The organism is Mesorhizobium sp. M0663, assembly GCF_040320585.1.
GTDB lineage: Bacteria > Pseudomonadota > Alphaproteobacteria > Rhizobiales > Rhizobiaceae > Mesorhizobium.
Window position 1 is genome coordinate 1 of record NZ_JAMYPX010000031.1, and the last position, 56,943, is coordinate 56,943.

Sequence of the window (56,943 nt, forward strand, 5' to 3'; positions counted from 1 at the left end):
TGCTAACCTTCTCCATGGACGGCTCTCCCTCATGTGACTTTCGACAGCCACACTTTGGCACATTGCGATGCCGGGAGCGGAGGCCGTCCACCTCATCAGGTCAAAGCTCCAGGACGCCGTCGGATCGCGATCCGTTACGACCGATGCGCCGTACCTCTCTCTGGCCATCTGAAGCTCCCAGTCCCTTACCGGATCAGAGTCTTCGCCCTCGATTGATCGTCCCAACCTAGCTCACGAGCGGCTGAGCTGGCTTCTCACAAGTGGCGGATACCTTCTTCGCCAAGTGGTCGAATGCAAGCAACGTTTCGAGAAGTCGGTGCATCATCTGCAGAGGCACCATGTTGGGGCCATCGCTCGGCGCCTTATCGGGATCCTGATGGGTCTCGATAAAGATGCCCGCAACGCCGACGGCGACAGCCGCCCGTGCCAGGATCTCGACGAACTCGCGTTGTCCACCTGAACTCGTACCTCTGCCGCCTGGCTGCTGCACCGAGTGGGTTGCATCGAACACCACCGGAAACCCGGTCTCAGCAAGGATTGGGAGTGCCCGCATATCAGATACAAGCGTATTATAGCCGAAGCTCGCCCCCCGCTCGCACAGTAACACATCCCGGTTGCCTGATTGCACCAGCTTGTCGGCAACGTGCACCATATCCCAAGGGGCGAGGAACTGCCCCTTCTTGACATTCACCGGGCGCTGGGTTCGGGCTGCTGCCACCAGTAAATCGGTCTGACGGCAGAGAAAGGCGGGGATTTGCAGGACGTCCACGGCCTCCGCCGCCTCTCGGCACTGCTCAGGCGCATGGACATCGGTGAGCACCGGACAGCCAACGGTCTCTCGAACATCCGCCAATATGGCGAGACCCTCTCGCATCCCGATACCGCGCCCGCCAGAGAGGCTCGTCCGGTTTGCCTTGTCGAACGAACTCTTATAGATGAAACCTAAGCCCAGACGCCCTGTGATCTCTGACAAAGCTTGACTGGTCTCAAGCGCATGGTTGCGGCTTTCGATCGCGCACGGGCCGGCGATGAGTATCAAGGGAAGATCGTTGCTAACGTCCAGCCGTCCGATTGTAATGCGATGCTGCTTCATTTGACTATTGCTGGTTTTCGAGCCGCAAATTTAAGCGTTAGAGCCATGGGGCCGATTGTCTGGTAGGACTGCCCCAATTGCAAATTACGGTTTACCTAAAGTTTTGCGACGGTTTGATATTATGTAAGCGTCCGATTGTTGCCGCGGAGATTTCGCTTTGATGCGTGCGATGATGTCTGGGTCTGAGACGACGTCTTCAAGGAAATCGTTCCAGTCATTGGTCGAGCGGCGGGCGACGAGCATTTGCCTCAGCCCGTCAACTCCATCGTCGGTAAGAGCGGTGATCGCTTCGTCCGTGCCGTCGTAAACGCTGATGATACTGCCGTAGGACAGGACGTCATCGTTATAGACGATCGCCACCGAGAGTTCGCGATCCTCTCCGAACATTTTTGCGACGTCGGCGCGGCCGGTCGGTGCGCTCGTCCGGGACCCACACCTCCAGCAAAAAGCCGCTGACTCATACAATGCCCTTCACATGTGAAAGTCACCAGTTTTTGGTGTTACATTTGCACGCAAAAACATTACCGAAAATTCAAAAAATTCTGCCGCATGTCCCTGTAAGATATCCACACGCATAAGCTTTGGCCGTCAGCAGACGGCAAAACTCGCCTATCTGAGCCTGTTATCTGTCGCACAGCAATCAAAGGGAGGTGGACATGAGCATTATCGGAGACATCGATCAGCTGAAACAGCGTCTTGCTGAAAGTCAAAACCGGGCCTTCCGATACCACATGCAAGCACTTGGGTTCGCTATCGTCATTCATGAGGGCGTATTCCCGCCATCTCATTTCTTCGCATGGCGGTGGTGTGTACAGAACTTTTCCATCTGTCAAGGGAGAGCGCGTCCTTGAAATCGGCTGCGGCATGGGTCTGCCCTCAACCTACCTTGCGAAGAACGGAGCGGACGTCGTCGTTGCAGTCGACATAGATCCCCGCGCGGTTGCAAATACCCTCGAGAACGCTCAACGGAATAACATCGATAACATCTTAGTTCTGCAAAGCGACATGTTCTCTGCTGTGGAGGCCTCTCAAAGGTTCGACGCGATTTTCTGGACTTTTCCCTGCACGCACGTTCCGGAAGACTACGAGTTTGCCAGTGAGAACGGGGACTCTTCGATCCGGGATATAAAATCCTCGGGAGCTTTCTGAAACAGGCGCGCTCGTATCTCGCTGAAGACGGACGAGTAATCCTGCAATTTGGCGGAGGAGACCATGCCACCACTCTCGTTGATTTGGCAGACGCAAATGGATACGCCATCGAGCCGATCGCTCGAGGATCCCTCCCCGAGGGGGGCGAGAGTATATCAGTTTCATGAGCTCAAGACAGTGTCGGGCTGGGTTAGCATAGACACGTCGCAACCGGAATAGAACCATGGTTGGCTAGCAGATCGCAGATCCTGAATCATCGCTGACCAACATCTTGGGGCGTGCGAGCGATTTTGAGGCTCTTAGATGGGAAGCCACCATTTAGGTCGGCGTCGGTCCGAGCTAGGACAGCTACCTGCAGATCAAAGGGGCGTGCGATTGCGATCAAAACGGGACATGCATACAACCGATCACGTTGAGTGTGACTTCTGCATTGTTGGGGCAGGGTCAGCCGGCAGCGTCGTTGCTGACCGTTTATCGGAAGATGGTCGCTTCAGAGTCCTGCTGCTTGAAGCTGGCCCAGTTGACACGAACCCATTGATTCATGTGCCAGCCGGGTTTCTCAAGCTTCAAAATGACAAAAGGATCAATTGGGGATTCCGCAGTGAGCCGTCTCCGGAACTCAATGGTCGGAGCCTTGATCTGCCTCAGGGAAAGGTCTTGGGCGGGAGCAGTTCGACAAACGGAACGCTGTTTGTTCGCGGGAATCCGGAGGAGTATAATCGCTGGGCTCGGCTTGGATGCACGGGTTGGAGCTACGATGAGCTATTGCCCCACTTCCGATCAATAGAGCGATACCATGTTCGAGACTCTGCAGACCGGGGAAGTGACGGTCCTCTGCCGGTGGTGGCTTTGGCAGTCCAACATCCCCTATCTTCGGCCTTCATCGCGAGTGCTAAGTCTCTCGGCTTTCCCGTACTCGTGGACATCAACAGCCCCCGAAATGTCGGTGTCGGATGGTTTCAACAGAATCGTCAAGGTCGCTTTAGAGCAAGCACTGCCCGGACATTTCTGAGGCGGGCGAGAACACGTTCAAACTTTCAGCTGATGACAAATGCGCTGTGCACGCGCGTACTCTTTGAAGATCGTCGCGCGATAGGGGTTGAAGTCCTACGAGCTGGGCAGCTATTCCAGGTAAAGGCAAGGCGGGAGGTTATCCTTGCTGCAGGGGCACTCAAGTCACCGCAAATATTGCAGTTGTCCGGCGTTGGACCCGCCAACCTTCTGTCGAGGCACGGCATTCCGTTGGTGCATCATGCGGCTGGTGTTGGCGAAAACTTGAAGGATCACTTCCTTGTTAGAGTCGCGCACCGAGTTCAAGGCTGCGTAACGCTCAATGAGCGAGCACGGGGGTGGCGACTCTTGCGCGAGTCGTTGGTATACACCTTGCTTGGACGAGGTCTCATGTCCTTGGGGGCGAGCAATGCGGCTCTCTTCGCTAGAAGCCGGGACGATGTGGCCGCTGCTGACCTCCAGTTGAGCTTCACTCCAGGCAGTTACGCTGGCTTAGGCAAACTCGAGCGGTCGCCGGGCATGACAGTAGGCTTATGGCAATCATCTCCTGAAAGCAGTGGACACGTGAGCATCGTTTCCGCTGATCCGAATATCCCTCCTGCAATATCGCTCGGTTATCTCTCTGTACATTCGGACAGTGAAGCTCTCCTATCAGGCATAAGATTAGCACGCGAACTGTTCAAAAGGCCCGCGCTCGCTCGATTTAGCGTTTGCGAGACCTTACCCGGCCATCCCATAACAGGTGACGCGGAGCTTCTAGCTTATGCACGAGAATGTGGCGCGTCCGCTCTTCACTTCTCAAGCACCTGTCGAATGGGGGTCGATGACAGAGCTGTTGTCGATCCCAAACTCCAGGTTCACGGAGTGAGGGCACTGCGAGTTGTCGATGCGTCGATCATGCCAAAAGCGTCGTCTGTCAATACGCATGCGATAACAATGGCAATTGCTGAGCAGGGATCGTCGATCATTCGTTCGTCGGTCAATTCGCAAAGATAGCCGCGAAGCGCATGCCCCGTCAGCGCTGCGACAATTTTTTGAGCAATGAGCTTGAGAATTCGCTTGCTGCTTTTCACACTTCATACTATTTGGAATATCATTCCAATAATTGACGCGTCCGTCCCACAAGGCTCGCAGAAAATCTAGTGTGAACTTGGACGGCCTGGGCGGAATGAAAGTCTGCGCCCCGCAAGTCCATCACGGAACATAAACAAATGAGCCTGAGGTGAGCAGGATGGTCCGCCACGATGAGTAAGGTCAAAGGGATATCTATTATGGACGCAGACACCTTTTTGGGGCGCTACGACGAGTCCAAAAGATTGATGTCGGAAGGGCGCCGGTACTTGGCGGCGGGGGTAAGCAGTAACGCTCGGCTCACCGGGAAACGACCTCCTCTGTTTTTCGAACGCGGGCGCGGGAGCGAATTGGTCGACGCCGACGGCAACAGGTATCTCGACTTCGTAATGGGCATGGGCCCGATGATCCTCGGCCACAGGCCAGAAGCCATCGAAACCGCAATCATCGACTCGTTTGAGATCGGCCAGGTATTCGGGGGACAGAGCCGCCTTGAGGCGCAGCTGGCGGAGAAGATCGTGCAACTGGTACCTTGCGCCGAATTGGTCCGGTTCACCAACACCGGCACCGAGGCTGACCTTCTGGCAGTGCGGCTCGCACGAGCCTTTACGAGACGCTCAAAGATCATCAAGTTCGATGGTCACTATCACGGTTGGGCCGACGGCCTGGCTGTGAGCATCAAGCCGCCGTTCGAACAACAGGAGAGTGGAAACTCAGTCCAACCTCACCCTGAGTCATTGGGGATGCCTCCCTCCACCTATGAAGACCTAATTGTCCTCCCATGGAATGACCTTGATGCAGTTGAAGCATGTCTCACCTCCCACGGGGGGGATATCGCCGGCGTGATAATGGAGCCGGTAATGTGCAACAATGGGGTCATTACGCCACTTCCTGGTTTCCTTGAGAAGGTCCGGGAGCTATGCACGGGCTGTGGCGCCCTCCTGATTTTCGACGAAGTGATCACTGGATTCCGACTTGCGCCGGGTGGCGCGCAGGCGAAGTTTGGGGTCACCCCCGACCTCGCCATCTTCGGGAAGGCGCTCGCGGCCGGCTTTCCTTTGGGTTGCGTCGCAGGCCGCGCTGAAGTGATGGACACGTTAGCCCATGGCGTCCTGCACGGGGGGACCTACAGCGGCAATGTGACTGGCCTCTGCGTCGGCTTGGCGACATTATATCAGACCTGTTCGCGCGGCGGGAAGGGTCTCAAAGACCTCGAAGATAGGGGCAACAAGCTGGCTGAGCGAATCGCGGAGTCCCTAAGGCGGCATGGAATTACTGCGCAAATCCAAGGCTATGGCGCGCACTTCGGTCTCTTCTTCGTCCCGTCGGAACTGCGGGTTCGGAGTTATCGGGACCTGAGGTTTGCCGACCGTGACGCTGGCGATGAGTTCGTCGCCAGGCTGGTGGATGCCGGCGTCCGCAGCACAAGTCGGGCATCCTTCTTCCTGAGCACAGCTCACACCGATTCCGACATTGCTGAAGCAGCAGACGCCATAGATGTAGTCTTGGCCGACATGGCGCGACAGAGGTAGGCTCCCGTGTTGACAGGTTTCCCCGGTTAGCAGCGATGGCACTCTCGCCGCAACCGGCTCCAGCGCTACGCAAATTGAAGGCTCCGCGCCTCTGCCGGTTGCTTAACCCGCATGTTGCGATCTTTCACGAACTCTTATCACCGCCGTCACATTGAATACGCTAAGATCCGCCCGTCACCAGTGACGCGTTCTAAATGCTGTGTTCAACGTAGGCAGGATTGTCTGGAGGTTCTCGTGATTGGATCACCACTAGAAGGAGTGCAAGTGCTCAGTCTCGCGGAACAATATCCTGGTCCGTATGCAACCCTTCTGCTGGCAGACCTGGGCGCGGATGTTACTCTTGTTGAGAGACCTAATGGCGGTGACCCAGCCCGCAAGCTCAGAAGCCTCTTTTCCTCCCTGAGTCGCAACAAGCGAAGTGTTGTCCTTGATTTAAAGTCCGCACACGGTCGAGAATCGCTATTCGAGTTGAGCAAAACTGCGGACGTTCTTATCGAAGGCTACAGGCCTGACGTAATGAAAAATTTCGGATTGAGTTACGCAGACCTTAATCCAAGAAATCGCCGTCTAATCTATCTGTCATTGACAGGTTTCGGTCAAAATGGCCCTTACCGCAGGCGCCCGGTTCACGACCTCTCCTGCCAGGGCTTAGCCGGGGTTCTATTTAAGCAATGTCGAACCGGACGTCTGGAGAAACCGTTTCAATTACCCATCGCCGATCTCGCCTCCGGTACCCTGGCGGCATTTGGTGTGGTTTCGGCTCTGCTGGCGCGGGAGCGAACCGGGCATGGCTGCTACATCGATCTGTCTATGACCGATAGCCTTGTGTCATGGATGACCGCCTATCACTATGCGACGTTAAACGGAAGACCAATGGCAGAGGTGTACGAGGAGGAACCGGCATATGGGACCTTCGCTTGCGCAGACAACAAGATGATTACGTTGAGTATCCCTAACGAAGATCACTACTGGCAGGCTTTGTGCCGAAGTACTGGTCTGGAACATCTGGCTTCCGTAAGCCATCAGGACCGCGTGCAACACGCTGATGACTATCGCGCGCAACTTGCCGCCGCGATTGCGAAGCAAACGCAAGCTACGTGGGCAGATATTTTCGATGGTATCGAAGTTCCTTGGGGGCATGTGCATGAACTAAATGACGTCGCAAGAGATCCGCAGCTGCACACACGAGACCTCTTTGTCCGGCTTAGCCTCGAAGACGGCGGTGAATGGCACGTGAATCAACCGCTGCGATTCGACTGCTACAAAACCGGAATTCGGCTTCCTTCGCCTCAGCTGGGTGAGCACACTGAAGAAATTTTGTCCTGTTACAAATCAAGCGCGACCGCGCTCCCTGGAGAAAGCAAATGACCACCGGAATTGATCAGTCACAGCAAGAACCGTATTTGAATGCCGCTGCCGTTATTAGTAAGCGATTCCACCGCGGTAATTACGGGATGTCAAATGAGGACATGCGACCGCCGGCATGAGCAAGCTCGCAGTGATTCACTGTATGACCGTCGCTTTCCTGCCTAGGCGATTGCCCATGCGGTCTGGCTCTATTTCCGCTTCCCTGAGCATAGTGGAGGATATGATGGCTGCCCGCGGCATCATCGTTACCCATCAGATCGTCCAAACTAGCAGAGAAATGCCAGTTAGCCAGGCAGATAAACGCCGATCGGCCGGGCATACGGTGACAATGGTGCCTGGAAGAATGTGTTGCTTACACTAATGGCAAAACGGCGAGCTCGAATAGACGCATGCGCGGGGTTAGCCGCTCGCTCCAGACGAGCGTGAGCGGTCATTTCTGATCAAGAACACCTTGGCTCATTGAGCAACCGCAACTCTAATCCGCTTGGAAACTGGCGAAGGGAGCGATCAAATGCTGAATACCCTTACAGGAGTGAAAGGTCGCCTAAAGGAGGATGGCGACGTGCATCCACTGAGCGGTATTCGCGTCTTGGCGTTCACGCACTATGCGGCGGGGCCAATCGCGGCGCAGTATCTTGGCTCGCTTGGAGCGGAGGTCATCAAGATCGAGGCTCCGGCGGGCGATTATCAGCGTAGCGGTATCAAAGAGCCAACGGCGGCTGCAGACGCACCGAGCCCCTATTTCCTGGGCATGAATCGCAACCAGCGTTCACTGTCCATTGATTTGAAGAGGCCCGAGGCGCAGGCGGTCATCCGCGAGATAATCTCCCAGAAGGATATCATTTTGGAGAATTTCCGGCCCGGGGTCTTGGACCGGATGGGGTTGGGCAATTCCGCCCTTCTTGCCAAGCATCCTGGACTGATCTATTGCTCGATTGCGGCTTATGATCCGGCTGGCCCAGGGCGAAATAAGCCGGGGCAGGATTTGATCATTCAAGCCCTGTCGGGCATCGCCAGCCTTGGTGGGGCAGCCGATGGTCCGCCTACTCCCGCCGGTGGCTACATAGTTGACACCTATACGGCATCACAGGCTGTCATCGGCATTCAGGCGGCGGCGCGCCAGCGCGACCAGACAGGGCTTGGTCAATGGGTGCGCGTGGATATGATGTCGTGCGCGCTTCACTTGCTGACCTCGGAATCCAGCTATGCACTGAACGCGCGAGAACAGGCCTGTCGGGGCCGGAATGGAATCAGCCACAGTCACCAACCAGCGTCTTACGGCATCTATTCGACCTTAGACGGCGCGATTGCTCTTGTGGCTCGCCCCGCATCCCTTCCCGATATTGCAGCCGCGTTGGGCCTCAGCGACCCGGTCATACCGCTGCTAGAAGGAAGCGGCGCTTGGACAAACCGGGACGAGATCGCCGGCATCCTGTCAGACCGGCTGCGTCAACTGACCAGCAATGATGCGCTCACGCGTCTTGCACCTACAGGTATCCTGCTGGCCCCGGTACGCAGCATCGACCAGGCGCTGGCCGATCCCGATGTGGCCGGCGAACTAGTCCGTGAGGTTGAGCACGGCTACGGCGGCCGCTATCGCGTCATACTTGAGCCGCTGAAGCTTTCGGGCTCGCCGCTCGTCTTCGATCGCCCTGCGCCCGATCTGGGCGAGCATTCGGTCGAGGTTCTGCGAGAGGCTGGCATAGATCAAGATCGCATTGATGCTCTGATCGCAAGTGGCACGGTTCGTGCCACGGAAAAGAAGCGTTGATTGCGCAGGCGCGCCAGGACCTAGCGCTGGGCAATTTGCACAGCGACCTCGACCGTCGCGGCCTGGCTGCGAGATTGCGGTGCCGTAGTGGCTCGCTATCTCGGCATAGGTCCGGCTGAGACCGGGATCATAGCGATCGGGGTTGGTGATGGCTGCCTTGAAATTATCGGGAATCACGAACTTCGGCATGCCATCCAGAAAGGTGAAAAGGTTCGTGTGAACACCGATCCAGTCGGGCAGGCTCTCGCTCGGCCACGCCTTGGCGTAGCGGTGTAGTTCGAGAGTTCGAGACGCCCATCGCCGCGACGAACAGCTTCATTGCGTGCACTTCGCCGGTGAACGGGTCGAAGATGTCGATGGTGTCGCCGGTGAAATCGAGAAACGCCTTCTCGCCGCCCAGGTGCGTTTGGCGCATCGTCGGGCGCCCGCTTTTAACGACTATCCATCCTGCTAGAATGTAAGCGCGTAGGCATCCCCACGTAGCGTGCAGGCGGTTGATCGCTCATTTTCAGCATGAATCATGCGGAGAATCCTCACATGGGAACATCTGTGTCAAGTTGGTTAAAACATATCGTCATCTCAAATTATCGGTTCCAGGTTCCAAGCCCGACTGTGTGACACGGCTCGTTTTGCCGAGCCTCATCCACCTCACATACGGTCGCCGTTTATTTCGGCTGCACCAACATCCCGCTTCCGGCGGGCAGGGCTTAGGTCGACAAAACCATTCTATGAGACGGCATCTCAAGATTCTCTCGGTCGTCGGCCTGGAACCACCAGGGCTCATGAGACCTTGGTGGTCTCTTAAGGGGGAGAGTGAAAGCGTTATGGGGCCTTTATGATGGCGCCGTCGATGATGACCCCAGAGGTGACATACTTCCAAAGCGCGACCAACAGCTTGCGCGCCAGCGCGACGATGGTCGTCTTCTTCATGCGACCACCATTATGTTCAACACGCCCCCTGAACCATTGCGCCAATGCCGAATCCGGCTGATGCCGCAACCACAGCCAGGCTAGATCTAGCTGGATCAAAGTCGTGCGCAGTCTCGGACTGCCTGCTTTCCACACGCCCTGTTCGCGGTTAATCGAGCCGCTTTGCCAAGGCATCGGTGCCAATCCTGCATAGGCCGCGACCTGGCGGCGGTTGTCGAAGGGCCGGAACAGACCTTCCGACCATAGGATGTTCGCAAACTCCGCACCGACGCCTTTGATCCCAAGTAACATCGTGACCGGCGATGGTTTGGTCTTGTCTGCCCTTTGGTCCGCGAGAAGTGCGTCACGCTCGTCCTCGACCACCTTGATTTGCTCCATAACCAGTTCCAGCCGGTCCAGCTCACGGGCAATCTGGGCTTTCATATGTTGTGCCAACATATGACCGTCACCTGTTTGCAGTTTCTGAGGCGCTGGCGTCGATCTTTCTGAAGGGGCTCGTAATCGCTGATACCCTGCGAGAAAAGAAGCCCCTTTATCCGATTGACGTGACCGACACGTTCCACCATCAGCGCTTTTCGCTCCCGGCCGATCCGCCGCCGGTCTTCCTCTTCATGGGAAATGGCCCGCACCATCGCACATACGCGCGGTTCCTTCCTCTTGAAGGCCAGCAGAACACGCAACAGCGCCTCGCCATCGACACGATCAGTCTTCACGCGCAGCCGGCGGCGAGGCGTAGCGATTGAAGCCGCATCAACGATGTGACTTTCGATGCCTTCTTTCTCGAGCGATCGGTGGACCCAAAAACCATCGAGACCAGCTTCCTGGATCGTAATGATCGGATACGTCTGCCCCGTTCTGGCTCGGCTTCTTTCTCGCAGCTTCGAGAACAACTCAATTAGACCGACAATATTGCCAGCTTCCACCGAGTGCTTCGACATCTTCTCGCCATTCCCCGGTGACAGCGACGTGATGAGCCATGTCGAACGCGACAGTTCCAAGGATAGAAATATTGCAGCAAGATTGGTTTGGACGGCCGTCGTCGGGATATCGGTCTTAAGCATCGCAGTCTCCTCAGATTAGGTGGTTGGTAGGACGACCACTCATTCTGCAAAAAACGGCGGCCGTCATCCAGCCCATGGGATCTATGAGCGACAGTATGAGCCATCATCGAACATTCGAGATTTTGACGGCGGAGCCTGTGCCGTCCCGACGCAAGCCGCGCCATCGGTCGGACGAAGAAAAGGCACGGCTTGTCGCCGAAGCGTTCTCGCCAGGGGGCAATGTGTCGGCGGTTGCGCGTTCCGAGGGGCTGGACCCCTTGCAGCTCCATGCGTGGCGCCGCAAGGCGCTTTCGTCGGGCATGGTTGCGCCACTGACGGAGGCAGCGAGCAAGCCGGCGAAGTTCACGCGCTTTGAAGCGGTGGGCAGCGACACGGTGGAAATCGTCATTGGCGATGCCGTCGTGCGCGCCGGCGGCGATGTTGATCCCGATCGCCTGGCGAGGATCATCCGCGCGGTTCGCAAGGCATGATCGCTTCCGGTGTGGTGGTTTACGTGTCGTGCCAGCCGGTCGACTTCCGCAAGGGCGCGGCATCTTTGATGGCGCTGGTCAGGGATGGCGGCCTGGACCCGTTCTCGGGGGCGCTTCACGTATTCCGTTCGAAGCGTGCGGACCGGGTTCGCATCGTGTGGTGGGACGGCAGCGGGGTTTGTCTTTATTCGAAGACTCTGGAAGATCACAGCTTCTGCTGGTCTGCGATATCGGCCGCGCGCATGCGTCTCGACCACGCCCAGTTGATGGCGCTTCTGGCCGGACTGGACTGGAAAAAGATCCGTCCGGCCAGGGTCAGGCGGCCGTTATCGACGGGCTGAAACCGGCCTGCGGCAAGATGAATCATGCGGCTGGAACGGTTGGGAAAGCGGCTGTTTTTGTGCTCTGTTGCTTGCCATGGTTCTACCGGGTCTTGCCCTTCCCGACGACGTTGATGCGCTGAAGGCGATGATCCTTTCCATGGCTCGCGAGCAGGCTGCGAGCCAGGCCCGGATCGCAGTCGCCGAAGCTCGGATCGTAGCATCCGAGGCGGAGGTCGCCCGGCTGAAGGCCGTCGAGAGGAGCGCCAACGAGCGGATCGCCAATCTCACGTCGATCCTGAAAGTTTTACAGCGCACGCAACATGGCACGCGTTCCGAGCGGCTACGCCTGGCCATCGACGACGAGCAGGCCTCCTTTGCCTTCGAAGAGGTCGAGACCGGCCTTTCGGAAATCCGGAGCGAACTCGACCGCGCGGTCGGGAACAAGCCGAAGCGCGCCCCGCGTCCGCGCAAGGGTTTTGCTGCCCACCTCGAACGCATCGAGCAAGTTATCGAGCCGGAAATCCCTGGCGACTGCGAGGGGCTGGAAAAGGTTCTGATCGGCGAGGACCGATCCGAGCGGCTGGACGTCGTGCCGCCGAAGTTCCGGGTCATCGTCACGCGCCGTCCCAAATACGCTTTCCGGGGCCGTGACGGCGTGGTCCAGGCTCTGGCGTCGGCGCACATCGTTGAAAGCGGCCTGCCGACGGAGCGGCTGCTCGCCTACATCGCCGTGTCGAAATACGCCGACGGCCTTCCGCTTTACCGGCAGGAGACGATCTATCTGCGCGACGGTGTCGAGATCAGCCGGTCGCTGATGGCGCAGTGGATGGGGCATCTGGGCTTCGAGTTGCAGATGCTCGCCGATTACATCCTCGAGCGTGTGAAGGAGGGCGAAAGGGTCTTCGCCGACGAGACGACCTTGCCCACCCTTGCCCCCGGTTCCGGGAAAACCACGAAAGCCTGGCTATGGGCCTACGCACGGGATGATCGACCCTATGGCGGAACCAGTCCGCCAATGGTTGCCTATCGTTTTGAGGACAGCAGAGGCGCAGATTGCGTGGCGCGCCACCTCGCCGGGTTCAGCGGAATATGGTCAGCTGAGCATATTGCAGAGCGTTTTTAGCTTGGCGTCGCGCTGCAAGGTGGGTGGCGAGAGTGCGCTGGGGTGGATCGCGGCGGTGAGCTAAAAACGTGTTGGACTAAGCCGCCGGCACGGGTGGCCGCTATGGGTTTTCAATTGGGGCCGCACCTATGAACAGGCATCGCGTGGCGATGCGGATGCGTCGCGGACGCGGTGATTGAAGGCGTGGCGTGCACCGAAAGCGGCGCGGATATCGGTTCCGGCATGTGAGGATCGGCGCCGCGCCCTGACTGAGAGAGGTTGCCGGTGACGACGGCGCACACTTTTGCGGGACCGGCTCAGTTTGGCTTCCGAGCGGGTCGGCGCGATGCTGATGACAAGGAAGGCGACGCCCCTGCTTCATGACGTGTCCTGGTATGGCGGGCGTCCGGTGACGCCGTCGAATGTTTCGATGATGATCATCTGGCCTTGACGACAGGCGGGGCATTGCCTGAGGGAATGACCGGTGAGGTCCTCGTAGCGGTCGCGATAGTCCTTTGCGGATCGGCTGTCCGACGGCTCTGGAACTGGCATGCCGAGCAGGTCACGACAGCAGGCGAGCTTTTGCGCGCGATAGCGATTGCCGAGGAAGCCGTAATGGCGGATGCGATGGAAGCCCTCGGGCAGGACGTGTAGCAGGAAGCGGCGAATGAACTCGTCGGCCGCGACGGTCATGACCTTCTGCCGATTGCCGTGCCGGTAGTCCTTCCAGCGGAAACGAACGGCGTTGTCCTCGATGTCGATGAGGCGGTTGTTGGAGATGGCGACGCGGTGCGTATAGCGCCCGACATAGTCGAGCACCTGGGCAGGTCCGGCGAAGGGCGGTTTGGCAAAGACGACCCACTCAGCCTTTCGTAGCGGCGCCAAATAGCGCCGGAAGGCGTCGCGCTCGCTCAGGTGCTGCAGGCCAGAGAAGAACTTCAACTGGCCGGCGTCGAAGGCTTTCTCCAGGTGCTCCAGAAACAATCGTCGGAACAGGCGTGAGAGCACCCGGACCGGCAAGAAGAAGCCGGGCTTGCAGGCGATCCACCGACGACCGTCGGCAGACAGGCCGCCGCCGGCGACGACGCAGTGCAGATGCGGATGATGAAGCAGGTTCTGGCCCCAGCTGTGTAGCACGGCGAAGAAGCCGATCTCGGCGCCCAGGTGCTTGGGATCGGCGGCGATGGTGCGCAGGGTCTCGGCGGCGGCGCGGAAGAGCAGGCCGTAGACGAGCGCCTTGTTCTGATAGGCCTTGGTGGCAATGTCGCCAGGCAACGTGAAGACGACGTGAAAGTACTGTGTGTCGAGGAGATCGGCGCGACGATCCTCCAGCCATTGTGCACGGGCCAGCGATTGGCAGCGTGGGCAATGCCTGTCGCGGCAGCTGTTGAACGCGATGCGCCGGTGGCCGCATTGATCACATGCTTCGACGTGCCCACCGAGTGCGGCGGTCCGGCACAATTCGATCGCCGTCATGACGCGGCGCTGGGCGGTCGACAGCGACGCGTCATGCTGTGCGCGATAGGCTTCGCCGTAGCAGCGGAAGATATCCGCCACTTCCGGCCCCGAGCGGGCCATTGCCGCGACCGCTCAGAAGTACTGCGGCTTGGCAGGCGGCGGCACGGTGGGCGCCGGACGCGGCAGGAGCTCGAAGGGGCTCGACGTGGCGCACACCTTGTTGGTGGCAATCCGCAGGTAATGGGCGGTGGTCGCGAGGCTGCGGTGACCGAGCAGCAGTTGAATGGTGCGCACGTCGGCGCCGGCCTCCAGCAGATGGACGGCGAAGGCGTGGCGAAGCGAATGGGGCGTGACCGGCTTGGACAATCCGGAGCGGTCGCGCGCTTTCGCGCAGGCGTGTCCCACCGCATCCCTGGTGATCGGCTGGCCGGAACGATCGCCGGGGAAGAGCCACTCCTTTGGCCGCCGCACCTTCCAGTAGCTGCGCAGGATCTCCAGCAGCTTGGGCGACAGCATCACATAGCGGTCCTTCTGGCCTTTGCCCTGCTCCACGCGGATGACCATTCTCTGGCTGTCGATGCCCGTGGGCTTCAGCTGCACCGCTTCCGAGATGCGCAAGCCGGCGGCATAGCAAGTGGTCAGGATGGCGTGGTGTTTGACGTCGAGGACGCAGCCGAGGAACCGCTGAACTTCCTCGGCACTGAGGATGATCGGCAGCTTCTGCGGCTTCTTGGGAAGCGGCAGGACCTCTTCAGGCGCCCAATCCCTCTCGAGCGTCACAGTGTAGAGAAAGCGCAGCGCCGCAATGGCGACGTGGATTGAGCCGGGCGACAGCTTCTTCTCGTTGGTCAGATAGACCTGATAGGTCCGAATATCCTCGCGCCCGAGCAAGTCCGGCGACTTGCCGAAGTGACGCGCGAACAGCGACACCTGTTGTAGATACGACAGCTGGGTGTTGAGCGCGAAGTTGCGCACCTGCATGTCCTCGCTCATGCGCTGGCGAAGTGGGTCATGACAAACTCCTCCTTGTCCGATGGAATGGGCTGCAAGCAGCCACTCCATGCTGACGCAGTCGGAGCTTGTTGTGGACACATGACCAGCGCGACAGACGACGCGATCAACACCACGCCGGCGGCACACACCCTCCTTGCCGCTCCGCAATCGCGGAGCGGGTTAGTCCAAACATGCTTATGCCGCGCGCGGCATAAGCAGGTTTCGATCAGCGAGGCGATGACGGCCCAGTGTTCGGCGCCGCCGTCAGAGCCTGCGAAGAGCGCATTCTTGCGGATGGCTGTTCTGCGGTTCCGATCGCGGCGGACAGCGCGCTGCCGTTCTCTACAGCCTGATCGTCAGCGCCAAGTTGAACGATATCGACCCGCAGGCCTGGCTCGCCGATATCCTGGCGCGCATCGCAGCCCACCCAGCTCATCGGATCGATGATTTGCTGCCGTGGAATTGGAGATCCGCACAACTGCGGACCCAACCAGCGGCGGCCTGATCATGCAGCGCAATAAGGTGCATCACGTCTACACCGTCGAACGTGTCGCCAGGGACCTCGGCGTCAGCGAAGCGCTCATCCAGGACCTGACCCTCGGTCTCGAGCCCGAGGACGGCGTCATCTGGGTGTACGGCGCCAACGATGACGACGGAATCTTGGCCTTCACCGATGAAGGCATCGAGGAGGTCAAACTCCTCCTCGAAGAATATCATCGCGTCTCCCCATCAAAAACTTGACGCCGGCACCGCGGTGCTCAGGTCCTCATGGCCGCCGGATACACGTCTGCGGTCTTCACCGGCTTCCGATTACCCACATCGTCGGCGGGCCTATTGCCCCGTATGAATCTGCCGTGATTCTGTCCGTGACGCCGAATCACGGAGGCGTCACGGATGCGAGACAAGAACGGCAGCAGCGAAGCCGCTTGGCAGGAGGAAGAGCTTTCTGCGGCGGCCCTTCCCGACAAGCGTCTGGCCCGTCGGCTGCGACGGTTGCTGGATCAGATGTCAGCTGCGCCGGGCAAGCCAATCCCGGCGGCCTGCGGCGACTGGGCGGCGGCGAAGGCGGCCTACCGCTTCTTTGACAACCCGCGTGTGACCGAACATAGCGTTCTGGCCGGCCATTTCGCCGCGACCGCGGCGCGCATTGCGGCGAGCGAAGGTCCGATCCTTATCCTGCAGGACACGACCGAATTTATCTACAGCCGCGCGCAGCCGGGCAAAATCGGCTTCACCAAGACCATCAACGCCGGGCGCTACAAGGCCGGGCAGCCCAACGTGCTGACTTTGTGCGGGGTGCTGATGCATTCGAGCCTGGCCGTCACCCTCACCGGCACACCCCTCGGTCTGACGGCGGTGAAGTTCTGGACACGAACGAAATTCAAGGGAACGCTCGCGCTCAAGCGGCACATGATCCCACGCGCGTGCCGATCGAGACGAAGGAGAGGTACCGCTGGCTGGAGAACCTGCGCCAGTCCATCGCGCTCGTTGGCGCAGCCGAGCGCTGCGTGCATGTTGGTGACCGAGAGAGCGACATCTACGAGCTCTATTGCACCGCGCAGGACCTTGGCACCAGCTTCCTCGTGCGGGTGCAGACGAACAGGCTGGCCGAGCGGCCTGCCGATGCTGTCCCGCACGATCCTGCTCATCGCGTCTTCGCCCAACTTGCGGCGGCGCCTTGGGCAGGACGTCATCGCATTACGGTCGATCAGGACGAGACGACCTGCCTGCAGGTGAAGTTCGCCGCCATCAGAACCTTGCCGCCCGTGGGCAAGCAGAAGCGCTACAGTCCGCAGGTTCTGACTTACATCCACGCCCTCGAAGAGGATCCGCCGCCCGGCCGCGAGCCGATCGACTGGAAGCTGGTGACCAACTTGCCGGTCGGCGATCTCTCCGCGGCGGTTGAGAAGCTCGGCTGGTATGCCCTGCGCTGGAAGGCGGAGGTGTTCCATAAGGTCATGAAGTCCGGCTGCCGTGCCGAGGAGGCGAGGCTCGAGACCGCCGAGAGGCTGGCGAAGTTCCTCGCTCTCATCGCGGTGGTCAGCTGGCGCATATTCTTCGTCACAATGTCGGCGCGCGCCAAGCCAGACGCCGCGCCCGACAGCGTTCTCACCTTCGCCGAGATCACTGCGCTCAACCGGATCGACGCGTCCCGAACGCGGCCACGCCTCCAACGGCCCACGCTCGCCGCTTACCTACTGCAAATCGCCATGCTTGGCGGCTATCTCGCCCGCAAACATGATCCGCCTCCCGGCAACATGGTCGTCTGGCGCGGCATGACCCGCTTGCACGATATCGCCTTCGGCATCTCCATTGGATCAAGCCGACGATGTGGGTAATCGGAAGCTTCACCGGATGGGTACCACGATCATGACGTTGCCCGAAGAGCTGCGTCGTTCGCTGACCTGGGATCAGGGAGCCGAAATGGCTCAGCACCATCGCCTCAAGATCGATGCGGGTGTCCAAGTCTACTTCTGCGATCCGCAAAGCCCATGGCAGCGTGGCACCAACGAGAACACCAATGGGCTGCTGCGTCAGTACTTCCCGAAAGGCACCGACCTGAGCGTCCACAGCGCCGACGAGATCGCCGCCGTGGCCGCGGCCCTCAATGCCCGACCAAGAAAAACCTTGGCTGGAAAACGCCGGCAGAGGCGCTTGACGAGTTGCTGTCGTGAGTGAACACAATCGGTGTTGCGACGACCGCTTGAATCCGCCCATACGCCGCCGAGATCTACACCAAGCAGCTCGCTGCAATGAATGTCACGCCGTCGATGAGCCGAACCGGTTGCTGCTACGACAATGCTCCGATGGAAAGCTTCTTTCCACCCGCTCAAGGTCGAACTCGTTCCAATGGGAAACTCGCGACGAAGCGCGCCGCGACCTCTTTGCTTATATCGAAGGTTACTATAACCGAAGGCGCATCCACTCCGCATTGGGGTACAGGACGCCAGAAAGGCCGAATACCAGATCGGCTAATCCCCTGTCCATCAAAGCGAGGGAAGATCACGGTGGCAATAGCACTCTGAGTGGACCAGATCAACTCACTGCGCGGGCTACCGATTGAGTTCAGGTCGCGCCTGTTTGCATGCATGAGGTTCCTTTTATTTACTCTCTATACGTGCCATCCGCAAAACGTTTTTGTGTCCGAAGCCGGACAAAAATGTCAGAAGCTGCCCAATGGTCACCTGAGCCGGGCCGCGGGTACCGGGAAGTGGTGCAGTGCAAATGTATGCTGAATCCGGCACGCCAATTGCTTCGATGATTTTGTCACAGGAACGTCGTAGCACCTCATGGAGTTCAGTGCTGATGGACCAGCCTCTCAATATAACGCGTATACGTTGACGGCCCTTCTTTGAAGTGATGACGGCCTCCCGCTTGACCTCGCGACCAATCTCATCCCGCTGGTGCGCAGGCCGACTGCATCCACCAACAGAAGCCTTGAGGGCGCATCCTGTCGCGTGTCGGTAGACGAAGAGGGATGTTATCGAGAGACAGGCCTTCAGGCGCCTCTTGGAACCATGACGACAAGACAACAGGAGAGCGACTAAGCGATGCTTGACCCAGAACGAGTAGCTATCAATCAGGCGACCACGCGCACTCAGTGGGATTTTCGGGAATCTGTTGAGGGCTATGCCCGCCACGGCGTGCGGGGAGTTGGGGTCTGGCGCGATGCCATCGAGAACTATGGGATGGGCGAGGCCAAGCGCTTGCTCGCCGACAACGGCATGGCGGTGACGGGCTTGAATCGTGCGGGCCCTCTCGTCGGACTTGACGAGGCCGCCCGACGGGCAGCACTCGACGATGCCAGACGCGCCATTGATCAGGCGGCCGAACTTTCGGCTGCGTGCCTGCCGGTGCTTCCCGGCAGCCTGCCGCCAAAATCTAAGGACTTGAATGCAGTTAGGATGCAGTACAGAGAGGCTCTGGCCGAACTTCTCCCTCCGGCCCGCGAGGCTGGCGTTACCTTGGCGCTTGAACCCCTCCACCCAATGTTGGCCGCAGACCGGTCATGCATGAACACGATGGCCGATGCCAACGATCTCTGCGATGCACTCGGGCCGGGCGTCGGGATCATCGTCGACGTTCATCACGTTTGGTGGGATAGCCGACTTGAGGCGGAGATCAAGCGGGCCGGAAAGGACCGGCTGGTGGGGTTTCACGTAAGCGACTGGTTGGTTCCGACCCGCGACCTCGTCTTCGATCGCGGCATGATGGGCGACGGCATCATCGATCTGCCTCAAATTCGACGCTGGGCGGAGGACGCCGGCTACGAAGGTCCCGTCGAAGTCGAAATCTTCTCGCAGCTAGACTGGTGGACAAGGGACCCCGACGCGGTAGTGGAAGTCTGCCTTGAACGCTGTCGATCCGTCGTGTGACCAATGAGGAACAGGGAGCACCGGCCGTGGGAAGGAGGCGTGGTTAGGAATGCGGGTCTCTCTAAGGACGGACAGAGTTTGCTATTAGGTTGGTACATGTCCGGCGTTGTGAAGTAGTATGCGCATTCTTGAGGACTGATGACGTTGCCCCCAAGTTTTATCCAATCCTGAGTTCGCTCCGGCGATCAATGTTGCCCTGTTGGGCGGTTTGAGCGACGGGCACAGGCGCGGTGCTGATCATGGCGCGCAGCGTTGTGTCCCGTCGCGGGGTGAAGGTGTGGGCGAACTCGAAGGGGGTCTTATAGCGCGTCGATCTGGGAGAGACGAATCTCATCCTGATCGCCGCGCTATAGGGTTCCGGATCCGGGGACCCTTGCGCTCCGAAGACAGGTCACCAGGCGGACACAGCTGGTTCGCCAGCGTTCGCGGCTGAAGAACCTGATTCAGTCAATCCTCCACGCCCACCTGATCCCGCCGTGTCCACATGGGAACCTCGTCGGGATCAGCGGGCGCAAATGGCTGATGAGGCAAATATTGCCTGCGGATGAGCGCGCCGCCATCGAGCGCCACCTCGGCTTGATTAACCAGATCAACGAGGCGTTGACGGTGGTCGAGGCGGATATCGCCGTGCATGCCCTCCAGGATCCGACAATCCGCCGCCTGATGACGTTGCCCGGCCTCGACGTCACCGTGGCTGCGAGCGTTGCCGCAGCAATCGGCGACATACGGCGCTTCAGCGATCCACAGAAGCTCGTCGCCTATCTTGGCCTCAATCCGAGCGTGCGGCAGTCCGGTGAGGGGCCAGCCTATCACGGGCGCATCACGAAGCAGGGCCGCGGCCATGCGCGGGGAATGCTGGTTGAGGCGGCATGGGCGGCTGTGCGATCGCCAGGACCTCTACGCGCCTTCTCCAAGCGAATCGCCTCGCGTCGGGGGAAGCACATCGCGGCCGTCGCCACTGCACGCAAGCTTGCAATGATCATCTGGCACATGCTGAGCAAAGATACCGACTACATCTGGGCCCGGCCGGCCTTGCTCGCCCGCAAGTTCAGATCGGTCGAGCTGCGTGCCGGCCTTCCGACCAGCCATGCCAGACGCGGCACCGCCTTCGACTACAACATCCCGGCCAAGCGCGCCGAAGAACGATCCCGAGTCGAGAAGGCGGAAGCTGCCTATGCAGCAGCGACTTCCCCATGGCGAACGAGGCCGGAAAGAAAGGCTGTGGAAAAAGCCGCCGAATGAGAAGAAGGGGCTATTCTACAACATCCGTCTGCATCGGCTTGCCGGGCGCGATGTAATGCCAGTCGACGCCGCTTGCATCGGCCCAGGCAAGGATCGCATTGCTGGTCAGTTCGCTGCAACGTTGTCACTGACCACCATCTTCGGCTTGCCGCGTTCGATCATGAGCCGATCGAGTTCGCGGGCAACCTCACGCCGGACAGAGACGTATCCGCGACCAACCCCAGGCACTCGCGCGTGCAGTCGTCGACGACGGGCAATATCCGGAAGCGACGGCCATCGGTCAGCTGATCCGACACGAAGTCCAGTGACCAACGGTCGTTGGGCGCAACGGGGACCATCATCGGTGCTCGCGTTCCAATGGCTCGCTTGCGGCCGCCACGGCGCCGAACGGCAAGCTTCTCCTCGCGATAGAGCCGGAATAGACGCTTGTGATTGACCACATAACCTTCCCGCCGCAGCAGCACGTGCAGGCGGCGATAGCCGAAGCGCCGGCGCTCATGCGCGATCGCCTTCATCCGCTCCCGCAGGTCACCATCGTCGCCACGGCTCGCCTTGTGGCGAACCGTCATCCGGCAGCAGCCGATGGTCTTGCACGCCGAACGCAGGGATCCTGCATTCGCCTGACGCCTCCGGCACGATTGCAAGGCTCGGGAATAGTGATGACGAAACAGTGGATCAGCATGCCGTAAGCCCTGTGCAAAAAAGCGGGCTTCGTGCCCGAACCATTTATTGGGAACGGTGTGCGCGGATCTCATCATGGCCTGGCTGCAACAGCAGTCCACTCGCGAGAGGCCGGATACATTTATGCAACTGGAATCGTCATTTGAGATGTCGCGAACCCTTGCACGGACGGGGCGGACCATACATTTTTTCCGAGAAGATCTTTCAAAGCGGCATTGTCGAGCATGGCGTCCGCCAGGAGCCGCTTCAGACGAGCGTTCTCATCTTCCAGCGTCTTCAGCCGCTTCGGTTCCGACACGTCCATGCCGCCATACTTCGCCTTCCATTTGTAGATGCTGGCGTCGCTGACCCCGTGCTTGCGGCACAGATCGACCACCGAAACTCCGGCCTCGTGCTCCTTCAAAATCCCGATGATCTGCTCTTCACTGAAACGGCTGCGCTTCATTCTCTGGTCCTCGCGTTGGGCCAGAGCGAACTTCAAACCGGATTAAGCCAAAGGGGCAACGTCACTGATGGTGCTGACGGTATTGCGGAGGGCCTCCAGTGTTCGTACGGCTTCCTTGCGCAGTGGATTCCGAGCCGTGCAACTACGCCAATCAATTCAAAGCCTTGAGTTGATCAGCATTGGCTGAGACCTTAGCTAGAATGTCAGCGATCCGATGAATAACTGCTTCGTCCGACCCAAGCCATTGGTGCGAGAGTTGGGCCGCTCGTTCTGCTGCGATCGTTTCGGTGATGTTGCACTTACCATCCATGATTCGATAGTCGCTCGATGGGAGGTTGAATAGGGTATGTTTGTAAACAGCCCCATAGGTTCGCTCCATAGGCAGACCTTCAGCATTCACTGCTTGGATGATTCTATCGATCGGAATGCATGCTAGTGGCTCCTCATCGAAGACGGCAATCCACTTATAAAAGCTTTGTGGATTTGCGCGGCTGCCGCGGGCCTGGGCGCGTATTCCGGGTACATTGGCAAGCCGCTGATCGAGCACGTGCGCGTGAGCATTGTAGCGTACTATTATTTCAGGAATAGCTTTTAGTTGCCGGCGTAGGATGAGAGCTTGGAACTCAGTTACTCGAAAGTTATAGCAGATAAGATCCGGGTCAGGCTTTCGGGTAAACTTGCCCATGCCCTCACCAGGCCTGCAACCGATGTGCTTTAGGCGATAAAGCCGCTCAGCGATATTCGCGTCATTGGTGATGCAAGCCCCACCTTCGCCGCTGGTCATGAGTTTTTGATGCTGGAAGCTGAACGAACCGATATGGCCAATGCTTCCGGCCGGCTGCTCTGCCCACTTGCCACCATGAGCTTGGGCACAGTCTTCGACGATGAATAATTCGTGCCGGTTCGCGATCGCCATCAGCGCATCCATATCAACCATCGAGCCATAGAGATGCACGGGAATGATGGCTCGTGTACGGGACGTAATCGCCGCCTCTACCGCGCTCGGATTAACACAAAGGGTCGTGGGCTCAACGTCGACGAATACGATCTTGGCTCCCACATATCTTGCGGCCATGGCGGTCGCGAGCCAAGTGTAAGCAGGCACTATCACTTCGTCGCCTGGACCAATACCGAGGACGGCGAGGGCGCATTGAAGAGTAACGGTGCCGTTGATCATCATCACACCGTACTTGGCTCCGTGCGCTGCAGCAAACTCGTTGGCAAATGCCGTTTCGTTGCCTCCGAGGTCGGCTGACCAATTTCCGCTCAGATACAGGTCCGCGAGTTCCATAGCAGTCTGTTCGTCTCGCGGCGGCCAAATTGGCCTCACGAGGTCTTCCCCAAGCACGGGGCCGCCAAGAATGGCAAGTGGTGAATTCAGGAAGTCATTCAGCATCGATCTGCTCACAGTTGTTCTGATTTAATAAAGAAATGTCTCGGCAATTCTCCCATTATTTCCCGTTTCCTGAGACAAAATACCATGCAACTCATCTCCTGATTGGGGGAGATCGTATCTACTATGTCTCTCGCTAGCATATCTGTTGTAATGTATCTTTTATACTTATTCCAATATATACCTGGACGCTGCCACATTTTATCGGCGTCGATTTCAGTATGTTTACTGAATTATCGCGGCAACGTAATTCGTGTATATACCATATAAATTGAGCTGACCGACGTCAACAGTTGAGCGTGAGGCTTTCATTACAGAATTGCAAAACCTTTATAATATATGCTCGTTCGGAGATCATGTGAATTTCAGGCCGCGTTCTCGCGCGCAACTCAGGTCTTTCTGCGCTGGCCTGCACCGTGCGTGGCTAGATGGGTAACGGGCCTCTGCGCCGCGGCCAGACTTTCGGTCGAGGCGGTCGTCCCTCACAATGATGGTGTGAACGGCGTCATGGCCGAGGCCCAGCGCCAAACATCAAGGAGAGACGACCGGGGCGCCCGATCCGGGATGGCCATCCCGGATCGGGCATCTCTCACTGGGCCAAACCGCCTGGAAAGTCATAAGACAAGACAACCCCATCAGGTCATCTGCGCCCGCCTCGTCTCAACCGCAATGTGCATTGAAAGCTACAAGGACTTGTGATGTATTTATTAACTTTCCGAAATATCGCGCCAGGCCAGCCATTTCACGGTTCCGCTCCTATCTATGCCAAGCGTGATGAAATATACTCGAAAATATATTCAACGCGTTACTTGATTTTTTTTTATAATCGTTCAACCTCGGTTTGTCAGGAGGCATGGCGTGAACAAGGTGGTTTTTACCTTCGATGCCTTTTGCGAACCGTTCGCAACGTCTATTGTGCTCGGAGGGTAAGAATGTGACCGACCTTGATTAGATCAGGACGAAGCTCAAACGCAGGCAACAGGACACTTTTTTGCTGTATATGCATGAATTTAGGCTGGAATTGACTGTAAACGAGAGTGCGCTCTCACCGCTCACGATTGGGCGAAACCGTGCTCGCTGCGACGGCAATGTCGCGTAGATTTTATAATGACAACATGATCGATCGACTGTTTCTGGTCTAACCCCGCTTGGGGTACGCCAACCAGGAGTTTCGTGACGACGCAGCACAGACCTGCTTGCTTTCAATGCTGTGGCACCTCGCGTCAACCAGGAGCGGCGAACTACTCTCCAGCTTCCCGCCGCGATCGCCGTCGAGCGATCAATACGCACAGCGAGAGGAAGGATATATGGACTCTGAGACCATCGGGTTTATACCGGCCGTCGAGCTGGCCGAGCTGATCCTCACCAAAGAGATTTCGCCGGTCGAGTACATGCACGTCCTGCTGGCTCGCATCGCCGAGCTGGAGCCCAAGGTAAATGCGTTCGCCTACTTTGCCGCAGATCGCGCGATGGATGATGCGAAAAAGGCGGAAGCCGCACTGATGAGTGGTGCGCGAATCGGACGGTTGCACGGCGTGCCCGCCACGATCAAAGATCACTCGATCACAAAGGACATGCCGACACAGCACGGCAGTAAGATCGTCACCGGCGATCAGCCCATCGAAGATGCGCCGATCGTGTCGCGCCTGCGGGACGAGGGCGCGATCATCATCGGCAAAACCACCGTGTCGGAGTTCGGCTGGACCGGCGTCTCGCGCAGCCCACTCACCGGCATCACCAGCAACCCGTGGAAGCTTGGCTACAACGCCGGCGCGTCCTCGGCCGGCGCGGGCGCCGCCGCAGCGGCAGGCTATGGGCCGCTGCACCAAGGCAGTGACGGCGCGGGATCGATCCGCATGCCCGCACATTTCAGCGGTGTATTCGGACTGAAGCCCAGCTTCGGGCGCGTGCCGGTCTCCGGAAGTGACATGACGACCCACTACGGCCCGATGACACGCACCGTCGCCGATAGCGCACTAATGCTCGAGGTCATGGCCGGTCCGCATTTCCTCGACCATACGTCACTCGAGGTGGGGCCCGCCAACTATCTCGCCCGGCTGCGCGAGGGCGTGAAGGGCAGGCGCATCGCCTACAGCCCGGATCTAGGTGTCTCCCGCGTCGATCCGGAAGTTGCGGAGCTGGTGAAGGCCGCCGTAGCACGCTTTACGGAACTCGGCGCAATCGTCGAGGAAGTACCCACCCCATGGGCGAAGGACGGACCGGAACTGATCCGGTTCTTCTGGTCCGCGCACCTGACCGACCTCGCTCAGTACCTTCCGAAATGGGAGGCGGAGATGGATCCTGGGCTCGTCGCCTGCATCAAGCATTCAGAGAACGTCTCCTTCGCGCGCTATCAAGAAATGAGCAAGCGGAAGATGGTCTACATTGAGAATATCCATCGCTGGTTCCGGGATTGGGATTTCCTACTGACACCGTCCGCTTCAGTCGCCGCTTTCCCAGCCGAGAAGCTGATGCCCGATCATTGGCCAACGCATGCTTGGGACTGGATCATGTGGGCGGAATTCTCCTACCCATTCAACATGTCCTGGAACCCGGCCGCAAGCGTACCATGCGGCTTTACTCCGGTGGGGCTGCCGGTCGGACTGCAGATTGTTGGCAAACGCTTCGACGATCTAGGCGTCCTGCAGGCCTCAGCGACATTCGAACAGCTGCAGCCATGGGCGAACAAGCGCCCGCGGCTCTGACTAGACCCATTTAGTAGTAACCGTAATAGTAACAGGAAAGAGATTAGAAACGAGGAACTCATGAAAGAACCTGACCGCCGGCCCGTAACGCAAACTCTTTGTGAGAGGACATTTATCATCTTAACCTATGAGAACTCGAAGTCATGATATAATCATAACATCTTATACACATTTCGATTTTGAGAACAATACTGAAGAGATGGGTAGCAAACAATGAGCAGAGGTATCACACGTTCCAAGCGCAATTTGGCGCTGAACTCTTCATACCTGTCAGAAAATGAATTACTTGATGTTGGCTTTCTGGAGATGGGAAAGAACGTGATGATCGCAAAAACATGCATAATTACTGGAGAAGGGAACATACGCATCGGTAATGATGTCAGAATTGACGAAAACGTTGTCATTAGCTGCCCGATTGGATCAATTACCATCGGAAATCACGTCCATATTGCATCTGGGTGCTACTTGAGCGGATCTGGAACAATCAAGCTCGATGATTTTTCCGGGCTTGCCCCCGGTGCTCGCATATTTTCAGCCACGGACGATTACACCGGGGAATATCTAACGAACCGAACTGTTCCACAAGAATTCCTTAATGTCACATTTGCGCCAGTGCATTTGGGAAAGCACGTTATCATTGGATCAGGGACTGTCGTTCTTCCCGGATGCAATGTCGGAGAAGGATCATCCGTCGGGGCGTTGTCATTAGTAACAAAGGCGCTGGATAGCTGGGGTGTATTCTGTGGTATTCCAGCAAAGCGCTTGAAGGCCAGATCGAGAAAACTCCTGAAGCTTGAACGACAGCTATTGTCCGTGTAAGCGAAGTGATTCATAGCGCGCCGCCAGCCTCGCTCGAGCTCCACGATACGCCGAATGAATACTTTCCTGTCATACCACTGCTCGGAATCTTCAAAGCACTCGATTCATCAACGTGCTTTCTAGTTGTCCTCCGCGATCGCCGCAAGGCGACTGCTGACGCAATGAAATTATGAATATCTCCACAGATATATTTTGCAAGAAGTTGGATGTTATCGATACCATCCAAATCCCGTAAATTGAGGCGGAATATATCCGAAAATATATCCAATATTAGCGCTTGATTTTGAAGATGAATTCATTCACGCTATTTCACAAAGGAGTTGTTACATGAACGATGTGGTTACTTGGTTTCCGAAGTATACCAAGACGGTTGGGAACCGTTCCCGGCGTCCAGTGTGCCTAATTCGAGGAGGGCAGTAATATGGATGACCTTGAGTGGATCAGGATGAGGCTAAAACTCAGCCAACAGCACAATTTTCCGCTGTACATGCAGGAATTTGGACTGGAATTGACTGTAAAAGAAGGTGTGTTTCCACCACAAGATTTCCAGAGTTGGCGTTGGCTTACCGAGAATTTTCCTCCTGTTGCCGGGAAAAGCATCCTGGAGATTGGCTGCGGTTTTGGTCTTCCAGGACTGTATCTCGCAAAACAGGGCGCGTTGTCATTGCTTGCTTGCGATATCAATCCTAAGGCCGTCGCGAACACGTTAGAAAATGCTGCTAGAAACGGTATTCAGAACGTCGAGGTAATCGAAAGCGACATTTTTAGCAATATTCCGCCCTACCGAAAATTTGATTTAATATTTTGGAACTATCCGTCGACCTTTGTGCCGGACGATTACGAGTATAGGGACGACCTCGAACAAGGATGCATCGATCCGGGTTATAAATTGCTCCGCCGCTTTCTATCGGAAGGCGCAGATTTCCTCACAGAGTCGGGCAGCATTCTCCTAGGCCTCCACAGTGATGCGCGGGACGATGTCCTCGCGGAAATCATCCTCGCAAACGATCTCTCCTCCGTACTTCTCGGGTCCGGCACCTACCCTCACGTGAACCTGATCTACAGGATGTTCTCCATACGCAAAAGGGGCCTAACGGGCTTCTCTGATTGGGGTCGTTGAGGTCAAGCTCCGCCTGCTATTTTTCCGGACCATGTCACCCCGCGGTCACTCGCTTCTCTTGGTGATCGACGTTAGACCGCCACATATGGGGTCAGTAGAGCGAGGCGTCTCAATCTGTTGAATGACCTTGGGGGAGTTCGGCCCAGGATCGTGCCTGCTAACGAGATCACCTTGCCGATCGTCCCCACGGGAGCGAACCGGGTGACAGCGAGCTTGCGGGCAACAGCAAGGATCGGGCCATACCGCGCCGTTTGGCGACGTTCATGCTCCGCGCTCTGAGCGCTCGACCATTTCTTGCTGAGCGGCTCGGAAGAATCTCAAAAATGGGTAATCCGGTGCTGCGCTCGTTGTCGTCCTTGGCGCCACATCCGTGTTGCGGCGGACGAAAGACAACCCCGATGCACCCAGATGGCTGGCCGCCGCCCGTTCAAGGTTGTCGCCGCTGGCCAACAAGCTGGCGCGTATTATCTGGGCTCTGCTCGTAAAGGGAGGGGCTATCAAAACAGGGTTGCGGCAGGCGCCTAACGCAAGACCGGCTTAACCCAGGAAACTGGCCGGCGGTACGCCGGGCAGCGGCGAGGTGGTGAAATCTTGAACGCCGACTGCAACGAAGGAGGATGTCATGCAGGTCGTTCGAATAGGTCTGGATTTTGCGAGATATGTCCTCGAGATTCATGGCGTCGACAGCCAAGCCGTCGTGTGAAAAAAAGCTTCGTCGCGATGCAGTAGCCCGCCTCTTCCGCCAATCTGCCGCGATGTCTGGTCGGCATGGAGGCCTCGATCGGACCGCATTATTGGGCAAGGGTGCTTTCCTGATTCCTGATCAGCTTGCAATCCAGGCCGTTCATCGCATTCGTCGGCGCTGGTCGCCGACCGGGTCAGACTCGTCAATCAGATTCGTGGCCTCCTTTCCGAGCATGGGATTGTCATTGCTCGTGACATCTCGCAGCTGCGACGCAGCCTTGCCGTCATCGTCGGAAACGACGATGACGGCCTCAGCGACATGGTCCGTTCGCTCACGAGGGAGTTGCGGGCGGAAATAGCCGAACTCGACAATCGCATTGGAACCTATGACCGGCGGATACGAGAGATCTTCCGCACAAGCGAGCAGTGCCAGCGGCTTGGAAAGATCGAAGGCATCACCCCCGTAACGGCAACCGCCTTGATCGCTGCTGTCGGCAATAGAACCCCTGCTTCAAAAACGGCCGTCAGTTCGCGGCCTGGTGCCGAAACAACGATCCAGCGGAGGGCGAGCCCGCCTGTTCGGTATCAGCAAACGTCGCTATCTGGGCACATTGATGATCCATGGCGCTCGCGCTGCGTTCGGCAAAGGCGGCATCCCAATGTCGCGGCTGGCCGCTCGCCAACAAGAATGCGAGGATCGTGTGGGCCATGCTCTCGGGCAGTACATTCTATGAGTCTGCACCGTCTGTGAAAGGAGCTTGAGGCGAAGCGGCAAACGAAGAAATAACAGAAGGAGGTCTCACCGGCAACTGCAGCAAAATGGTAGGTAAATGGTAGGAGAGGGTGAAACGGTCATTCTTCCCGAACCTGGTGTGTGGACCGGCTTGGGGGCCGATGAGGTGGAAGCACGCGAAAATCCATCGGCGCTCGCGGCGAAGACGTTATCCAGCCGCATCAGGAAGCCGGATATACGTCAGCAGTCATGACCAACGATCCTGATCCAGCCGACCTGTTGCAATCTGTTGGGTTAAAAAAACGCTGTTCCCTCTGGAATAACGTTGCTAAGGTGTGGTAGACGATCGCATCTGAGCGGGAAAAGAGATGCAAAATAGCACTTGGGACATCGAGACTGACTACTGCGTAATTGGGGCGGGTTCGGCGGGGTGTGTGGTAGCGAGTCGGCTTTCCGAAAATGGCGGGTCGAAAGTGCTCCTGCTGGAGGCCGGCCCGCGGGACTGGCACCCCTTTATCCACATCCCAGCCGGCTACTTTTACCTATTGAAGGATAGCCGATTCAATTGGATGTACAATTCAGAGCCTGCTGCCAACACCGCCAACAGAATATTGACCCTACCCGCAGGACGGGGATTAGGAGGTAGCAGTTCGATCAACGGGATCCTGTTCGTTCGTGGACAGGCTGCCGAATACGATCGCTGGGCCCATGACCTAGGTTGTGAGGGCTGGGATTTCTCCAGTTTGCTTCCTTACTTCCGGAAGGCGGAGACCTTTGCCGGGGATGCTGCGCAGCACCGCGGCAGCTACGGTCCAGTCTCAGTGTCTTCGTTCCGGACCATACACCCGCTCGCCGTGAACTTCGTTCGAGCGGCCGCTCAGGCGGGATACGGCGAGGTCGCCGATATGAACGCACCCGACCGAGAGGGCGCCAGTCTGTTCCAGCAGAATCGGAACGGCCGATTCAGGGCGAGTACAGCGTCAGCGTACCTGCGTCCAGCCATGAAGAAAAACAAAAATCTGCGAGTAGAAACCGAAGCCGTTGGCTCCCGCATACTGTTGGACGGGAAGCGAGTCGCGGGTGTCGAGTTCGTCCGGCACGGCAAGCTCACCCGCGTAAGGGTAAACCGGGAGCTTATCCTTTCTTGCGGCGCTCTGCGGTCGCCCCAGCTTCTTCAACTTAGCGGCATCGGGGATCCGTCGCACTTGAAAGAGATCGGAGTTTCGGTGACGCATGCCTCACCTAACGTTGGCAAGAATTTGCGTGACCAGTTCAACGTGAGGAGCTCGCATCGGACCAAAGGCGTTCTCACGATAAACGAAATGAACAACGTTGGCGCAATTGCACTGGAAACTCTGAAGTACCTGCTCGCAAACAAAGGTCTCTTGACCCTTGGGGCAAGTATGGCTGCTCTATACTTGAGAAGTTCATCCTCGGCCAAGTTCGCAGACTTGCAACTGATGTTTGCACCCGTCAGCTTTTCGGCGACTGTTCCAGGAGCTCTCGAAGCCGCCGGTGGAATGACGATCGGTACTTGCCTATGTTGTCCAGATAGCACCGGAAGCGTTCTGGCCCGGTCCTCCAGTCCTGAGGACGCTCCCGCCGTCAACCCCAAACATCTAAGCGATGAACGGGATTGGCCGAGGCTCCTGGTAGGGCTACGGGCCACGCGAAAAGTCTTTGACATGCACGCCCTGAAGCAATGGAGCGCGGTAGAGACGAACCCTGGGAAGAATGTGAATACCGATGCTGAACTTCTCGACTACGCGAGAAACAACGGCTCGTCCAACGCCGTGTACACAAGCACCTGCCAAATGGGGCCCCGCGAATCCGACGTCGTAGACACGCTACTTCGGGTGCGCGGGATTTCCAAGCTCAGGGTCGTCGACAATTCGGTCCTTCCAAGCCCGGTCTCAGGGGGGATGAACGCGACCGCCATTGCGGTTGGCGAAAGGGCGGCCGACCTCATCTTACGAGCTCAGTAGATGGAGAAGGCGATTCTGCAGACAATGCCATATCAACGTGGCGTTGCTCATGATGCCGCAATGTGGCGAGATGATTCAGAAAGAGATTGCAAGTGAATTTGACTAACGCATCAGTCGCCGTGATTGGCGGCGCAGGTCTCATCGGTTCGCACACAGTCGACCTCCTCAGGAACGAGGACGTCAAGAAAATTATCGTTTACGATGATCTTGCAAGCGGCAAAATGGAATTTCTCATCCAAGCGCTTAATGACGAACGAGTCAAATTCGTCAATGGCGATGTGGGGCGCCGGGATCATCTTGATGCTATAATCGAGGGAGCGGATGCTGTCATACATCTAGCGGCATACCTTCTTTTGAAATGCCGAGCCGAGCCGTTCGCGGGATTCGATCTTAACGTTAAGGGTACTTTGAATGTGATGCAGAGTTGCATCGACCATAGGGTTGGTCGGCTCGTCTACGCCTCTTCTACGTCCGTTTACGGTGATGCTGTTGAAGAGCCGATGACAGAAGAGCACCCCTTCAACAACAAGAACATGTATGGTGCGACCAAGATCGCATCAGAGGCGCTGCTGCACGCTTATCACCACGAGTACGGGCTCCAGTACGTTGCGATGCGATATACTAACGTGTACGGCCCCAGGCAAGGCTACGCCGGTGTCTACATGGCAGTAGTCACGAGAATGTTCGATGCGGCTGAGCGTGGCGAGTCACCAGTCATTTTTGGTGACGGCAACGAAGCTTACGATCTGATTTTCGTTGAGGATGCTGCAAGGGCGAATATCTGTGCCTTGAAGGCGGAATCGACCGATCGAGGCTATAATATCGGTACGGGTGTGAAGACATCCCTCAGCGAAGTCGCGGAGATGATACGCGAGTTGACAGGCTGCAAGGCGCCGGTTGTCTACAAGCCGCGGCAACATTCCGCGACGCTCGTGCGGAACCGGGTTGCATCGACCAAACGTGCGAGCGACGAGATTGGTTTTCGATCGACGGTCGCGCTCAGAGATGGGTTGGAAAGGCTTAGACAATGGAGGGCAGCCAATCCATGGGCTATCGAGCGGACTGCGACGTCCCGCTTAGCGAACCGGGTCGATTAAATGATGCGACGAACGGGCCAGTTAGCAGTAGAGGGCGCGACGGCCGCGAAGCTCGTTGGTGCCGCATAGAGGACTTCTGAAATGCCGGGGGCTCGTTGGGATCTCGAAACCGATTACTGTATTGTCGGAGCCGGTTCGGCCGGCTGCGTGCTGGCTGCGCGGCTTTCAGAAGACAAATCTTCAAAGGTACTTTTGCTAGAGGCGGGTTCGCGCGATTGGCATCCCTTTATCCACATCCCGGCAGGCTATTTCTATCTGCTTCGGAGCACCAGACATAACTGGATGTACAGGACAGAACCGGAACCGAACACCTTTGATCGCGACATCATCTTTCCGGCAGGGCGGGGAGTCGGGGGCACGAGTTCGATCAACGGTATCCTGTTCACGAGAGGACAGGCCGCAGAATATGACCGGTTCGCTAACGAGCTGGGTTGTAAAGGCTGGGACTATCAATCGCTGCTCCCCTATTTCAAGAAGGCAGAGACTTTCGAGGGTGAGGCCTCGGAATTTCGCGGCACCTCTGGGCCGATCAACGTCGCTCCGTTTCGCACCTTGCACCCGCTGACGCAGGCGTTTGTACAGGCAGCGGGCCAGGTAGGCTACGCCAGGGTCAAAGATATGAACGCTCCTATCCGTGACGGCGTTAGCTTGTTTCAACAGAACCGGAATGGCCGCTTCAGGGCGAGTGCAGCTTCTGCCTACCTTTGGCCGGCTCTAAGGACAAACTCGAACCTTGCGATGGAAACGAACGCCGTATGCACACGGATAGTGCTTTCCGGAAGCAAAGTGGAAGGGCTTGAGTTTCAGCGCGCGGGGAAATTGACCCGCGTTAGGGTTCGTCGCGAAGTGATCGTGTCTTGTGGGGCACTGAGGTCCCCACAGCTTTTACAGCTAAGCGGGATTGGCGATCCCAGCCATCTGGCGAAAATCGGGGTGGTAACAAATGTGAAATCGCCGTACGTGGGCAAAAATTTGCGCGACAAGTATATGGTCAGAGTCTCACACCGAACGAAAGGCCTCAAGACAATTAACGAATCAAATACCCTCGTGGGCCTGTCTCTCGAGGTACTTAAGTATGTATTTGCAAATGAGGGACTTATAACTCTCGGCGCAAGTATGGCTGCCATCTATCTTCGGAGTTCTTCGGAGGTCGGATTCCCGGATCTGCAACTCCAATTTGCTCCCGTCAGCTTTTCGGCCGCCGCCCCCGGAAGATTGGAAAGTGCTGGTGGCATGACGATCGGAGTGTGGCTTTCCTGTCCCCAGAGCTCGGGATCTGTGCTCGCTCGCTCCTCCAATCCGTTCGACGCACCAGCAATCAATCCGAACTACCTGGCTGTGGAGAGCGATTGGTCTCGCATGCTAGCCGGCGTCCGTGCTGCAAGGGAGGTCTTCGCGGCGAGAGCCCTCAGCCAGTGGAGCGTTGGCGAAATCGCACCGGGCCGAGATGCCGTGACCGACGATGATCTTTACGATTACGCAAGGGGCTTCGGGACTACATCGGGGCACTATGCAGGAACCTGCCACATGGGGTCCACGGACGTGAGCGTAACGGACACGGAGCTTCTCGTCCGTGGTGTTTCCGGATTGAGAGTGGTGGACAACTCCGTTGTTCCGGGCCCCGTATCCGGCGGCATGAACGCAACCGCGATCGCAGTCGCGGAACGCGCAGCGGACCTCATCCGAAAGTACTGATCTCGCTAAGCTGCCGCGCAGGCGATATCAGCACCCAGCTTGAGAAGGTCACATCTAGGTAGGCAATCCAAATAGCGCCTTAGCTTGGTCGCTTGGTCTGAGATAGAGCGCGCAATCGCGCAATCAGTATTCCAGAGGTTGCCGCCGACGGCCGCCGAGAGGTACCGTCAATCACGCGTATCGTGCACTCGACAGCTACACCGCAGTGCGGCCGGCATCGCCTGCTCGCACCGGTCAGGGCCCCATTTCTCGCAGTGTCGGCGCCAGGATTCGCGCGACATGTTCGGCGATCGCCAGGCTAGACGTCAGCCCGGGGCTTTCGATGCCAAACAGATTGACCAGGCCCCGGACGCCGTGGGTCGTTGCATCCTGGATGACGAAGTCGCTGTTGGCTTCGCCCGGGCCTGAGAGTTTTGGCCGAATGCCGCTATAGGCCGGCTGCAGGCTGCCGTCGGCGAGATCCGGCCAGTATTTGCGGATCGCCTCGTAGAAGCGCTCGCCGCGCGCCGGATCGACCCGATAGTCGAGCACGTCGGTCCATTCGACGTCAGGCCCGAATCGTGCGCTGCCGCCAAGATCTAGCGTCAGGTGGACACCGAGCCCTCCCGGTTCCGGAACCGGATAGATCAATCGCGAAAAAGGCGCCCGAACGCTCATCGAGAAATAGTTCCCCTTGGCATAGCGAAGCGTCGGCAGAAACTCGCGATCGAACCCGCCGAGAGAGCCGGCAAGGGCCACCGCGCCAAGGCCTGCAGCGTTGACGAGACGAGGCGTGGCGATTGCAAAGCGATCGCCATTTGCTGTGTCGACGGTCTCGAGCACGATGGGGCCGCTTTCGATCCGGCCGCTCTCTATGCGCGTGTTAAGGGAAAGCACAGCCCCCTGGTTCTCGGCATCGGCAAGCAGTGCCAGCATCAGCGCATGGCTGTCGATGATACCGGTGGAGGGCGAGAGCAGAGCGGCAGTGCAATGCAGTGCCGGCTCCAGAGCTTGCGCCTCGGCGTCGTCCAGCAAACGCAGGTCATCGACACCGCAAGCGGCAGCATTGGCGCGAATGGAAACAAGCATTGGTTCCTGGGCTTTGTCGTTCGCCACAATCAGCTTGCCGCAACGCCGATGCGGGATTGAACGTTCGGCGCAATAGCGATAGAGCATCTCGCGTCTGTCAACGCAGAGCCGTGCCTTGAGCGACCCTTGAGGATAATAGATGCCGGCGTGGATGACTTCCGAGTTGCGCGAGCTCGTCCCGGTGCCGATGGCGTCCGCCGCTTCAAGGATCAGCGTCTCGAGACCCTGCGCCGCCAAGCGGCGCGCGACCGCAAGACCGATGACGCCGGCGCCGGCAATTACGCAGTCGACCTGTTCCATGCTTCGTTCTTTCGGTCACGCCAGGCGCGCGCCACAGCCTTGTCCTGGAGTAGTCTACCAGCGTCCCAAGCGTACCGCGCGATAGCCACATTGCTCGAACGGAACATAGTGTCCCTTGCAAAACGAGTGGATGACGCCGCTGTTTCGACCGTCTAATGAAGTGCTAGCGCGTTCTCGTTTTCCAACAGGATGACAGACCTGCCTGAATGCCCGACGCATGAGCTCCCACGCGGTGGCAATGCCGATGATACCGCCGCCGACGATCGCGAGATGACGAGAATGGCGCACGTTATTGTCTCGCCGCGAAAGTTGTCACACATTCTGTCGGGAGGGACTAAAGGCCACGGCTGTTATTATGCTTTTCCCGCAACGGCCAGAGCTCCCCGAGCTTTTCGGCTGTTGACATTACGGAGCCTGCAATCGCCTCGTGGCGGTCTTGTGTCAACCGCGAGCTCGGACCAGCCACGCTGACCGTTCCAACCGTCTTTTCACCGGGTAACTTAATGGGGGCGGCAATCGCGACTACGCCCGGTTCTGCCTCCTCATTGGAAAGTGCCCACCCGCGATCCCGAGACAGCTTCAGTTCCTTGAGGAAATCCTCAACCGACACACTGGGAGGCTGGCTCTCCCGGCCATCACCACTGTCGCGCAATGCGATGCGAACGGCTTCCGTCGGAGCCAAAGTAGACAAGTACGCTCTGCCGTTAGCCGTGGTCGCAAGGCGAACTTTAGCAACCAGCTCGGGCTGGTATTTGAGACCGTTCAGCGCACCTTGTACCTGTGAAATCCAGGTAAGGGTCTCACCCTGAACTACCGCCATACGCACTAGCTCGGCGCTCTCCGACGCCAACTCTTCGAGTGCAGGTTGGCAGACGTCAGTCAGGGAAGTCGCGCTCAGAAATCGCTGACCGACGATTGCGAGTCGAAGCGTGAGCTTATAAAAGCCAGTGACCGAGTCCTGCTCGACCCAGCCCATGTCGCATAACAATGTAAGCATTCGGTGAGCCGCACTTTTTTGCAGGTCAAGCCGTTCAGCGATCTCTCCAAGCCGCATCGCCGATGCGTCGTTTGCCAGCAGCTCGATCACGGCGAAACACCGTTCGACAAGAGAGTTGACAACTCGCACAGGGAGCTCCGAAATATTATTCTATTAGGAACTTTATTCTACGGCACAGCTCTGCGGCGGTCAAGAGACAGGATTGCCGGTCGTAAGAGGCCGTTTTGAAAATCGGCTTGCTGGGGGTTCCGTCTGATGCTGGGTTATGATTCAAGCTGTGGATGTGGACAGAGCAGAGCCGTGGCCGGATGGCCCAGATCGCCAAGAAGACCAAGCGCTACCCGTCTGATTTGGCGGACGAGGAGTGGGGACAGTTTGCGCCGCTGATGCCGCAGCCTGGGCGGCGTGGGCGTCCGCGCGAGGTTGATTTTCGCGAGGTGATCAATGCGGTGCGCTACCTGGTGCGTTCGGGTTGCGGCTGGCGGATGCTGCCGATCCACTTTGGACCGTGGCAGACGGTCTATGGCTGGTTTCGAGAGCTGGCGCGGCGGTTTCTGTTCCAGCCCATCCAGGACGTGGCGCTGATGCTAGATCGCGAACGAGCCGGGCGCGAGGCCAGTCCCACGGCTGGCGTGATCGACAGCCAGTCGGTCAAGGCTCCGCAAGCTGAAACAAGGGTTACGACGTACCCACATGTCCGCTTGAAATAAATAGACTTCCTCCTTGGATCATCATGCCATCAGAAATGGAGGTCGGAGATGGCGAGCAGCTTACCGGAACTAATCTTACTGACTCAGAAAATCCGATGCCGGGGGATTCGTTCTTGGCGCGGATTTGTTAGCGTAGGCGATAACCGAGATTGAAGCGGCGTTCGACGCCTATGTCGAAGCCTTGACTGGCGCTATGGGCCATGCAGACCGGGCGGAGCCGCTGAAGGACTACTGCCTTGGCCTTTTGATGCCGGTGGAGCGCAAGAGCGTGGAGCCGTTGGCGGCGGTGACGGCGCCGTCGCGAGTGTCGGCCAAGCATCAGTCGTTGTTGCATTTTGTCGGCCAGGCGCCGTGGTCGGACGAGGCTTTGATGGGCCGGGTCCGCGATTGGGTGCTCCCGCGGATTGAGCGGCGCGGAGCGATCCGGGCGTGGATCGTCGATGACACAGGCTTTCCCAAGAAGGGCAAGCACTCCGTAGGCGTGGCGCGACAGTACTGCGGCCAGTTGGGCAAGCAGGACTGTAGCGCGACAATCGGGGAGAGACCGCGCTCTCACGTTGATTGCCGCGCCGCACAGGACAATTGTCAGGTGGCGGTGAGCCTGTCGGTGGCCAACGACACGGCGAGCTTGCCGATCGCCTATCGGCTGTATCTTCCGCAAGCTTGGGCCGACGATCCCGAACGGCGCAAGAAGGCCAACGTCCCCGGGGACGTCGTGTTCCAGACCAAGCCACAGATCGCCCTTGAGCAGATCAAGGCGGCCAAAGCTCGGGGCGTCGCGCCCGGCGTGATCCTAGCCGACGCCGGGTACGGGGCGGACGGTGGCTTCAGAGCCGGACTGTCAGCGCTGGATCAGACCTATGCGGTGGGCGTGCAGCCCACGCTCAGCGTCTGGCGTCCAGGCGAAGGCCCCCTGCCTCCCAAGCCCTGGAGCGGTAGGGGCCGGCCGCCATCTCGGATCGTCCGCAACTCCGACCACAAGCCGATCTCGGCCAAGGCCCTGGCCAAGGAACTGCCGGCGGAGGCTTGGCGCACGGTCGCCTGGCGCGAAGGGAGCAATACCGAGCTCAGCTCCCGCTTCGCCGCCGTGCGCCTGCGGCCCGCCTCGCGGGATTACAATCGCCCTGAGGCTCACGCCGAGGAATGGCTATTGATCGAACGGCCCAAAGACGAAGTCGAACCTACCAAATACTGGCTCTCCACCCTGTCGGCCGACACTCCGATCGATCACCTGGTCGACATGGCCAAGCTGCGCTGGCACATCGAGCGGGACTATCAGGAACTCAAGCAGGAGTTGGGGTTGGGGCATTACGAAGGGCGAGGTTGGCGGGGCTTCCACCACCACGCCAGCCTTTGCATCGCCGCCTATGGACTGTTGATCTCCGTGAGGGAGACGATTCCCCCCTCAGCTTCGCCTCAAACCCAAGGCCGCCAAGCATCTGGCCTTCCCGGCGGTTACCAACCCCGCGGCTCCGCCGATCCGGCCCGAACGCCATGTCCCCAACTCAATCCCAACTCTGCGACGACGCCTCACCGTCGCCCTAGCCAATCGGCTTCAACGATGTCCATGCTGCACCCGGACCACGCTCAATACCCGTCGATCTCACATTTTATGACGCAGTAAGACTAACAACCTGTCCTCCATGAACTGGTCCTGCTTTACCAAAATTAATTTGCGTGCTGCTTAGCTTGAAGCGGCAACGATACCTCTTGGAGGGATGCGGATCGTGCGGCCAGTCTCCCCGATGTGAATGCCCAGCCTAAGTGGTGACCATGTCCTTCCAAGATAATTCCTCCCTGGCCGGTCGCCCCCGCTGCATACAGGCCCGGGATCGGCGTTCCGTCGTGGGAGAGGACTTCCATTGCGGTCGACACTTTCAACCCCCCTTCAGTCAAGACCCAGCTGCGAACTGGCCCAAGTGCAACGTAAGGCGGCGTCAAGAGGCCGGGTGTGCCTTGCCGTGGTGACCGATTGTAGTCGGCGATGGTGTTTTCAAACGCACCTGCCGGTACACCGATTTTCGCGGCCAAACCTCTGATTGTGTTGGCCTGGTGGTAGATGTCTTTGCGGTTGCGTCTATAGTCGGGAATATATGCGTAAGCGACCCCCGGAGCAGTAGAAATGTAATGTGGCCACGCGCTGAACATTTTTGCAAGTCGGCCATCAAGTACGATATAAGCCTCCTTGTTCGGCTGAAGGGGAACTGAGAACTGCGGTTTGTCGCACTCGTCGGAGAAACGAAGGCCATCTTTATTAATCAGGAGCGCTCCACTTTCGTATAGCTTACGCTGCGGCTCAAGTACGGTGGTCAAAAACATCATAATAAACGGACGAATTAGCCACCCAGGCAATTTCGCCATCGCCCACTTCATAACGAGTGCAATTGGCCGGCTGGGCGGCAGCATTTTCATCAGATTGACTTTCGGCGGTACGAATCGCAGCTGAGGGCCCGCGACGAGATCGCCATTGACGATTTCTGCTCCCACAGCGAGCGCGAGCCGATGGGCATCCCCAGTACTTGTTTTCACCAGCGCGTCCGCCAGCGCGACCTCCGGTCCAGCGTAACGTTCCTTCATCTCAGGATTTGCGCTAAAGTCACCCCCTGCGAGGATCACCCCGCGACGCGCATAGTAACTACGATTGAGGCCATCTTTGGCGACTTCCACGCCGACCACTCGCCCGTCCTTTAGAATCAGACGAGAGACGGGGTGGCTCAGGCGCACATCGACACCTAGCTGGCGTGCGCGCCGATAGAGGGCGCGGCCATAAGCGCGCGAGTTGGGCAGTACATTGTGCATCCGCGGTACACGATGAGGAGGCTCCGGCATCGGGCCGAAGAACACAACGCCCATGTCCAATAGCTTGCGCAACGTTTCGGGTACGTTCTCAACGAGTACTTTTCGGAGCTCGGGATTATCGCGCGACAATAAAGGGCCGTGAAAGAGCGCCATATCTTCAAAATGAGCTGACGGATTGTCGATTATTCCGATTGCCATCTGCATCGGGGATGCACTTGAGGAAATTGAGCCAACGGACCACACGGTCATGCCACCGGGAGCGGGGTTCTTTTCCAGTACTAAGACCTTTCGTCCCATTTCTGCCGCCTCAATAGCCGCGAACAGACCGGAGCCCCCAGCTCCAACGACAATCACGTCAGCGATATCCTCTGCAGCATCAGCCACTTACTTCACCTTCCCCAGAAAACAACGCGGGCGGCTACCCACGTTCAGACCAATACGTCCGGCTCATCTACGCGCAGGAGTGAGTTGACCCGGGCGGAAAAACCACGTACGACATACTGGAACATTATTCCAGAAGGTACGGCATGTCAAACACTGTGCATGACGAGGTCGAACTCGCCAATAAGCTTTTAGGAGCCCTGAGAGGCGGTGAGCGCGTCGTCGCTCACGCGGAAAGCTTGGGAAACTTGACCCGCGCGCAAGCCCTAGAGGTGCAGCTCAATATTCTGCGGGGGCTGGGGACCGCTGTGTCAGGCTGGAAGGTTTCCCTTTTGCCTGATGGCGATTTGGTTTCGGCGCCCATTGTCGCGGAACGGCTGTTTCGGACCTCGGCGGATGTGGAGGGAAGTCAATATGGGTGGGCTGGCGTTGAATCGGAAATCGCGTTCCGCCTCGCGCGGAGCCCGGGTGACCCCGCAAGAGATATTACGCGGGACGAGGTCATCGACTCCGTCGAAGGGGCTTGCGCCGCAATTGAAGTCTGTCAAAGCCGCTGGTCTTCAACCGTCACTCCACCGCGAAATGCGATGGTAGCCGATCTGCTGGCGAATGGTGCTCTAATTGTCGGACCGATCGAGAAAGAGTGGCAGCACCTCGACTTCTCGCGGGTAAACGCGCGCCTGAGGATCAATGACAAGCTGGTTCATGAAAGCGCCGGCCGCGCCGATGGAGATCTCATAGATCTGGTAGTCAGGCTCGCCAACGACTTGCGTTCACGAGGAATGAAGCTGGAAGCCGGGCAAGTCATCACTACCGGCAGTTACACGGGGCTCTATCCGGTAGTGACAGGTGACCGGGTCACCGTCGAATTCGACAAGATCGCCCCTGTTACTGCGACACTCAGGCCATAAACGTACGGAGAAACTAATGCTTTGCGGAAAAGGCGTCATTACGACCTGGAACGGGATAACCGATGAAGGCCGAATAGATTTCTATCAATGGCACCTGCACGAGCATATGCCCGAGAGAACTGCAATTCGCGGGTTCCTGAGAGGGCGGCGGTATCGAGCCGCCGATGGTAATACACAGCCTGAATACTTCACGCTATACGAGGTTGATGAGTTCGAGGTCTTGAAGAGTGCCGAGTATGTTGAGCGTCTGAACTCCCCTACTGCTTGGACGAAGCGCGCAACCGCGCATTTCCGGAGCACGTCGCGGGGTCTGGGACGGGTTTTGGACTCTCAAGGCCCCGGTATGGGTGGCGCTCTCGCGACTGTGCGTTTCCTGTCCAGGGAAGCCGCGGAGCAGGAGATCGTGCAGGAATTGTCGGCTCTGGCCGCAGAGGTTATGCAATTTCCGCTCGTATGCGGGGTTCATCTGTGCAAGGCGGACGACGAGGCCACCCAGGTGCGCACTACCGAAAGCCAAGGTCGCACCGATTACGATGCACCCCCGAGTTGGGTCATCCTGATCGAGGGATGTATGACGGACTACCTGAAGGGCCCGGTGGCGAAGGTGTTGGAACATCGCCGCGTGCAGGGCCCCCGGGTGGGCCAATACCTGCTTGAATATGTGCGTATGAAGACAGAGATGGCGGCGGGTTAGGGAGGCGTGAACCATGAAGCTTTTGCGATTTGGCGAGCGAGGCGCGGAACGTCCGGGTCTTCTGGACAGGGACGGTGTAATCCGCGATTTGAGCGGCGTTGTCCCTGACATCCGGAGGAGCACCCTTTCCCCCGCGACCATGCAGGAGTTACGGTCAGTGCCTCCTTCGACTTTGCCTCGGGTCGACGACGCTGTTCGTCTCGGGCCTCCGGTAGGGGACGTCCGTCACTTTATAGCCGTCGGACTGAATTACACAGACCACGCAATTGAGACCGACACCCCGATTCCAGATGAGCCGGTGATCTTCTCTAAGGCTCCATCATGTATTGCTGGACCGAACGACAACATTATCATGCCTTCTGCGTCCGTGATGCTCGACTGGGAGGTCGAAATTGCTGTTGCAATCGGTGAACATGCTTTCGAATTGTCAGAAAAGGAGGCGCTGACCGTTGTCGCCGGCTACCTAATCAGTCACGATGTATCTGAGCGAGAGTCCCAGATACATCGTGGCGGACAGTGGATCAAAGGCAAGTCTGCCCCGAGCTTTGGTCCGCTTGGCCCTTGGCTAGTAACGCCGGATGAGGTCCCCGATCCTCAGAACCTGAATTTGTGGCTCAGAGTAAATGGGGTCACCAGGCAGTCAGGGTCGACAGCCAAGATGATTTTCCCATTCAGGCATTTGATCTCATACATCTCCCAATTCATGGCGCTCGAGCCGGGGGACATCATCACGACCGGCACTCCACATGGGGTGGGGCTTGGGATGAAGCCACCGGTGTTTTTGAAGCCGGGCGATGTGGTGGAGTTGGGTGCCGACGGGCTGGGGCGTCAAAGGCAAACCGTCGTCCTGCGAGAATAGGTTATCCCCTTTCTCTCGCCTGTTCCTATTGGCGGAACCACAATGACTGAGCTTATCACGATGCCAACGGAAGAACGGAAGTAGGATATGAGCCAGAGCACTGCCATCACGGACGCGGTCCAGCCCGCGGGGGTCGGACGGTTCTCCACCCAGCACGGGCTGTTGCGCGCCGAAAAGCGGCCCGGGCCGGAGGGCCTGGACATCGCCATCGCGGGGGTTCCATTCGACCAGGGCTCCTACGGCTGGACCGGCCAGCGCTTCGGGCCTGACCAGGCCCGCGCCTTCTCGCACACGGTGCGGCAGGTGCACGCGCTCACCGACCGCGCCCCCTTCACCTGGTGCCGCATCGGCGACGTCGGCGACGCGCCGGTCAACCCCCTGAACCCCGAGCAATCGATCCGGGACATCAGCAAGTTCTTCTCGCGCATCGCCACGGCCGGGGCCGTGCCCATGGGCATCGGCGGGGACCACACCATCACCTTGCTGATCATGCGCGGCATGGCCCAGGCGGGGGTGAGGGTGCCATTCGGCATGGTCCATTTCGACGCCCACCCCGACATCTACGATGAGATCGACGGCAGCCGCGTCAACTGCGCCACCGGTTTCCGCCGCGCCATCGAGGAGGGGCTGATCGACCCCAGGCGCTACATCATGATCGGCATTCGCGTCATGCGCGACATAGAGTCCCTGGAGTGGGCCAAGGCGCAGGGGGTGACGGTGTTAACCGACGACGACTGCGCCGCGCTCGGCCGCCATGGTGTCATCGATCGCATCCGGAAGGTGGTGGGAGAGCAACCGGCCTTCCTTAGCTTCGATATTGACTCCCTCGACATCGCCTACGTCCAAGGCACGCAGTCGCCCGAGCCAGGGGAGCTGAGTGTGCGGGACGTCCAGGTAATCCTGCGCGGCCTGCGAGGCTTAGACTTCATCGGCGCCGACGTCGTTGAGCTGCTGCCGTTGCTCGACCCGGCCGGCCGGACCGCCATCTCGACTGTCAACGTGGCCTACGAGATTTTGTGCCTGATCGCCGAGGCCCGGGCCAAGCGCACGTCCGCCGGCACCGGCTGACACGAAGCGGCTGCGGCGATTGAGGGAGCCGCCGAAGCCGAGCCTTGGCCGGCGCCCGGGCGGCCTCGATGGCAGCGCAACCCCGCGTCCCGGGCCAAGGCAGGGTCGCGCAGCGCATGTCACCGCCCCAGGTGTTCACATTTGTTGATCATGCACCGCTTATCCTCGAAGCTGACACCACGTCGCGAACATCAGGCACTCCTGCTCGGTGATCTCGATGTCGTCCCAGTCCTTGAGCGGCTCGGGGCGGCTCGGGGCGGCTCGGCGAGCGTCAAGACACTCTGGCTTCGGCTTCTCCTTCCAGCCCTCCTTCGACAAGAACCGCCATCCCGGGCTAACCGGCACCGGGAAGAGCGATCCCGCCACTGCCCCTCGCCGTTGAGCGATGCTTCATCAAGGGAGCGCCATATTGGGCGAGCTTTCAGATTCCGCCTGCATTACCCATGTGGGCCCTGTTGCTCTAGGCGGGCCACGAAACTCCCGCCCACGATTGACACGGTTTCCAAGGTTTAGCATAGGGTTCCACTAAGAACAGTGTTCAATATCGTTTTGCCAGCCATTTGCAGGACGAGGTAATTTAATGTGGGACGAGAGGCAGCTTGCTGCACTGCGCGCAAAGTACAGCGACCAAGGAGACCGCGAGGTCTTCGACCCTCGTTTCCGCGAGATCGCTGACGGATTCTACAAAAGTGGCGCGCGCGTTGCGCCTTACGCCGGCATGCGGACTTTCCTGTCGGCTCCGTATCAACAGATCGATCCCAAAAGGCCGGAATTCGGCGACCTGCAGGTGGCGATATTAGCCCGTCCTATTCACGAGCAGCTTGGTTCCCTTGTCGCTGAGCGTTCGGTCAAGAAGGTGTGAGGCGTCTTTTTCACCGCAGCTGAGACTGGACTTTGGAACGCGCTGGAGGTCGGCTGATGCGGGTTCAATGGGGCTTTGATGCCCCGGCGCTCATGGCGCTGCGGGCTGCAGCGTGATGGCGATCGCTCGGAACAGACTTGCCTCGGGACAGGCGGCGGCGAAGGCCAGACGGATGCGCGAGACGGTTTCGGTAACGCGGGCGCCGAGCTTGAGAAGCCTGAGTCGCAGCGTAGCGAACTCGGCGTTGCGCAGATGATGGGTCGTGGGCACCGCCTCGCGCAAGGTGAGCATCAACCAGTATGCGGCGGTGTGCAGGACGAGACGGACCTGGTTGGCAATCGGTGAGCGGCAGCTGGTGCGGTCGGAGGCGAGCTGGCACTTGTGCATCTTGATCAGGTTTTCGGCCTGGCCGCGGGCGCAGTAGATCACGTCGTAGACATGCTCGGCGGAGCCTTTGTCGAGATTGGTGACGACGAAGCGGATGTCGAGGCCGAGGGTGGTTGCCTCGATGCGGGCGCAGGCGCGGCGTTCCGTCTTCCAGGATTTCGCCTTGTATAGGGTCTCGGCATAGCCGCGCAGCACCGGCTTATGCTCGAGCGCGCGGCGGGTGCGGATATCGTCGGCGGCTTCATCGACGAGACGCTGGAGTACCTTGTTGCCGGGCAGGCCGAAGAGGTAGTCGATCGCATTGTTCTCGCACCAGGCCATGACTTGCGCCCGGCCATAGTGGCCATCGCCGCGGATCAGAATGCGGGTGGCAGGCCAGCGGGCGCGGATGCGCCGGACAAGGCGGCGCAGATGGCCGCGGATCTCCTTGCCGGCCGGGGTCTTGCCAGGACGCAGGATCATGGCGACCGGGGCGTCCGGTCGCGGCGTCGTAGATGTGGATCGGCAGGAAGCAACGCTCGTCGTAATGGGCGTTGAAGAGCGAGAGCTGCTGATGGCCATCCACCGTGTCGTCGATGTCGAGCGTGACGCTTTTGGGTGGCGCGGCATAGCTCGACAGCCACAGATCGACCAGCACCCAGCCGAGCCGGATGACGGTGCGCAGGTCGGGCAGGTTCTCCAGGCGCGAGCAGGTCGGCTGCGAGCACAGATCAATCCCGCTGTCGGGCAGCCGCCCGCAGGCGAGCTTGAAGGCCGGGTCGGTGCGCAGCCGGTCGAGATCGTTGGCATCCTCGTAGCCGCATGCGATCGCAAAGATGCGGGCGCGCAGAATGTCGGCCATGGCGTGCGTCACCCGCGCTGGATCGCGCGGACCGTGGATCGCGGCGGCCAGCCGGTCAGCCAGTTGCAGGCGTCGCTCGGCCGCTGCCAGCAGCATGACGCCACCATCCGAGGTGATGCGCCCGCCGTCAAACGCAGCTGCGATCTTCTTGCGTCCAACGGCTGGAAATGAGAGCGGCAGCAACGTATCATCGGTCATGGCGGGTGTGGCTCGCGAGAGGCGGTGGCAGGGTTGGCTTAGACAACCGAATCCTACGCCAAATCAATCGCTTAGGCTACATCCGCCAGCCTCTCAGACCGATCGTCGTGCATAAGACGGGTTAGGCGTGCCAATGGATCTCGGCGTCACGAATCGCTCGGGTGCCCGCTTCGGTCCGCGCGCGCTGCGCGCTATCGACTTCATCGATCCCTATAACCACGTGCTCGGTTGTGCACCCATCCATGAACTCAGAGTCGCCGATGTCGGCGACGTTCCCTTCGCGAGCCGCTACCGCCTCGAACAGAGTCACGACGATATCGAGCGCTATATCGGCAGGATTGTTGACGCCGGGGTGCTGCCGCTCTCAGTCGGCGGTGACCATTCGATCACTTACCCGATCCTCAAGGCTGTCGGGAAAAAAGCGCCCTTCGGCCTCATCCATATTGACGCCCATTGTGACACCAGCGGCCCATTGGACATGACTAAGACCGTATGTTCTCGGGGTGAAGGTGGCTCACCCCCGCGATAAGCTGAGATCGGGGGTTGCTTCGGAGTGGCCGAAGCCGAGCCCCAAGCTTAGCGAGGGTGAACCATGGATCAGCATAACAGGCTTTTCGTCGGTCTGGACGTCTCGAAACTGAAGATTTCTTTAGCCGTCGCGGATGGCGACCGGGGTGGTGAGGTAAGATTTTTCGGGGATATACCCTCAGATCCGGCCTCGGTGTCATCCATCGTGCAAAAGCTGGCCAAGCGAGGAACAAAGCTCCACTTCTGTTACGAGGCAGGGCCTACAGGTTACGAACTCTACCGTCAGCTCACCGAGATGGGCCATGATTGTGTGGTGGTGGCACCGGCACTAATTCCCAAGCGTCCCGGAGATCGAGTGAAGACCAACCGGCGCGATGCGGTCAGCTTGGCACGGTTACATCGTGCGGGTGAGCTGACGGCGGTTTGGGTGCCGGACCGCGGGCATGAGGCTATGCGCGATCTCGTGCGGGCCCGTGAAGCAGCACAGGAGGCTCAAAAGCGGGCGCGTCAGCAGCTTCAGTCGTTCCTCCTTCGACATGGCCGCATCTATTCGGGCCGCTCACCCTGGTCGCTGGCGCATATGCGGTGGATATCGACTCTGAAGTTCGAGCATCCGGCGCACTTCATCGTGCTCAAGGAATACTGCCAGGCGATCGAGGATGCCGAGGTGCGCTTAAAGCGTCTGACCGATCTGATCTCGGAGACTGTGAAATCCTGGACGATGGCTCCTGTTGTCGAAGCCTATCAGGCGTTGCGAGGCGTATCGTTGATTGCCGCCGTCGTCTTTGTTGCCGAAATTGGCGACATCCGCCGCTTTGAAAACCCCCGCCAGCTGATGGCCTTTCTTGGCCTCGTTCCGTCAGAGAGCTCGACAGGTGAACATGTCAAACGCGGCGGGATCACTAAGGCCGGGAACTGTCGGGCCCGTCGCATGCTGGTCGAAGGCGCATGGGCTTACCGCTTCCCTGCGCGGGTAAGTCGAACCAAGCAAGCGCAGTTGGAAGGCCTACCGAGAACCGTTCGCGAAATAGCGTGGAAAGGTCAGCTCCGCCTCTGCTCTCGCTACCGAAAAATGATCCTCGCGGGGAAGCACAAGGCCATCGCGATCACCGCGATCGCTAGAGAAATGGGGGCCTTCCTGTGGGCTATTGGCCAGGAAGTGCAACCAGCTCATCAAGCTTAACTTAGCGCCGCTCGCATTTGGCGACCAATTAGAAAGAGGAAACAAGATCGATCATCTGCTGATGCTCAATGTTGGAGGCAGGGTCCCGGTCGGGGAATCTTCGATGGAACTGAGTGGCCGACGACGTCGATGCCCGTGCTAAGATAGAAGCAGCCCCAGGCGTACACAAAGAAATGCGGTATCCAACCCGCGTATAAGAGTGCAAACCGTCGTCTTGAGACCTGTCTCCTACATTGCGCATTAGCTACACCATGCAGGACCAGCCACTATTGGCGGGGACGAACAGGCGTGGCCACGCCGCTTGCAAATGAACCACCATGGCGGGCCATTCCGCAACGCGGTGCTACACGGAGTGCTCGATCCGACGCGCACGATCCAGATCGGCATTCGCGGCTCGAGCGAATTTCTGTGGGAATTCTCCTACGATTCCGGCATGACGGTCGTTCATGCAGAGGAGATTGACACCCTAGGCATTCCCGCCGTGATAGCCAGAGCACGCGAGCTAGTGGGCGACGGCCCGACTTACATCTCCTTCGACACCGACAGCCTCGACCCGAGCTTTGCGCCGGGCACCGGCACGCCCGAGACCGGCGGGCTGACGACGCGTGAGGTTATGGCGATCCTGCGCGGTCTGAAAGGCCTCAACCTCGTGGGCGGCGATGTCGTCGAGGTCGCTCCCCGATACGACTGCACTACCAACACGGCGCATGCCGCTGCTCAGGTGCTGCTTGAGATCCTGAGTCTCATGGCGTTCAGCCCGGCGGTGCGAAAAGGATGATGCCGGCGTGTTGCTGTTGCTCTTTGCGGCAGAAGCGATGGCCAATGCTTTGCGCAAAGGGATCCACTTTCGCCCGCGACACTCGCACCGCTGGGAAATCGGCTATCTGCCGGTCGTCCCGGTGGCGGTAAACTGTTCTTCCAGCTCTTCAACGCCCACTACCAATGGGCGTCATGAGCCTCCCATCGATATTGCGGCTTTGCCAAGTCGGGTGAGGTCTTCGGCGATTCCCATCGTCGCCACCGCGTTCCTCGATCGCACTCACCGGGCCGTGGTCATCCGGTCGAAGGCTAGAGTGACGCCTGCGCCAGCGCGCCGCGGTGAATCACCGCCGAGACCGGATCCACGCCCCTTGCAGCTGCCACTCACTCTGTTGCGGTGGTGATGCGGCCAGATCCTGCGGATTGACCAATGCGGCGATCCCAATTGACAACCTATCGCACAACAAATAGGATATGGTTCCATTAAGAATGACGTTCGGCCCGTCGAGGGCGTGAGCCGAGAACATAGTACAAGCGAGGTATAATGAGAGCTAACTGGTCAGGCGTTTTTCCGGCGGTCACGACGAAGTTGCAGGAAAATGGCGATGTTGATCTGCGTGCGACGCAGGGCAGCATTGAACGGCTCGTTCGCAGCGGTGTTTCCGGCATTATTGTCCTCCCGATGTTGGGTGAGAATGCGTCGTTGAAGCCGTCTGAGAAAGAGAAAGTTATCCGAGCCGCAAAGGAAGTCGTAGGTGGACGGGTTCCGCTCCTTTCGGGATTGGCGGAGGTTTCAACGGAGGCCGCGGTCGAGACGGCGCGCAAGTTCCAAAGCTTCGGGGCGGAAGGATTGATGGCCTTCCCCAGTATCGCATATAAATCCGATCCCCGCGAAACATCCGAGTGGTACCGGACGCTCGCGGCTGGCTGCGATCTCCCAATCATGATCTACAACAATCCGATCGCCTATGGCGTCGACGTGACGCCGGCAATCCTGCGTACGCTGGAGGATGTCGATCAGATCGTCTGCATCAAGGAAGAATCGGGTGACATTCGCCGAGTCACCGATCTCTATAACGATCTTGGAGATCGATTTGCCGTGTTTTGCGGCGTCGATGATTTGATACTTGAGAGCCTCGCCTTGGGCGTGACGGGGTGGGTTTCAGGAATGACGAATGCGTGGCCCGAAGAGTGCGTCCGCATCTTCGAGTTGGGCCGAGCCGGAAAGTTCGCCGAGGCACTGGAACTGTATCGTGTCATGACGCCGGCATTTCATTTGGATACCAGCGTAAAGCTTGTCCAGTACATCAAGCTGGCTGAGCATCTTGTTTACGGCGCGTCCGAATGGACGCGTGCACCGCGTTTGTCGTTGGTCGGAGAAGAGCGCGATCGGGTGGTTTCTGTCATCCACAACACGATCGCCGCGCTGAAGAACCGCAAGTCCGCGGCGGCCTAAAAACTGGGCAATTGGAGGCAATGAAATGCTCCGCATCCCTGGAGGATCGAATTGCTGCTCACTGGGGGCCGGTGACGTGCGTCCGCTGAGTTCTATTCGCGACCTGGTATTCAAAGCGGTGAGGGTGTCTGGCCGGCCAGCAAGCGAGGAGTAGCGATGCAAAGCGATACCACACAACAACACGATCTCAGCCTAATGCTGGTCTTGCACAAAAGCGACAATGTCGCGATCGCGCGCCGGATGCTAACGCAGGGCACGGCGTTGGGCGGATCGCTAATCGCCAAGGGGCCGATCCCGGCCGGACACAAGGTCTCCATCAGATTCATTAAGTCCGGCGAACCAATCCTGCGCTACGGTCAGATCATCGGCTTTGCTACAAAAGACATAGAGCCCGGGTTACATGTTCACCTGCAAAACATGGGGCTCGGTGAGTTCGCAAAGGACTATGCTTTCGGCGCGGCGGTTCGTCAGACCGACTACGTCGATATCCCGGCAACGTTTATGGGGATTCGCCGCCCGGATGGCCGGGCAGCGACGCGGAATTACGTCGGAATCCTGAGTACCGTGAACTGTAGCAGTCACGTGGCCGCTCTCGTCGCGGAGGTGTTCAAGAAAAACCCGTATACCGGCACTAATCCGCTGGTCGAGTTTCCCAATGTCGATGGCGTCGTTGCGCTGACGCACAAGACAGGTTGCGGCATGACAGGGGGTGAACCGCTGACGCTCCTACGCCGCACGCTTGGCGGCTACGCGCGACATGTGAATTTCAGCCACGTCATCGTTCTTGGATTAGGCTGCGAGGTCAACCAGGTCGGCGGTCTGCTCGAGGACCAAAGCCTGACAGGCCGGGTGCGCAGCATGGATATCCAGACGATGGGCGGCGCAAGAAAAACCGTGGAGGCTGCGGTTGAATTCGTGCGGGATGTCCTCAAGGACTCGAACCAGGCTAGCCGACAACCCATTCTTGCGAGTGAACTGACTGTCGGGCTGCAGTGCGGGGGCTCGGACGGCCTCTCGGGTGTCACGGCGAACCCTGCCCTGGGAGCTGCGAGCGATATTCTCGTGCGCCACGGCGGCACAGTGATCCTATCCGAAACGCCAGAAACCTATGGTGCCGAGCATCTGCTAACGAGACGTGCGGTATCCCGTGAAGTCGGCGAAAAGCTGATCGCGCTAATGAATTGGTGGGACGCTTACTTCAAGCGAGAAGGCGCGGTGATGAACGACAATCGTTCCCCGGGCAACATGGCCGGTGGGATAAGTACGATCGTCGAGAAATCGCTGGGAGCTATGGCCAAAGGCGGCACAACAAACCTGGTCGACGTTGTCAAATATGGCGAGACCGTCAAGGGCCCCGGCTTGGTGTTCATGGACACTCCGGGATACGACCCGGTGTCCGCGACCGGCCAGGTTGCAGGCGGTGCAAATCTCATCTGCTTTACTACCGGGCGAGGCAGTGTGTTTGGCTGCAAGCCGGCACCGTCGATCAAACTGGCATCGAATACAGCGATGTACCAGCGCATGACGGACGACATGGACGTCAATTGCGGCGAGATCCTCAGCGGGAGCGAAACCGTCGAGGAATGCGGCAAGAGAATCTTCGATTTAATTCTGCGGGTCGCGTCGGGGGAACATACCAAAAGCGAAGAGTTCGACTTTGGCGCGGCCGAATTTGCGCCATGGGTTCTTGGTGCGACAGTCTAGGTCTCGAGAAAGCGATAGACATGAAAATCGTTTACTCGGAAGGCCACCGCAGCCATGATCCCCAAACTTTCATCCATCGCGGAAGGCTGGTGCAAAGCCCTGAGCGGCCAGAGCGTGCCGAGATGCTTCTCTCGTCGGCGATCGCTGCGGGGCACGAGCCGACAGAGGCGAACCGGGCTGACGCTTCCATACTGACGCGCGTGCACACGGCACGTTATCTCGACTTTCTGGAGAATGGTATCCATGAATGGCTTGCGTTGCCCAATGCCGGTCCGGAAATTGTGCCCAACACGCACCCCAACCGTTTTGCGTCACACTACGCCAGCCATATCGTTGCTCGCTCTGGATTCCACCAGGCCGACACGGCATGTCCCGTCGGGCGCGGAACCTGGGCGGCGGCGCGATCCAGTGTAGACGTTGCCCTTAACGTCGGTGATTTGATCGCGGGCGGCCATCGCCGTTCGTATGGACTTTGCCGGCCGCCTGGCCATCACGCCTGTACCGAGATGGCCTGGGGATTTTGCTACCTAAACAACGTTGCGACCCTTGCTGAATCGCTACGGATGAAAGGAGCCGAGCACGTCGCAATTCTTGATATTGATATCCATCATGGGAACGGCACTCAGCAGATCTTCTATCAGCGGCCTGACGTTCTGACGGTGTCGGTCCATGCCGATCCTGATGGATTTCCGGTGTTCTTCAGCGGCTATGCAGATGAAACTGGCTCCGGTGCTGGAGAAGGTTTCAATGTCAATCTTCCGCTGAAGCATGGCAGCGACGATGCGGCCTTTGTCGCTGCAATCGCGGCGGGCATGCAAAGGATAGGAGATTTCGGCCCGGATGTCCTATTGATTGCGCTTGGCCTCGACGCCTACCGCGGCGATCCCCTTAGCGTGTTTGACGTCACCGCGGATGGACTCCGGAAGGCTGCCAAGGTCATAGGCGACTTCAATGGGCCTATCGCCATGCTGCAGGAAGGCGGATATCCCTGCCCCGAACTCGGGGACAACCTTGTGGCATTTCTCGGAGCCATAGATGACTAACTCCAAAAGGCGTGCCCTTGCCTTGTCAAGCAATTGGGCGGTCGAAGCCGGCGGTCGAGGCGCATTGCGCACAGTAGCGCGGCTGGCCTCGAACGACTGCGGCTGCTCATTTGGAGCGATCTTCAACATCTCCAACAGGAGGATGGGATACTGATGGAACTGCGGACGCAACGCCTGCTGCTGCGGGAATGGAAGGACGAAGACGTCGAACCAATCGTTCGAATGGTCAGTGATCCTAGAGTTGGAAAGTATCTCTCCAATATCGGCGATCGAGCCGCGATTGAAGTCTGGATAAATCGAGAGCGCGAGCATTTCAAAACGCTTGGTTATGGTCTTTTGGCGATCGAGCGTTTCGACACTTCAGGATTTGTCGGCTTCTGTGGCCTTATTAACGTGGACTATCAAGCGCATTTCACGCCGGCGGTTGAAATCTCCTGGAGGCTGGATCCAGACTACTGGGGGCATGGATATGCAACCGAGTCCGCCGCTGCCGTTCTTGACTTCGGGTTCGAAAATTTAAAGCTGGACCAAATCGTCGCGAATGCAGCGGTGGGCAATGTCGCCTCACAACGGGTTATGGAACGCATTGGCATGTCCCATGATCTAAACGACGACTTCGACCACCCACTCAAGGCAGCCGATGATCCCTTGCGACGCCAAGTCCTTTACAGGCTCAGGTATCAAGATTGTCGCCGAAAACAATAGCAGCGCATCTCGATATCGCGCTTATACGAAAACGCAATCGGACGCTGTCAATTACCTAAGCTGCCGATTTCTGTCCAAACCAAGAGCGAAATTGTGGAACTCCTTTCACGCGCGCGGGACGAATTGGTGCGGTCGAGCTTCGGGTTGATGGCATAGATGGCTCAAGCATGACTGAGGAGTAACGTGGGCGACTGTTGGACCCCACTAAACAATCGGCATGGGCGTCGACGCCGATCGGAACCGCAACGCGTTTCGCCAATTGCAACGGGGTCCTTCGATGGCTGAGGAGCGGATGGAGCGCGTGATGGAAGAGTTCGTCCCGACCTGGGTCGCTGGCGCTGATGGTGCGGGCGCTGCGGGGCGTGAACAGGTTCACCTATATGCGGGGACAAATCGGGGAGCATGTCAATCCGGGCTAGGCCGCCGCTTCCCAAGCTTGGACCGATCATTTTCTGGCAGGAAGAACAACATGACTGACCTTGCGAGCTATTCCGCGACGGATCTCATCCGAGGTTTTAAGGTGCGGGAGTTTTCCCCCGTAGAGGTCCTTGATGCAGTATTGGAGCGCATCGATCGAGTGAACCCCATCCTGAACGCGTTCGTCCTGGTCGACCCCGACCGCGCGCGTACCACAGCACGCGCATCGGAGCATCGATGGGCTCGGGGTGAGCCGATCGGTCTGGTTGATGGAATTCCGGCGTCTGTCAAAGACCAGTCCCTCACGGAGGGATGGCCGACGCGCAAGGGGTCGCGAACGGTGAATGCGGAAGGCCCGTGGACCGAAGACGCGCCGGTGGTCGCGCGACTGAAGGAGCAGGGCGCTGTGCTGGTCGGTAAGACCACGACGCCTGAGTACGGTTGGAAGGCTGTTACCGACAGCCCGCTCTCTGGGATCAGCCGCAATCCTTGGGATCCGACCAGGACTTGCGGCGGATCGAGCGGCGGCGCTGCGATTGCGGCGGCGGCCGGCATGGGCGCGCTGCACCAGGGCAGCGATGGTGGGGGCTCCATCCGCATCCCCGCCGCCTTCTGCGGCGTGTTCGGGCTCAAGCCCACGTTCGGACGGGTTCCTATGTATCCGCAGGGCTATGGCTCCATGGCGCAGCTCGGCCACTACGGTCCGATCACCCGAACGGTTGCTGACGCCGCCCTCATGATGACGGTCATGGCGCGTTCCGACTCACGGGATTGGCTCGCGCTGCAAGCGGAGAAACGCACCTACCTCGACGGGCTGGATGAGGGCATTGCCGGCCTGAAGATCGCATACAGCCCCACGCTGGGCTACGCCAAGGTAGACGCCGAGGTTGCCGAAGTCGTCGCGGAGGCGGCGCTGCATTTCGAGCAGCTTGGTGCCGTGGTCGAAGAAGCGACGCCCAAGATCGAAAATCCTCTCCACTGCTTCTTGACGTTTTATGAATCTGGTCTGGCATCGAGCCTCGCGAGCCTTTCAGAAGCCGAGCTAGAGATGTTGGATCCCGGGTTGCGCGAGATGGCGGAGCGGGGACGAAGAGTAACGGCCGGGCAGTTGTTTAGTGCATGGCAAGAGCGGGAGCGCCTCGCTCGCACGATTAACGAGTTCTATGAACACTTCGATCTCCTAATCACACCGCAGGTGTCGGTGACAGCTTTTGAAACTGGCACTCTTCATCCACCCCATCTATCCTCAATGTGGGATTGGATACCGTTCGCCTTCCCATTCAACCTGACGCACCAGCCTGCCGCCGCGATGCCGTGCGGCTTCGCCTCAGATGGCCTTCCGGTCTCTTTTCAGATTGTGGCTCCTCGACACGCGGACAGGCGTGTTCTAAGGGCGAGCCGCGCCTATGAACGCGTGAGGCCGATCGTGCTTCCAGATGTGATCAAGCAATCGAGCGCGAGGGTTGAGGCCGAAGGGCGACTTTGAAACAAGTCGGCACGATCTGTGACGAAAAAGATCTCGAAAACAATTTATTGAATGTGATTGGCCTCTGCGTCGGCTTGGCGGCACTGAATGAGACCTGTTCTCATGGCGGAGAGGGGCTCAAAAACCTCGAAGACAGGGGAACCCAGCTGGCTGAGCGAATCAGAGACGCCGTAAGGCGGCATGGGATCGCTGCGCAATCCAAGGCTATGGCGCGCACTTCGGCCTCTTCTTCGTCCCGTCGGAACTGCGCATTCGGAGCTATCGGGACCTGAGGCTTGCCGACCGTGGCGCTGGCGATGAGTTCGTCGCCAAGCTGCTGGACGGCGGCGTCCGCATTACAAGCCGGGCATCCTTCTTCCTGAGCACGGCTCACACCGAGTCCGATATTGCCGAAACAGCAGACGCCATTGATGCCGTCTGACCGGTATGGCGCGACATAGATAGTACCATCCGGACAGGCCTATCGCGCGCCGCCAGCCATCAAAGGCGCATCAATTGCTCGGGGTCGAGGCAATCGATCTCGACACGGCCGTGTTCGCACGAGAACGACGATCAAGATAAGACGAGGCTGGCGGACGTCGCCTTGCGTTCACGCAGGCCTTGCTTGCTCAAATCTCTCCCCCGCCATCTCGGTCCACTCTTCAGCAACCCATGCGAAAGAGACCTTTAAGACCGGCAGAGCACCCGGGCCGACCATCTTCAGGGGGTCGGAATAATCTCGAAATCGGAGAGCGATCAATTCGGAAAAAGCGAGGGACATCATTCTGGAATCCGCGGGCGGCATGCCTCCGAGTCCTGAATGCCCGTTCACAGCCCACTCTTCAAAACGCGATCGGCAATCATGTCGCTGATCGGAAAGACCGAAGTCGCTGCCGGAGAGGGGCACATTGCAGACCTGGTAAATGCCCGGGGGACCGCGCTCACCGCGTAGTCGACCGGAGTGCTGCGCACTCCTTGGCGCTCCATGGCAGTGCTTGCCGGCGGGCCGCACGACGGCTTCGTTGCAGATGCGGGCGCGCCGTCGCCGACGCATTTCGACAGGATCGTTCACAATGCCTGCTCCATCCGCTCGCCGAAACAAGCGAATGGTTGCAGACCGAGATTACGAGGGGGTCATAATTGGAGTCTGACGCGCTCTCGATGAAGCTTTTTATCATACCGCGCCCTCAGACTGGCTGTAAGCGCTATTTTCGCTGCACGTTGACGCGAGCGCTTTCGACGGATGGCCTTCGAATCGGGAACGGTATCTGGTCTGATCAGGCTGCTGTTGCTTTGGCGAA

The 56,943-nt window shown here is 58.6% G+C and carries 37 protein-coding genes and 14 pseudogenes; 38 read left to right on the plus strand and 13 right to left on the minus strand.

What is annotated here, in order from left to right:
* Positions 1 to 226: 226 nt before the first annotated feature.
* Positions 227 to 1,093: a 3-deoxy-8-phosphooctulonate synthase gene (gene kdsA, locus NKI54_RS30465; RefSeq protein WP_352693346.1), complete on the minus strand. Its 867-nt coding sequence runs from the start codon at positions 1,091 to 1,093 to the stop codon at positions 227 to 229.
* An 84-nt stretch (positions 1,094 to 1,177) separates the two neighbouring features.
* Positions 1,178 to 1,480, minus strand: coding sequence for a hypothetical protein (locus NKI54_RS30470; protein WP_352693348.1), 303 nt, complete (start codon positions 1,478 to 1,480; stop codon positions 1,178 to 1,180).
* Positions 1,481 to 1,789: 309 nt separating this feature from the next.
* Here NKI54_RS30470 and NKI54_RS30475 point away from each other — a divergent pair, with 309 nt between their 5' ends.
* From NKI54_RS30475 to NKI54_RS30495, 5 genes are all read left to right on the plus strand, one after another.
* Positions 1,790 to 2,242, plus strand: coding sequence for a methyltransferase domain-containing protein (locus tag NKI54_RS30475; protein ID WP_352693350.1), 453 nt, complete (start codon positions 1,790 to 1,792; stop codon positions 2,240 to 2,242).
* Between the two features lie 393 nt (positions 2,243 to 2,635).
* A complete protein-coding gene (locus NKI54_RS30480; RefSeq protein WP_352693352.1) occupies positions 2,636 to 4,249 on the plus strand; it encodes a GMC family oxidoreductase in 1,614 nt (537 codons plus the stop codon).
* Positions 4,250 to 4,524: 275 nt separating this feature from the next.
* Positions 4,525 to 5,856 (plus strand): aspartate aminotransferase family protein, encoded by a 1,332-nt coding sequence (locus tag NKI54_RS30485; RefSeq protein WP_352693354.1) that lies wholly within the window; start codon positions 4,525 to 4,527, stop codon positions 5,854 to 5,856.
* A 111-nt stretch (positions 5,857 to 5,967) separates the two neighbouring features.
* On the plus strand, positions 5,968 to 7,224 hold the full coding sequence (locus NKI54_RS30490; protein WP_352693356.1) for a CaiB/BaiF CoA transferase family protein: 1,257 nt from the start codon (positions 5,968 to 5,970) through the stop codon (positions 7,222 to 7,224).
* Between the two features lie 511 nt (positions 7,225 to 7,735).
* Entirely contained in the window at positions 7,736 to 8,995 is a 1,260-nt protein-coding gene (locus NKI54_RS30495; RefSeq protein ID WP_352693358.1) for a CaiB/BaiF CoA transferase family protein, read from the plus strand.
* Positions 8,996 to 9,018: 23 nt separating this feature from the next.
* Here NKI54_RS30495 and NKI54_RS30500 read toward each other — a convergent pair.
* Both NKI54_RS30500 and NKI54_RS30505 read right to left on the minus strand, forming a co-directional pair.
* A pseudogene (locus NKI54_RS30500) lies at positions 9,019 to 9,419 on the minus strand (IS21 family transposase); the annotation flags it as partial.
* A gap of 398 nt (positions 9,420 to 9,817) precedes the next feature.
* Positions 9,818 to 10,986, minus strand: a pseudogene (locus NKI54_RS30505) (IS110 family RNA-guided transposase).
* 95 nt (positions 10,987 to 11,081) lie between these two features.
* Between NKI54_RS30505 and NKI54_RS30510 the strand changes: the two are divergent.
* From NKI54_RS30510 to tnpC, 3 genes and pseudogenes are all read left to right on the plus strand, one after another.
* Complete coding sequence (locus NKI54_RS30510; protein ID WP_352693360.1) at positions 11,082 to 11,456, plus strand: transposase; 375 nt, start codon at positions 11,082 to 11,084, stop codon at positions 11,454 to 11,456.
* Positions 11,453 to 11,797 carry an IS66 family insertion sequence element accessory protein TnpB gene (gene tnpB, locus NKI54_RS30515; RefSeq protein WP_023693549.1) on the plus strand — a complete coding sequence of 115 codons (345 nt, stop codon included), beginning with the start codon at positions 11,453 to 11,455 and terminating at the stop codon, positions 11,795 to 11,797. Before NKI54_RS30510 ends, tnpB begins: the two co-directional genes overlap by 4 nt.
* A 76-nt stretch (positions 11,798 to 11,873) precedes the next feature.
* A pseudogene (gene tnpC / locus NKI54_RS30520) lies at positions 11,874 to 12,869 on the plus strand (IS66 family transposase); the annotation flags it as partial.
* 390 nt (positions 12,870 to 13,259) lie between these two features.
* Here tnpC and NKI54_RS30525 read toward each other — a convergent pair.
* Together NKI54_RS30525 and NKI54_RS30530 are read right to left on the minus strand one after the other, a co-directional pair.
* Positions 13,260 to 14,459 carry an IS91 family transposase gene (locus tag NKI54_RS30525; RefSeq protein ID WP_352693362.1) on the minus strand — a complete coding sequence of 400 codons (1,200 nt, stop codon included), beginning with the start codon at positions 14,457 to 14,459 and terminating at the stop codon, positions 13,260 to 13,262.
* Positions 14,460 to 14,471: 12 nt separating this feature from the next.
* Complete coding sequence (locus NKI54_RS30530) at positions 14,472 to 15,320, minus strand: tyrosine-type recombinase/integrase (protein WP_502898280.1); 849 nt, start codon at positions 15,318 to 15,320, stop codon at positions 14,472 to 14,474.
* A gap of 307 nt (positions 15,321 to 15,627) precedes the next feature.
* On the opposite strand from NKI54_RS30530, the pseudogene NKI54_RS30535 reads away from it, so the two are divergent.
* The 8 genes and pseudogenes from NKI54_RS30535 to NKI54_RS30570 all read left to right on the plus strand — a co-directional run.
* Positions 15,628 to 15,837 (plus strand): annotated as a pseudogene (locus NKI54_RS30535) (transposase domain-containing protein); the annotation flags it as partial.
* 2 nt (positions 15,838 to 15,839) lie between these two features.
* On the plus strand, positions 15,840 to 16,073 hold the full coding sequence (locus NKI54_RS30540) for a hypothetical protein (protein WP_502898281.1): 234 nt from the start codon (positions 15,840 to 15,842) through the stop codon (positions 16,071 to 16,073).
* A gap of 153 nt (positions 16,074 to 16,226) precedes the next feature.
* Positions 16,227 to 16,370: pseudogene (locus NKI54_RS30545) on the plus strand (IS4/Tn5 family transposase DNA-binding protein); the annotation flags it as partial.
* A 386-nt stretch (positions 16,371 to 16,756) separates the two neighbouring features.
* A complete protein-coding gene (locus NKI54_RS30550; protein WP_352693366.1) occupies positions 16,757 to 17,671 on the plus strand; it encodes an IS4 family transposase in 915 nt (304 codons plus the stop codon).
* Between the two features lie 28 nt (positions 17,672 to 17,699).
* Positions 17,700 to 18,007, plus strand: a pseudogene (locus NKI54_RS30555) (IS30 family transposase); the annotation flags it as partial.
* Between the two features lie 42 nt (positions 18,008 to 18,049).
* Positions 18,050 to 18,288: pseudogene (locus NKI54_RS30560) on the plus strand (integrase core domain-containing protein); the annotation flags it as partial.
* A gap of 595 nt (positions 18,289 to 18,883) precedes the next feature.
* A complete protein-coding gene (locus tag NKI54_RS30565) occupies positions 18,884 to 19,708 on the plus strand; it encodes a sugar phosphate isomerase/epimerase family protein (protein WP_352693368.1) in 825 nt (274 codons plus the stop codon).
* Positions 19,709 to 20,068: 360 nt separating this feature from the next.
* Positions 20,069 to 20,950: pseudogene (locus NKI54_RS30570) on the plus strand (IS110 family RNA-guided transposase); the annotation flags it as partial.
* A gap of 10 nt (positions 20,951 to 20,960) precedes the next feature.
* Here NKI54_RS30570 and NKI54_RS36585 read toward each other — a convergent pair.
* Positions 20,961 to 22,076: pseudogene (locus tag NKI54_RS36585) on the minus strand (IS3 family transposase).
* Between the two features lie 151 nt (positions 22,077 to 22,227).
* Positions 22,228 to 23,472, minus strand: a complete 1,245-nt coding sequence (locus NKI54_RS30585) for a DegT/DnrJ/EryC1/StrS family aminotransferase (RefSeq protein WP_352693370.1) — start codon at positions 23,470 to 23,472, stop codon at positions 22,228 to 22,230.
* A 1,304-nt stretch (positions 23,473 to 24,776) separates the two neighbouring features.
* On the opposite strand from NKI54_RS30585, the gene NKI54_RS30590 reads away from it, so the two are divergent.
* The 7 genes and pseudogenes from NKI54_RS30590 (at position 24,777) to NKI54_RS30620 (ending at position 34,307) form a co-directional block, all read left to right on the plus strand.
* Positions 24,777 to 26,174, plus strand: coding sequence for an amidase family protein (locus NKI54_RS30590; protein WP_352693372.1), 1,398 nt, complete (start codon positions 24,777 to 24,779; stop codon positions 26,172 to 26,174).
* Positions 26,175 to 26,387: 213 nt separating this feature from the next.
* Positions 26,388 to 26,993 carry an acyltransferase gene (locus tag NKI54_RS30595; protein WP_352693374.1) on the plus strand — a complete coding sequence of 202 codons (606 nt, stop codon included), beginning with the start codon at positions 26,388 to 26,390 and terminating at the stop codon, positions 26,991 to 26,993.
* Positions 26,994 to 27,414: 421 nt separating this feature from the next.
* The gene (locus tag NKI54_RS30600) at positions 27,415 to 28,113 is read left to right on the plus strand and encodes a methyltransferase (RefSeq protein WP_352693376.1); all 699 of its coding nucleotides are present in this window, start codon (positions 27,415 to 27,417) and stop codon (positions 28,111 to 28,113) included.
* 1,117 nt (positions 28,114 to 29,230) lie between these two features.
* A pseudogene (locus NKI54_RS36590) lies at positions 29,231 to 29,432 on the plus strand (transposase); the annotation flags it as partial.
* 466 nt (positions 29,433 to 29,898) lie between these two features.
* Complete coding sequence (locus NKI54_RS30610; RefSeq protein WP_352693380.1) at positions 29,899 to 31,515, plus strand: GMC family oxidoreductase; 1,617 nt, start codon at positions 29,899 to 29,901, stop codon at positions 31,513 to 31,515.
* 92 nt (positions 31,516 to 31,607) lie between these two features.
* On the plus strand, positions 31,608 to 32,612 hold the full coding sequence (locus NKI54_RS30615) for an SDR family NAD(P)-dependent oxidoreductase (RefSeq protein WP_352693382.1): 1,005 nt from the start codon (positions 31,608 to 31,610) through the stop codon (positions 32,610 to 32,612).
* 81 nt (positions 32,613 to 32,693) lie between these two features.
* The gene (locus tag NKI54_RS30620; protein WP_352693384.1) at positions 32,694 to 34,307 is read left to right on the plus strand and encodes a GMC family oxidoreductase; all 1,614 of its coding nucleotides are present in this window, start codon (positions 32,694 to 32,696) and stop codon (positions 34,305 to 34,307) included.
* A gap of 234 nt (positions 34,308 to 34,541) precedes the next feature.
* On the opposite strand, the gene NKI54_RS30625 is transcribed toward NKI54_RS30620, so the two are convergent.
* Genes NKI54_RS30625 through NKI54_RS30635 form a run of 3 tightly spaced genes read right to left on the minus strand, consistent with a single transcriptional unit; the run spans position 34,542 to position 36,801 of the window.
* Positions 34,542 to 35,675, minus strand: coding sequence for an NAD(P)/FAD-dependent oxidoreductase (locus NKI54_RS30625; protein ID WP_352693386.1), 1,134 nt, complete (start codon positions 35,673 to 35,675; stop codon positions 34,542 to 34,544).
* 54 nt (positions 35,676 to 35,729) lie between these two features.
* Positions 35,730 to 35,963, minus strand: coding sequence for an FAD-dependent oxidoreductase (locus NKI54_RS30630; protein ID WP_352693388.1), 234 nt, complete (start codon positions 35,961 to 35,963; stop codon positions 35,730 to 35,732).
* Positions 35,964 to 36,009: 46 nt separating this feature from the next.
* Positions 36,010 to 36,801: an IclR family transcriptional regulator gene (locus tag NKI54_RS30635; RefSeq protein ID WP_352693390.1), complete on the minus strand. Its 792-nt coding sequence runs from the start codon at positions 36,799 to 36,801 to the stop codon at positions 36,010 to 36,012.
* A gap of 152 nt (positions 36,802 to 36,953) precedes the next feature.
* On the opposite strand from NKI54_RS30635, the pseudogene NKI54_RS30640 reads away from it, so the two are divergent.
* Positions 36,954 to 37,349 (plus strand): annotated as a pseudogene (locus tag NKI54_RS30640) (transposase); the annotation flags it as partial.
* 226 nt (positions 37,350 to 37,575) lie between these two features.
* Positions 37,576 to 39,006, plus strand: a complete 1,431-nt coding sequence (locus NKI54_RS30645) for an IS701 family transposase (RefSeq protein ID WP_352693391.1) — start codon at positions 37,576 to 37,578, stop codon at positions 39,004 to 39,006.
* A gap of 44 nt (positions 39,007 to 39,050) precedes the next feature.
* Here NKI54_RS30645 and NKI54_RS30650 read toward each other — a convergent pair whose 3' ends face one another.
* Positions 39,051 to 40,565, minus strand: coding sequence for an FAD-dependent oxidoreductase (locus tag NKI54_RS30650; protein WP_352693393.1), 1,515 nt, complete (start codon positions 40,563 to 40,565; stop codon positions 39,051 to 39,053).
* Positions 40,566 to 40,708: 143 nt separating this feature from the next.
* Here NKI54_RS30650 and NKI54_RS30655 point away from each other — a divergent pair, with 143 nt between their 5' ends.
* From NKI54_RS30655 to NKI54_RS30675, 5 genes are all read left to right on the plus strand, one after another.
* Positions 40,709 to 41,473 (plus strand): 2-keto-4-pentenoate hydratase, encoded by a 765-nt coding sequence (locus NKI54_RS30655; RefSeq protein WP_352693395.1) that lies wholly within the window; start codon positions 40,709 to 40,711, stop codon positions 41,471 to 41,473.
* A gap of 16 nt (positions 41,474 to 41,489) precedes the next feature.
* On the plus strand, positions 41,490 to 42,167 hold the full coding sequence (locus NKI54_RS30660; RefSeq protein WP_352693397.1) for a hypothetical protein: 678 nt from the start codon (positions 41,490 to 41,492) through the stop codon (positions 42,165 to 42,167).
* A gap of 13 nt (positions 42,168 to 42,180) precedes the next feature.
* Positions 42,181 to 43,026, plus strand: coding sequence for a fumarylacetoacetate hydrolase family protein (locus NKI54_RS30665; RefSeq protein ID WP_352693399.1), 846 nt, complete (start codon positions 42,181 to 42,183; stop codon positions 43,024 to 43,026).
* 87 nt (positions 43,027 to 43,113) lie between these two features.
* Complete coding sequence (locus tag NKI54_RS30670) at positions 43,114 to 44,094, plus strand: arginase family protein (RefSeq protein WP_352693401.1); 981 nt, start codon at positions 43,114 to 43,116, stop codon at positions 44,092 to 44,094.
* Positions 44,095 to 44,674: 580 nt separating this feature from the next.
* Positions 44,675 to 44,956, plus strand: coding sequence for a hypothetical protein (locus NKI54_RS30675; RefSeq protein ID WP_352693403.1), 282 nt, complete (start codon positions 44,675 to 44,677; stop codon positions 44,954 to 44,956).
* A 90-nt stretch (positions 44,957 to 45,046) separates the two neighbouring features.
* On the opposite strand, the pseudogene NKI54_RS30680 reads toward NKI54_RS30675, so the two are convergent.
* Positions 45,047 to 46,382: pseudogene (locus tag NKI54_RS30680) on the minus strand (IS1380 family transposase).
* Positions 46,383 to 46,503: 121 nt separating this feature from the next.
* Here NKI54_RS30680 and NKI54_RS30685 point away from each other — a divergent pair.
* The 8 genes and pseudogenes from NKI54_RS30685 to NKI54_RS30720 form a co-directional block, all read left to right on the plus strand.
* Positions 46,504 to 46,869 (plus strand): annotated as a pseudogene (locus tag NKI54_RS30685) (arginase family protein); the annotation flags it as partial.
* Between the two features lie 105 nt (positions 46,870 to 46,974).
* Positions 46,975 to 48,093, plus strand: coding sequence for an IS110 family RNA-guided transposase (locus NKI54_RS30690; RefSeq protein WP_352693405.1), 1,119 nt, complete (start codon positions 46,975 to 46,977; stop codon positions 48,091 to 48,093).
* Positions 48,094 to 48,406: 313 nt separating this feature from the next.
* A pseudogene (locus tag NKI54_RS30695) lies at positions 48,407 to 48,871 on the plus strand (arginase family protein); the annotation flags it as partial.
* A 525-nt stretch (positions 48,872 to 49,396) separates the two neighbouring features.
* Positions 49,397 to 50,308 carry a dihydrodipicolinate synthase family protein gene (locus NKI54_RS30700; RefSeq protein WP_352693406.1) on the plus strand — a complete coding sequence of 304 codons (912 nt, stop codon included), beginning with the start codon at positions 49,397 to 49,399 and terminating at the stop codon, positions 50,306 to 50,308.
* A gap of 156 nt (positions 50,309 to 50,464) precedes the next feature.
* Positions 50,465 to 52,012 carry a UxaA family hydrolase gene (locus NKI54_RS30705; protein ID WP_352693408.1) on the plus strand — a complete coding sequence of 516 codons (1,548 nt, stop codon included), beginning with the start codon at positions 50,465 to 50,467 and terminating at the stop codon, positions 52,010 to 52,012.
* A 20-nt stretch (positions 52,013 to 52,032) separates the two neighbouring features.
* Positions 52,033 to 53,055, plus strand: a complete 1,023-nt coding sequence (locus tag NKI54_RS30710; RefSeq protein WP_352693410.1) for a histone deacetylase family protein — start codon at positions 52,033 to 52,035, stop codon at positions 53,053 to 53,055.
* Between the two features lie 153 nt (positions 53,056 to 53,208).
* A complete protein-coding gene (locus NKI54_RS30715; protein WP_352693412.1) occupies positions 53,209 to 53,760 on the plus strand; it encodes a GNAT family N-acetyltransferase in 552 nt (183 codons plus the stop codon).
* A gap of 469 nt (positions 53,761 to 54,229) precedes the next feature.
* Positions 54,230 to 55,663 carry an amidase gene (locus NKI54_RS30720; protein ID WP_352693414.1) on the plus strand — a complete coding sequence of 478 codons (1,434 nt, stop codon included), beginning with the start codon at positions 54,230 to 54,232 and terminating at the stop codon, positions 55,661 to 55,663.
* Positions 55,664 to 56,943 lie beyond the last annotated feature (1,280 nt).

Bases quoted from the DNA above. Each gene is read 5' to 3' on its own strand.
- kdsA (WP_352693346.1), bottom strand. From the start codon at position 1,093: ATGAAGCAGCATCGCATTACAATCGGACGGCTGGACGTTAGCAACGAT.
- NKI54_RS30470 (WP_352693348.1), bottom strand. From the start codon at position 1,480: ATGTTCGGAGAGGATCGCGAACTCTCGGTGGCGATCGTCTATAACGAT.
- NKI54_RS30480 (WP_352693352.1), top strand. From the start codon at position 2,636: ATGCATACAACCGATCACGTTGAGTGTGACTTCTGCATTGTTGGGGCA.
- NKI54_RS30485 (WP_352693354.1), top strand. From the start codon at position 4,525: ATGGACGCAGACACCTTTTTGGGGCGCTACGACGAGTCCAAAAGATTG.
- NKI54_RS30490 (WP_352693356.1), top strand. From the start codon at position 5,968: ATGTTGCGATCTTTCACGAACTCTTATCACCGCCGTCACATTGAATAC.
- NKI54_RS30495 (WP_352693358.1), top strand. From the start codon at position 7,736: ATGCTGAATACCCTTACAGGAGTGAAAGGTCGCCTAAAGGAGGATGGC.
- NKI54_RS30510 (WP_352693360.1), top strand. From the start codon at position 11,082: ATGAGCCATCATCGAACATTCGAGATTTTGACGGCGGAGCCTGTGCCG.
- tnpB (WP_023693549.1), top strand. From the start codon at position 11,453: ATGATCGCTTCCGGTGTGGTGGTTTACGTGTCGTGCCAGCCGGTCGAC.
- NKI54_RS30525 (WP_352693362.1), bottom strand. From the start codon at position 14,459: ATGGCCCGCTCGGGGCCGGAAGTGGCGGATATCTTCCGCTGCTACGGC.
- NKI54_RS30530 (WP_502898280.1), bottom strand. From the start codon at position 15,320: ATGCAGGTGCGCAACTTCGCGCTCAACACCCAGCTGTCGTATCTACAA.
- NKI54_RS30540 (WP_502898281.1), top strand. From the start codon at position 15,840: ATGCAGCGCAATAAGGTGCATCACGTCTACACCGTCGAACGTGTCGCC.
- NKI54_RS30565 (WP_352693368.1), top strand. From the start codon at position 18,884: ATGCTTGACCCAGAACGAGTAGCTATCAATCAGGCGACCACGCGCACT.
- NKI54_RS30585 (WP_352693370.1), bottom strand. From the start codon at position 23,472: ATGCTGAATGACTTCCTGAATTCACCACTTGCCATTCTTGGCGGCCCC.
- NKI54_RS30590 (WP_352693372.1), top strand. From the start codon at position 24,777: ATGGACTCTGAGACCATCGGGTTTATACCGGCCGTCGAGCTGGCCGAG.
- NKI54_RS30595 (WP_352693374.1), top strand. From the start codon at position 26,388: ATGAGCAGAGGTATCACACGTTCCAAGCGCAATTTGGCGCTGAACTCT.
- NKI54_RS30600 (WP_352693376.1), top strand. From the start codon at position 27,415: ATGGATGACCTTGAGTGGATCAGGATGAGGCTAAAACTCAGCCAACAG.
- NKI54_RS30610 (WP_352693380.1), top strand. From the start codon at position 29,899: ATGCAAAATAGCACTTGGGACATCGAGACTGACTACTGCGTAATTGGG.
- NKI54_RS30620 (WP_352693384.1), top strand. From the start codon at position 32,694: ATGCCGGGGGCTCGTTGGGATCTCGAAACCGATTACTGTATTGTCGGA.
- NKI54_RS30625 (WP_352693386.1), bottom strand. From the start codon at position 35,675: ATGGAACAGGTCGACTGCGTAATTGCCGGCGCCGGCGTCATCGGTCTT.
- NKI54_RS30645 (WP_352693391.1), top strand. From the start codon at position 37,576: ATGGGCCATGCAGACCGGGCGGAGCCGCTGAAGGACTACTGCCTTGGC.
- NKI54_RS30655 (WP_352693395.1), top strand. From the start codon at position 40,709: ATGTCAAACACTGTGCATGACGAGGTCGAACTCGCCAATAAGCTTTTA.
- NKI54_RS30660 (WP_352693397.1), top strand. From the start codon at position 41,490: ATGCTTTGCGGAAAAGGCGTCATTACGACCTGGAACGGGATAACCGAT.
- NKI54_RS30665 (WP_352693399.1), top strand. From the start codon at position 42,181: ATGAAGCTTTTGCGATTTGGCGAGCGAGGCGCGGAACGTCCGGGTCTT.
- NKI54_RS30670 (WP_352693401.1), top strand. From the start codon at position 43,114: ATGAGCCAGAGCACTGCCATCACGGACGCGGTCCAGCCCGCGGGGGTC.
- NKI54_RS30675 (WP_352693403.1), top strand. From the start codon at position 44,675: ATGTGGGACGAGAGGCAGCTTGCTGCACTGCGCGCAAAGTACAGCGAC.
- NKI54_RS30690 (WP_352693405.1), top strand. From the start codon at position 46,975: ATGGATCAGCATAACAGGCTTTTCGTCGGTCTGGACGTCTCGAAACTG.
- NKI54_RS30700 (WP_352693406.1), top strand. From the start codon at position 49,397: ATGAGAGCTAACTGGTCAGGCGTTTTTCCGGCGGTCACGACGAAGTTG.
- NKI54_RS30705 (WP_352693408.1), top strand. From the start codon at position 50,465: ATGCAAAGCGATACCACACAACAACACGATCTCAGCCTAATGCTGGTC.
- NKI54_RS30710 (WP_352693410.1), top strand. From the start codon at position 52,033: ATGAAAATCGTTTACTCGGAAGGCCACCGCAGCCATGATCCCCAAACT.
- NKI54_RS30715 (WP_352693412.1), top strand. From the start codon at position 53,209: ATGGAACTGCGGACGCAACGCCTGCTGCTGCGGGAATGGAAGGACGAA.
- NKI54_RS30720 (WP_352693414.1), top strand. From the start codon at position 54,230: ATGACTGACCTTGCGAGCTATTCCGCGACGGATCTCATCCGAGGTTTT.